Here is a 57,671-nt window from a genome sequence, read left to right as displayed (position 1 = left end):
CGCGAACCGGAGCGTGGGCGTGGGCCCCACGGGCGCGGTGGGCAGCGGGCCGCGCAGGAGCGGCAGCGCCTCCGGGCCCACCAGGGGAATGCCATCCACGGACACGGTGAGGGCGTCCGCCCGCTCCGCCTCGTCCGCGTCCTCCGCCAGCGCGGTGGGCGTCAGCAGCATCGCCGCCGTGCGCCCCGCGCCGGGCGAGGCGGGGTCGGGCTCATGGCGCGCGGTGAGCCCCCCGGTGAGGTCCGCCCGCTCCAGCGGCTGGAGCCACACCAGCGGGCCGTCCCGATCCAACGGGTCCACGCGGAAGCCCCGGTAGCCGTTGGGCAGGACGTGCACCTCCGCGGGCGTCACCTCCTCCAGCTCCACCGGCGTCAAACGCGCGGTGCGGATGAGCGCCACGTCCGGACGGGCCCAGCCCAGCAGGTCCAGCGTGCGCGGGGACGCGGCGTGCCGGCCCGCGTCCGCGCGGCCCAACCGGCGCAAGGCCTGATCCAGGGTCTCTCCCGGGGCCACGCCAAGCAACGGCCCTCGTTCGGGGATGCCGTCACGCGGGCGCTCGACGCCGGGCGAGCGGCGCGTGAGCGGATCCGCCAGGCCGATGGGATCCCACACCACGGCGGTGCGCCCGCGCCAGGGCAGCAGGTCGTTGAGGTCCTGCGTCTCCAGGAGCGAGCGGAAGGCCTCATCCACCTCCGCGTCCCAGAGGCTGGTGACGGAGAGCATCTCCTCCAATGACGCGAGCGTGCCCTTGCGACGCCGCCACGCCACCGAGCGCGCCACCACGCCGCGCTGCACACGGGGGTCGCCGGTGATGAGCCGCGCGCCCAGCAGCTCCGCCAGCAGCGGCAGCGCCTGCGGCCCGGCACGTTCGACGAAGTGGTCGTCCCAGAGCTGGTCCACGGCGCGGGAGAACGCGTCCAGCTCCGTGCCCAGCACGGCGAGCAGCTTGAGGAGGGGATGGTCCGCGACAACAGCATCCCGCGCCGAGTAGAGGCCGGGCAGGAGCTGGAGCAGGCGCTGCGAGGGACGGCTCATAGGTCCTGCGCCTCCTCGTAGAACAGCGCGACGCCATCGCTTCCACCGGAAGGCGGCGCCCACCCGAGCAGCTCGCCCGGCGCGGTGGTGATGCGCTCGGAGAGCGACGGCGGCGTGCCTTCGCGATGCAGCCCCTGCACCACCACCGAGCGCACCCCGTCGATGTCCGCGAGCGCGCCGTACACGTCCGACAACTGGAGGTCCGCGCCCAGCTCCACGCGCTCCGGATCCAACAGCCCCGGTTCGCGCTCTGGATCCCGGTCCACGCCCAGGCGCAGCCGCGTCTCCTGGAGCACCGCCACCGGGTCCGCGCCCTTCACGACGCGAAGGAGCAGGCGCAACCGCACCTCCACGCGCTGCCGGCTCTTCAAGCGCAGCTCCACCCCGGGGGCCACGCGCGCCATCAGGTGCGCCCCCAGCGCCTCGATGTCCGAACGCCCCAGGGCCGCGCCCTCGGGTCCCGACACCACCACCGTCAGCAGGCGGCGGCGCACGCCATCGCGGAACACGTTCGCGCGGTGCACGCCGTCGAAGACCTGCGCCAGCGCCCGCACGTCCGACAGGGACACCGCGCGGTCCATCGCGCCTACCATCGCGGGTCCCCGCACGCGCGCCAGCGTGGGCGCCTCCGGGTCCGTCCCGCCGGACAACGGCAACGGGTTGAAGGTCTTCTCCACGCAAGGGTGCGGGCTGCCCATCGCCATCAGCCGCAGCGCCGCCCGGTTGCCGCCCAGCCCCCGGCCCACGCGGTAGCGCACGCGAACCTCCGCGCCCAGGGGCAGCGCCGCGCCGTGGTCCTGACCGCCCACCCGCAGGCGCGCGGCGCCCCCCGGCAGCGGCTCCACGCAGAACACGGGCTCCTCCGGCGCGGCCTCCAGGAGCGAGTCCACCGGACGCCACGGACGGCCCCCGACCTTCAGGGTCACCTCCGGCCTGCGGCCTCCCGCGTGGCTCGCGTCGCGCAGCCACGTCACCGGGCCGTGGAGCAGGGGCACGGTGCGGCGGTCCAGCGCGGGCTCTGCGACCTCCTCCACCGTGGAGCCCTCGCTGACCAGCGTGTTGTTGCCGAGCAGCACCACCCGGTCCAGCGCATACGCGCGGGACAGTGGCGGCTGGAACGTCACCTGCGTCATCGGCGTGCGCTGACCGGCCGGCGTCTCCATGCGCACGCGCAGCACCCGCAGCGCTTCGCGGAAGAGTCGCTCCGTGCCCTTCGCGCCCGCGGGCCCCAGGCGCTCCACGTCCTCGGCCAGCACCAGCCAGTCTCCCGGCCGCACCGGCGGCTCCTGGGAGGTGAGCCCCGACGCGTCCGTCAACGGCAGCAGGAACAGCGTGTCCGCGCCAGCGCCCGCGAGGCCCAGCGGCCGGGCCACGCCCGCCTCCGCGCCGAACGCGATGTCCGCCCGGTTCAGCGCCTCGCTGCCCTTCAGCAGGACGAGCTGATCCCGCGCCTCCTGGATGAGACCGTTTACGAAGGCATCCAGGAACGTGACCATCCGGTCCAGGCGTCGCGCGTGCGCGGCCGGGTCTTCGTCCTCGCACGGCGCCAGGGCCTCCTCCAGCGCGGCGAGCGCGTCCGCCTGTCGCTTCTGGAGGTTGCGCAACTGCCGGGCGACGATCTCCTGCGACTCGGACAGCGCGCCCACCGGACGACCGGCTGGGGGCGCGGCCTGGGCCACCACCTTCTGGGCTTCGCACAGTTGTGCGCAGAGCGCGTCGAGGGTGCCCTTGCAGCCGGAGTCCCCCTCCAGCTCCAGCGTCTTCATCAGCGACGCCAGCTTGCGCGCATCCTGCTTCGCCCGAGCCACCCGCCGCTCCTCCAGCGGGCCGTGGCGCTGCACCTCGATGCGCTCCTGGAGGCCCGCGAGCACCGAGCCCGGCCCGAAGATGCCGCCCGTGGGCGCGGGAGCCCCGGGCTCGCCCGCTTCGCCCGAGGGCCCGCCGGTGCCCCCCGTCCCGCCAGTGCCTCCGGTGCCACCCGTGCCCCCGGTCCCTCCCGTCTCGCCGGTGCCCGCACCGCCCGTGCCCGCCCCGCCGCCGGTCCCTGACTCCGAACCCGCGCGAGGAGGCATGAACGCGCGCAGCTCGTTGAGCTCCGGGAGCAGGCGCAGCGGCGCGAGCGTCTCGAAGGTGGCGGCCAGTTCCTCCCCTTCGGCGGCCGACGACACCGCGAAGCCGGCGGGCAGCGTGCCGCTCACGTTCGCCTTGCAGCGGAAGTGCTGGAGCCCCACCGCCGCCGTGCCCGGACTCGGCCGGTAGCCGATGTGGCCCAGCAGCTTGGAGACGGAGTCCTCCAGCCGCGCGGTGGCGAGGAAGGCCTCTTCCGCCCAGGCCTGCTGGTACGTCCACAGCACGTGCAGCGCGAGCGCCACGCTGTCCAGCAACCCGCGCCCCAGGTCCACCGAGGACGGCGCGGCGTACGCGAGCGGGTTCCAGGTGGGCGCTTCGTCCGCGCGTGCGAAGGCGATGCGCGCCGTCTCGCCCAGCCGCGTGCGGAGCTGCTCGTGCGTCAGTGCTTGGTGCTCCGCGGGAACGCGGCTCATCGCAGCCCTCCGCGGACATGCACGGTGAGGACCCCTTCGGAGCCCGGCCAGTACCCGCCGCGCGCGGTGGCCACCTCTTCCGGACCGATGGGGATGACGCCTTCAGCCAGCCGCTCCGGCGCGTTGGACTCCAGCCGGCGGAAGCGCTTCACCCGCACCGCCGTCACCCCGGCCACCCGCAGCACCGCCTGGTACAGGTCCGCGAGCTGCACGTCGCCGTTCAGCCCGGAGCGGTCCGGATCCAGCAGCCCGCCGTCCCCCGCGATGGCCCCCACCACCGCGTCACGCACCTGATCCGCCTGCGCATGCGGCGCGACGTCCACCTCCAGGTCCAGGTCGAGCGGCACCCAGCGGGGCGGCAGGGCCTCCACGTCCACGCCCAGCAGGCGGATCTCCTCCAGCCTTCGCCGCACGCCCGCCCACCGGCGCAGCAGCTCATCGCGGTCCAGCGTGTCCTCGTCGCGCAGCAGCACGGTGACGCGGATGACGGTGCGCAGGTCCCGGTCCACGACGCGCGCGGAGGCGCCAGCGACCTCCGGCATCCGCTGGAGCAGCCGCACGTAGTCCTGGACGGTGACGGCGGACAACGGCTCGGAGACACCCGCGGGCGCTCGGTAGCGAATGGAGTCGAGCGGCTCCGGGTCTCGCCCACCGACAGCGGGCAGCGGGTTGTCCACGCGCACCAGCAGGCGCACGTCATCCATTGACTGCTCGAGCAGCGCCCCCGCGGACGCCGAACGCTGCGCATCCAGCGGCACCTGGAGCAGGCGCGTCAGCACGCCCTCCCCCACGTTGGCCACCGTCCCCAGGCCCACGCGCAGCGACAGGCCCAGCGCCATCTGACGAGGCGGCAGCGCGGCGCCGTTGACGCCATCGCCATACCGGAGGCTCGCGCCCCCCGTGGGCGTCGCCCGCAGCACGACGACCTCATCCCCCGGCCCCTGCACGGACAGGTCGTCCACCAGCGTCCACGGGTCGTCCTCCACGCTCACCTGGAGCTGGGGCGTCCCGCGCCGCGCCTCGTCTCCCGGCAGGGGATACCCGGGCGCCTGGACGCTGATGGGATGGAAAGGCAGCACCACCTCGCGCTCACGGCTGCCATCCACGGTGGGAGACAGCAACGCGCGCCACTGCGCCAGGCTGCGCGCGAAGGGCTCTGCGGAGTCGGCCTCGAAGCCCTCCGGCAACGGAGTCACCGGCAGGCCGTGGTGCGCGGGCACGACGTTGCCCAGCACCGTCGCGCGGGGCCCGGGCGTCGGATCTCCCGGCGCCAGGAAGTCCTCCAGCGCCAGCCGGCGCGGATCCCACCCGATGAAGGTCGTGTCGGTGGCGAGCACCACGGACGTCACGCGCACCACGTGCCCGCCCTGGCCGCGTCCCCGGTACAGCACCAGCCACCGGCCGGACTCCAGCTCCGGGAACACCCCCGCCAGCGTGGCCCCGGTGTCCCCCACCCGCACCGACTGCGCGAGCGGGATGGCGTCCAGGCGCGGGAAGTACGACAGCGGCGCTTCGGTGACGAACACCAGCGACTGCTCCTGCGTGGAGCTGTTCGCCACCAGCGTGTCCGCCGGCAGCTCCAGCACGCCACCGCCGGTGAGGAACTCCAGGGGCGTGGTGCCGGCGGGGAGCGAGGGCAGGCTGAGTTCATCCAGCCGCGCCTGCACCAGCGCCGCGAGCGTGTCCGCGTCCAACCGGAAGCGCAGCATCGCCGTGGCGGACAGGCCAGGGTCGGGCACGCAGTCCAGGCCGCGAGCATGGTCCTCCACGGAGCGGCGCAGGCGCGCGTCCTCCAGGAAGCCCTCCACCACCGCGCGCTCCTGCTGGTACGCGAGCGAGTCCAGCTGCGCGGCCACCGCCTCCAACAACATCGTCGTGAAGTCCGCCGGCCCCCGGTCCTCCCACGGCGCCATCACCGTGCGGGCCCGCTCCAGCATCACCGCCAGCAGCGACCGCGCATCCCGGGCCAGGTAGTCCACCAGCGCGCCCGGCGCGGGGCGCTCCGGGGCCGCGAGCCACGGGCGGGGCTGCGGGTCGCGGACGTCACAGCCCGGCACCACGTCCGGGGCCCACGCGCCGACGAAGGGCGCCGGATCCCTCGGGCCATCCCCCGGCACGACCACGGCCGCGCGGGTGACGCTCGCGTCCGGCACCAGCCGCAGGTCCACGGTCTCCGGCGGGGGCAGCGTCCCGGTGAGCAACACCGGAGGCACCGTCGGCGTCCCCGGTGTCACGTAGGGCAGCGGCCCCACCACCAGGAACGGAGGCCCCGCCCCTTCCGCGAACAGCGCGGGCGACGCGGACAGCTCCGCGTCCGTCTCCAGCACGAACGGGGGGCCGACGATGGCCGTGAAGAGCGAGTCATAGGCGCGCACCTCGCCCGGCCCCAGCCGCAGCCCGTGCGCGTGCCGGTGCCAGGTGAGCTGCGCCAGCAGCAACTGCTCCGCCTGGAGCCAGCCCGCGTGCACGGACGTCCACGCCTCGGTGCGCCGCACCAGCGCCGTGCGCAGCCCGCCCTCCAATTGCAGCGCGGTGCCGGTGATGACGAACAGCGAGCAGTCCTCGACGGAGAGCTCTCCCGGCGTGCCTTCGTCCAGCACCGGCTCCAGCCCGCCCAGCGGCGCGGCCAGGTGCAGCCCCACCACGTCCGCAGCCGACGGGAACGCAGGCAGCGTCAGCGGGCCCTCCACGGCCCCCACGAGCGACTCCAGCGCGGTGGTGAGCCAGTCCGACCACGCCGGAGCCGGCTGCGCACCGGCGGGCACGGGCGCCGCCGACACGCGACTCACCTCCACGTCGCGCACCACGACCGGCTGGAGCGAAGGCCCGCCCAGCACCCGCAGGCCCGTGGCCAGCGTGCCGCCCAGCACCTCCTCCACCTGCCCGATGCCCACCTCCATGCCGCGTCCGCCCACCACCAACAGCCCCAGCGCGAACGCCCCCTGCACCGCGCGCACGGTGAAGCCCCGCACCTGGAGCGGTCCCGGCGTGCCGACCACCAGCCCCACGCACCACCGCGTCTCCAGCGCCTTCACCCCGGTGACGGACACGTCCACCGACGACACGCCCTCCCCCTCCTCACGGGACACCAGCACCCGGGCCCCGACGGCACCGGCGCCGGACACCTGCGACACGGAGAGCCCGGAGAGGTCGGCGCGGAAGAGGCCCGCCAGCTCCAGGCCCGTCCCCACCTGCTTGCCGTGGACCTCCCGCACCCGCACGTCCGCCCACTGCGAGCGCTGGCAGACCGCCCTCACCCCGAAGGCGTCCCCGGAGGAGGCCTCCACGTCGGAGACGGACAGGCCGGTGACGCGGGCCTCCTTCGCCAGGAGCCGGAGCCCCGTCGCATCCGCGCCCTTCGCCGTCACCATCAGCGAGTCGATGCTCACCGTGCCGTCGGGCGAGTCCACCGTCAGCGCCGTGCACTCCGCCGGAGCGGTCGCCGCCACCGACACGTCCGACACCTCCACACGCCCGCCCTTGAGCACGACGCCCTTCGCGGACCCGTCGGCCACCACCGCCACGTCCGACAGGCCCGTCGCCGTGCCGATGAGCACCAGCGACCCGCCGTCGAGCTTCAGCGTCACCCCCGCCCCGCCCCGCAGCCGCAGCGCGTGCACGGGCGAGCCGATGACGAAGTCGGTGGTGAGCACGCCCTCGCCCACGGGCAGCACCCACTCCACCTCGCCCGGCGGTGAGGTCTGGAGCGCCGTGTTCGCCGCCTCCAGCGAGTCCTCCAGGGGCAGCGTCAGGACGAGCGCGCTCACGGAGGCGCCTCCAGCGGCCGGCGGAACAGCTCCGCGTGCTCCTCGCCCGTCGCCAGCAGCGTGTAGAGGATGTCCACGTAGAGCGTGGCGTCCTCGGCGGTCACCTTCACCGCGTCCAGCCGCACCTGCTCGCGCATGAACTCCTGCACGTTGAGGCGGATGATGTACTCGGCTGCGGCGGCGGCCTCCGGGCTCGCCGCGCCGAACACCATCTTCTGCACGCCGCACCCGAAGCGGGGACGGTTCACCCGCTCGCCGGGCAGCGTGAACAGCAGCTGCTCCAGTTGCTGGCGGATGACCTGCGCGGGCCCCACGGTGCGGGGCGTGCCCAGGTCTCCCAACTGGAAGGGGAAGTGCAGGCCGCGCCCCATCACGCCACCCCGTTGAGCGCGTTGCGCGCCAGGTCCACGTCCACTTCGTAGCGGGCCAGGGCCGCCGCCCACACCCAGCGGTGGCGCGCGCCCCGCACGTACCAGGTGCCGTCCATCAGCTTGCCCGCCCCCACGAGCCCCACCGGGCGCCGCGACCGGAGGATGCGCGCGTAGCGCAGGCCCTGCACCGTGCCGCTCGCCTCCGCCAGCCAGTCCGCCTCGCGGTAGTCCGCCCACGCCAGGTTCTCCACCTCCGGCACGTCGTGCGGCACGTCCACGTACTGCAGGCCCACCGCCGTCAGGTCCGAGCGCTTGGGCAGCACCGCGGCCATCCGGGCCTTGAGGATGTCCGCGCGGCTGGTGCTCCCCATGCGCGGGAAGCGCGGCGCGGACACCGTGGCGGAGCGGATGCGCCGGGTGCGCTCGTCGATGTGCGCGCCCCGCAGCTCCGTGGGCCGGTGGCTCTCCCAGCGCGCCTTGAGCTCGATGACGGACGGCGTGGAGCGCGGCAGCAGCGACAGGTCCGGCTGCTTCGCGCCCTCCGGCCGGGGCAGGTGGAAGTGGCCCACGCACTCCGCCGCGGCGTTGGCGCCCGCGCCCACCGGGCCGGGCTTGCGCTCCACGAAGGCCTCGTAGCCGTTGCGCCGCGCGAGCCACCGGAGGAGCGCCGCGTCCGTGCCGCGCTGGAGCACCACCGCGCGCGTCGCGTCGCGCACCGGCGCCGTCTCCTGCACGTCCAGCGCGAAGCCGTATTCACCGTAGAGCTGCCGCGCGATGCCCGCGTCGGACATGCCGCTGAACGACCGCGTGCGCTCCTCCAGGTGCATCAGGCACGACGCGTCCAGGCCGTACAGCTCCAGCGACGAGTCCGGCACCCGCGACGGTCCGAAGCAGGGCTCCACCGCGGTGATGTAGCCGTCGAACACCACCTCCTCCACGTCCGGCGCCTCGCTGTCCGGCAGACCCAGCCCGAAGCTGATGGTGATGCGCTTGAGCAGCTGGAAGCGCCCGTCCGCCAGCGCGTCCCAGTCCCCGGCGTCCGTGGGCGACATGTCCAGCGACAGGTGGAAGGACGACGCGTCGTCGGTGCGCTCGTCCACCTCCAGGCGCGTCACCCGGCCCCGGGCATCCGTCATCGGCTGCCCGTCGATCCACAGCTGGAGGAACGCCGCGCGCTGCTCCGCCATCAGGGCTTCTCCGGGATGAAGAGCACCGTGCCCGGCTCCAGGAGCGCCTCGGGCTCGAAGGTGGGGTTGGCATCCACGATGCGCCACGCCTGGAACGGGTCGCTGAAGTAGCGCTGCGCGAGCAGGTCCAGGCGGTCCCCCGCCGCCACCTTGTGCAGGAGGGACGTGGGCTGACGGGGGGCCACGCGCGGCACGTACAGCGACACCGTGGCGCCGCCCGCGCCCAGGGGCACCGCGTACGTGGGCAGGTCCTTGTTCCGGGAAGAGGGGTCGCTCATGGCCGTCAGACGGTGCCGTTCGACTTGAGCCCGGGCTCCAGCGCCTGGGCGATGAGGGTCTGCGCGTCCGCGCCCTTCACCGCCGCCAGGTCCTCCATCTCACGCCGCTGGTCCCTCAGGTTCTTGAAGGCCTGCGCCACCTTGCTGTTGGCCGCGTTCTCCCCCACCTCCAGGATGCGCATGCGCAGGTCCACCTCCGCGCGCAGCGGGTACAGCCCCGTGTCGAAGCGCTGCTCCACGATGGTCATCCCGGTGATGACCACCGGGAACTTGCGCGGCCCCAACAGCAGCAGCAGCTCCGTGGGGTTGAGCGACACCAGCTTCGTCGCGGGCTTCTTCTCCTCCTCGCCCGTCTGGTCCTTGCCCAGCGCCATCCCCTCCAGGATGGCCAGCTCCGGCAGCACCCCGGACGTGCCCGCCCACTCGCGGTCGCGCAGCAGCGCCTCCGTCACGTCGAAGATGAGCTTCAGCGCGATCGTCTCGCTCTTGGCATGCAGCCCGCCGCCGCGCTGCCCGTCGGTGAGGACCTTCGTCTGCTCGGGCGTCTTGCCGGGCTTGGTCTCCCACTGCCCCGCGCGCGTGCGCGTCACCGTCTCCGGGTTGTACTGGAAGCGCAGCGCGCGCACGCTCGGCTCGGACTTCGGATCTTCGGCCGTCTGCGGCAGCGTCACCAGCATGCCCCGGGCGAGCTGCTGGTCGAACGCGAGGAGGGACGGCTCCAGGTTGCGCGTCATCCGTTGCTCCGGATGCCCCCGGACGCCTCACGCTGCGCGAGGCTCCGGGCAATGGCTTCGTTGTTCTTGTCCAGCAGCGACACCATCGTCTGGGTGAACAGCTTCACCAGCTCCCGGGGGTCGTCCGGGACGCTGCGCAGCATCCACGCGAGTTCGCGCTCCAGCTCGCGGCGGGTGAGTCCGACCTGTCCATGCACGGGGGGTGGGGCCATGGCGTGTGGGTCCTCTCGTCAGCTCCAGCCATCCACCAGCGGACGGCCGTCCAGCTCTCGGCGCAGCAGCTCCAGGTAGCGCCACCGCCGCGCGCGCGGCAGGGCCAGGATGTCCGTCTCCGACCAGTGGTAGTGGAAGGCCAGGACGTGCACCTCCGTCTCCAGCCGCGCCGCCCCGCCGCGCAGCTCGCGCGCCAGCAGCGCGAACGGCTCCAGCTCCAGCTCCAGCCACGCCTCGCACCGGGGACAGCGCGCCACGAGCCCCAGGTCCGGCGCCGTGGTGCCGTCCGCCAGCGCCAGCGCCACCGCGTGCCGCGAGCGCGCCGGCAACGCCCTCCACCCCTCCGGCGACAGCGGCTGCCCCGCCACCTCCACCAGCCGCGACCACAGGAGCGCGGACCGCTCCTCGCGCGAGCCCTCCGCCCGGGCCAGCACCGCGTCGTCCTCGCCCGTCGGCTCGCGCACCTCCGCGGGCCCCTCCGGCAGCGCCACGCGCAGGACCTCCGGCGCCGCGTCCGGCCGCTCCGGCGCCAGCGCGGACAGGCGCACGTCCACGTCCGCCATCGCGCCACAGCCCGGCGAAGGGCAGCGCGCCACCAGCGTCAGGCGGTCCCCGTACAGCCGGGCCCGCAGGTGCAGGGCCAGGTGGTGCCGGTCTCCCCGCGTGAGCGCCGCCGCGAGCGGGGCGTCCACGGACGGGAAGTCCCCCAGCCGCCCCAGGCACGCGGCGAGCAGCGCGCTCACGGCGCGCGGGTCCGGGTGATTACCCGCGTCGGCCAGCGCCCACTCCTCGCGACCGGTGAGCGGACGCAGCTCCGCCAGCCGGTGGCAGCGGCCGTCCTCGTCGAAGAGGCCGTGCGGCAGCAGCACGGTGCTGGCGGGCCCGGACAGCACGTCAGGCCACCTGCTCGATGGTGAAGCCCTCGTGCTGCAGCTCCACGATCTCCACGAGGATCTCGTTCGCCTCCGCGGCCAGCTCCGACATCGCGGTGAACTTCGAGCACCACGCGTTGTGGAGGATGAACTTCTTCACGACCTTGTTGTGGTCCAGGTCGTAGACGAGGATTTCGACGGTGCGCCGGTAGTCGGGCTCCACCGCGCGCAGTCCGGAGGAGGCCTCGTGGCGGATGAGCTGCGTGGCCCAGTCCTGGAAGGCCGTGTCGTTGGTGAGCCCGGCCTCCAGCGTGACGGGCTCGAAGTGCGTGCGGCCGGGGGACAGCTCGTCCACGGAGCTGACGCTGTTGCCGGAGCGGAACTTCACGACCTCCACGGTGCCGGTGAGGCCGGAGATCTTCCGGCACGCGTACACCTCGACGTTGTTGAGCAGCACGCGGAAGTTGAAGTTCCGGTAGGGGTCACGCTTCGTGGATTCGACGAATCGGGGCATGGCGGGCTCCTCGAAGGAAGAAGACGTCAGGCGGGCGATGTGGACGGCGCCGGCTTCGTGGGCGGCGGACGGGGCACCGGCTCCCAGCCCTCGTGGGTGAGCTCCAGCGTCATCAGCGCCACCTCCCCCGCCATGGCGTCCAGCTTGGGCAGGGCGTGGTACTTGCTCACCCACGCGTTGTGGACATGGAAGCTGCGGATGCGCGCGTCCGCCGGCCCCGGCACCGGGACCTCGGCGGGATGGGCGAACCCGTCCCACAGGTCGATGAAGACGTCGCGCTTCACCGCCTCACCGGGGGCCTTGCCGGTGCGCGCGAACTCCAGCACCGCGCGCGCCCAGCGCTCCAGCGTGTCGTCCACCGCCAGGCCCTGCTCCAGGACGATGGGCTCCCAGTTCACCTTGTGGGGCTGGGCGTAGCGGTGCAGGTTGTTGCCGCCCTCCCACACCTCGTAGGCGCCCACGTGGACGGACAGGCCGGACACGGAGCGCACGCCCGCCACGTAGTCACCGGCGGCGGACGTGTCCATGCGGATGCGGAAGCGGAAGGTCCGCAGCGGGTTGCGCGCGTTGGCGGGAACGGGGGTCGTCATCAGGCGACCAGCTGGCTTTGCTGGCTGATTTCGAGGACCACGAACTCCGCGGGCTTCAGCGGCGCGAAGGACACCTGCGCGGTGACGATGCCCGCGTCCACGTTCTCCTGCGGGTTGGTGCTCCGGTCGCACACCACGCTGAAGGCCTCCTCCGGCGTGGCGCCCTGGAAGGCCCCCTGGCGGTACAGGCCCAGCATGAAGGCCTGGATGGCGTTGCGGATGCGGCTCCAGAGGTCCTCGTCGTTGGGCTCGAACACCGCCCAGCGCAGGCCGCGCCGCAGCGACTCCTTGAGGAAGAGCGCGGTGCGGCGCACCGGGATGTAGCGCCACTCCGGATCCGGCGACAGCGTGCGCGAACCCCACGACACGATGCCCACCCCGGGGAACTGGCGCAGGCAGTTGAGGTGCACCGGGTTGAGGATGTCCTGCTCCCTGTCGATGACCGGGTACTGGAGCCCCAGCGCCTCGGAGATGGACGCCTCGATGCCCGCGGGCGCCTTCCACACGCCGCGCGTGTTGTCCGTGCGCGCGAAGAGGCCCGCGACGTGGCCCGACGGCGGGACGAGCCGCGTGGGGTTGCGGCCCACGCCCACCGGATCCACCACGCGGATCCACGGGTAGAACATGGCGGAGTTCTTGGAACGCGACGGCAGGCCTTCGATGAACTGCTTGGCGTCGTCCGGGGCGACGGCGAAGTCCTTGTCCACGCCGCCGGGGCCGTCCGCAAGGAACAGGCAGTCCCCCCGGTTGTCGCAGTACGCAATGCCGGCGGAGATGTACGCGACCTCGTTCTTGCCCGGCAGCGCCACCAGGTTGATGTCCTCCCCGTCCAGCGCGTGCAGGCCGGTGCGCGCCTTGACGTCACCCGCGAAGTCGGAGGTGTCCAGCGCCGTGCTGCCGTCGCTGCCGCCCAGCAGGCGCACGTGGGTGATGCTCACCGGGCGCACCAGCGGGTTGGCGGGCGAGTTCGCCGCGTAGCCCCGGGCGCGCGGCGGGAAGCCCAGCTGCCGCAGCATGGGCGGCACCGTGGGCTGGAGCGTTTCGGAGATGGACAGCTGGAGGCCGTCGTGGTTCCCCGACGTCAGCCCCGCGGAGCCAGCGGTGGGCGTGCCGGTGATGCCGGTGCCGCTCGACGCGAGCGTGGTGGTGCCTCCCGCGGTGGGCAGGCCGGTGACGAGGATGTTTCCCCCGGAGGCGATGACCACCGACGTGACCTTCCCGGCGAGCGCGGCGGCGAGCGACGCGCGCAGCTCCTCGGGCGTCACCGCCGAGGTGTCGGCCGCGGTGATGGGGATGGGGACGACCGTGTTCCCGTCCGGCGCGCCGAGCGTGAGCTCCAGGTCCTCCGCATCCAGGTCGTAGCTGGTCGCCGGGGCCACCGGCTTCGCGATGGAGAGCGTGGGGCCGGCGGCCACCTTGAGCGCGATCTCCGGCGCGTCCGTGCCTTCGATGACGAAGGTGCCGGTGAGCGCCGCGGCGCTCACCGCGTTGCCCAGGAAGGTCTTGAGCTCCGCGGCGGTCAGCAGCACCTTGCCGTTGCTGAACGTCGCGGCCGGCACGGCGGCGACCACCAGCGCCTGCGTGACGGGGATGTCCATCACCGTGGGCTCCACGTCCGGCTGGGCCGCATCCGACGTCACGACCTGGAGCTTCGCGCCGTCGTACAGGGTGTACTTGCCGCTGGCCGGCACGACGGCCTTGAGCCGGGGCACCTGCCCTGCGACGAGCACCGTCCCCGACGGCGAGGCGGCCAGCTTCACCTGGTACTCGTCGCGGATCCGGATGTACCGGGAGATGTCGTTGATGCGCTCGCCGACGTAGTCCTCCACGGACGGGTCCATGCGCAGGTCGTCGAAGGTCTCCAGCGTCCGGGTGGCCCCTGCCTCCGTCCAGACGACGTCCACGCGGAACGCCTCGCCGGGGAAGTTGGTGGAGTCCGCCACGTGGACGCGGAGGAACTCCGACCAGACGCCCGCGCCCCGGGCCAGGAAGGTGAGCGCGTTGAGGCCGCCGCCCGCGCGCGAGGCCAGGGCCACGGAGGCACCGATGGCCGCGTCCGACGGCAGCACGCGCACGACGTAGGCGCGCCGCCCGCCAGAGTCGAAGAACGCCTCCACCGCCTGGGCGAGCAGGCCCGCCTCTCCGGGCTGGTGTCCGCCGAAGGCGCGCTCGTATTCGGCGAAGCCGGTGAGGAACCAGGCCATCCCCGGGATGCCGCGCGCGGCCTCCCCGACGAACGCCGCCGTGGAGGTGCCCACCCCTTCGATGGGGCGTGCGCCGGCACTCTTCTCTTCGACATAGACGCCCGGATGCAATCGCTCTGGCACGTTCGTCCTCCTGGTTTCAGATGGCCCCGCGCTTGGCGGTGTCGACTTCGGTGACAGACGTCCCCGGGTGGCCGCCCGCGGCGCGCGACGCGCCCCGAGGCAGCAGCTCCACCTGGGGTTTCTCGACGAGCCGGGCGCTGGCGCGCGCGTTCGGCTCCTCCAGCAGCGCGGACACCCGGTAGTCCACGCTGCAGCGGTACAGGTGGTTCAAGAGGTCGTCCCTGCGGCGCAGCTGCGTCTGGAAGAAGAAGCACTCGTCCTGGAACACCAGGGTGCGCCCCCGCGACCAGCCACCCTCCACGGGCCGGCTGAGCGTCACCTCGTCGCCGTCCACCGACAGGGCCAGGGCCTGGAAGCGCCGCTTGCCAATGCGGTAGCCGTCCTCGCAATCCCCCAGCACCACCACGTCCCCGGGCCGCAGCCGCGAGGGCGCGGTGACGGAGCGGCGCAGCGCCGGATCCAACGGGCCCACGGGCTCCGCCGACAGGTGCAGGTGGTCCACCGTGAACGCCAGCGGCGTGCCGGTGTCCGCGCCCAGCGTCAGCAGCATGTCGCTGGTCGCCACGGTGACGCCCGGCGCCGCGACGGGGGCCGCGGGCGTGGCGTCCGCGTCCTGCAACGGCTGCGGCGCGCCATCCACCGACAGCCACACCACGCCCTCCCCCGCCTCCAGCCGCGCGTGCAGCACCACGCCCGTCTCCAGCCGCTCGGCCGGAAGGCGCCAGCGCGTCTCCGCCACCTGGGTGCCGCCCTCGCGGGCCAGCGTCGCGGTGGCCACCACCTCGCCCCAGAGCCGCGTGCCCGCCTGAAGGTACTTGAGCACCAGGCGCAGCACCGGCTGCGCCTGCGCGAGCAGCACGCACACCGGCAGCGTCTGGGCGTCCGCCGCGCCCGGGTCCACCCGGAGGCCCAGCGAGAGCCCGAGCCCGTCCGGGGCCGGATTGTCCGGATGGAAGAGGTCGGGCACCACGGGCGTCGGGTGGACGCGCACGGTGGCGGTGCCAGTGCCGGACAGGCGAAGGCCGCCGGAGGCCGGCTCCCATGACGCGCCCGGCGTCAGGTCCACGCGTCCCCCGCGAGCGCGCTCCTGCCCCTGGTCGCTGGCCTCCAGGTGCGCGAGCGACGCGGGGGTGGTGGGCTCGCCGCGCGTCAGCAGGCGCAGCTTCGTGGCGCCCTCCGGCACGTCCGCGCCCAGCAGCGACGGGCGGAGGACCATCTGTCCGCGCGTGGGGATGGACAGCGCCACCGTGTCCATCATGGACGCCAGGTCCACCTGCGAAGCCGCCCACAGGTCCACCTGCACGTCCACGGTCATGGCGCGAGGCGCCCGGAGCCGGCTCAGGTACGTGCGCCCTTCCTGGGCCCGCTCCGGAGGCTCCAGGCCCAGCGGGGCCGCGATGCTCCCGGTGACGGACAGCACCTCCACGCTGGAGCGGAAGTCGAGCGACGCGATGCCCGGGTCGGCGCTGATCGCGATCCGTCCGCCCTCCGCGTCCCAGCGGCAGGTGACGGCGGCGAGCGCCGCGAGCAGCAGCGGATCCGTGAGCGGCGCGCCGGAGGGCTCCTGGAACTGCCCCCCCGCGAGCGCGTCCGCGAGCTTCGCGTTGAGCGCGGCCACGAGCGCCGGGCCGGTGGCGGCGCTCGCGAACGAACCACCCGGGAGCGCGGTGAGGGTGACGACGGCACGCCCATCCAGGCGCAGCTTGAGGGCCCCTCCCGCGGGCACGCTGTCCGCGGGGCCTCGGGGCCTGCCGATGACATGCCCCGGCACGCGGACGGTGGAGGTGGCGGTGCGGCCGTTCTCGCGCTCGGGTTCGGGGTGGAGGCCCAGCGGGCCCACGACGGAGAAGAACGGCACGCGCGAGGGCCGGTAGCCTTCGTCCACGTAGCCATGCGCGGCGAAGACGCGCACATCCCCACTGCGCAATGCCATCCGGCCCTGCCAGAGCAGGCCCGAGAGGATCTCTCGAATCACGCGGCCTCACCCGCGCCGGGGCAATCCCGTCTGGATTCAAGCTGCTGCGTCACGGCACCCCCCGGACCCGCAGAACCAGAATGTCATCACCGACGTCCAGGACGTCGCGCGGGCACAATGGAGCAGGAGACGAGCCGCCGTCAACACCCCGGGTCCGTCAGCCTTTGCCTTGCAGTGTGTCAAACCTGACGATGGACAGCCCCGCGAGACAGGTAGACAGCGCGTCAAAGACAGACATATGGGGGCCGATCCAGGAGCCAGCGGACGGGCATGCGCCGCCCTGCCCCATCCACGCCACTCACCCACCGCGCGCGTGCACGCCATCCTCCTGCCTGGAGGGAAGCGCGCGATGCTATTCACGGACTTCGTGGCCCTGGCCGCGCGCCTGTTCGAGGGAGCGGGGGTGGCGGTGATGGTGGTGGGGGCGGTGGCGTCCGTGGGGCTCGTCGCCGTGCGCTACCAGGCAGGGCGCCGCAGGGATGGCTACCGCCTGATGCGCCATTACCTGGGCAGCGCCATCCTGCTGGGATTGGAGCTGCTCGTCGCGGCGGACATCATCCGCACCGTCGCCGAGGCGCCCACGCTGCGTCAGGTCCTCATCCTGGGCCTCATCGTCCTCATCCGGACCTTCCTCAGCTTCACGCTGGAGGTAGAGATCGAAGGACGCTGGCCCTGGCAGCAGGGACGCGACGACGAACGCCGGCCCGGCGCGGACGAGGCCTCGGAAGGCGGGCGCAATCCCCCGCATCCTTGAGGCGTCCTTCGCGCGTCAATGCCCGGCGGGAGCGGTGCGGGTCCGGGCCACCCATTCGCGCCAGGCCGCGACGTCCTCGCCCAGGTCGCGGCCCGCGAGCAGGGTCAGCACCTTGCGCGCGGGCTCCCGGTCGACGGCTTGCCGCATGCCCGCCATCTCCACCAACACCTCGCCCGCCTGGTTGAGGATCTGCGTCCGCCGCGTGGCGCCCTCCGCCTCCACGACGCGCACCAGCGCCCAGGCGGCCTTGTTGCGATCCGAGGACAGCGGGAACCACAGCGCCTCCAGCACGGGCTCCAGCGGGAGGAGCCCCTTCGGCTGCCCCTCCTGCGCGGTGCCCAGCAGCCGCAGGGCTTCGTTGCGCACGCCCTCGAAGGGATCGTGGACGGCGGGAATCAGGTAGCGCACCAGCGCCTCACGCGAGCGCACGTAGGACAGGAGGATGGCGGCGGTCATCCGCTTCGAATCGTCCCGGTCCTCGCGCAGCACGCGCACCAGCGCGTCGGTGTGCCGGGGCACGCCTTCGAGGAAGGTCGCTTCGAGCGGCGCGAGCTGGGGGTGGTCGAAGCCGCCGTAGCACGTCAGGGCCCGGCAGCCACCGACGGAGGTCTCGCTCACCGCGCCCTCCCGGCGGAGCGTCCAGTAGGTCTGCTGGTAGGCCCCCCACGCGGCGATGAGACCACCGGGGTCCTCGACCGAGCCCGTGGGCGCCGGAGCGAAGCGCATCCGCCATTCGTTCCCCGGTTCGACCAGATCCACGGTGACGCGGAAGGTGCGCGTCGGGGGATAGGTGACCATCGAATACCGGCAGAACGGCAGCGGATGCGCGGCGAGCAGGCGCGGCTTGCTCTCCACCAGGTGCGGCGTGAATTCGCCCGCCTCCAGGTTGAAGCGCGAGCCGGGCGCAGGCATGCCGATGAGCCGGAGCAGCTCCTCCCGGGGCAGCTTGCGGATGCCGAACACCTCCACGCCTTCGAAGAGGTACAGCGGGTCGGGCGCCACGGAGGCCTGGGGAGCAGGCGGCGCGGGCGTGGCCGCGGCTTCGACCGCGAGGGGCGCGGGTCGGACTCCGGACGGCCCGGTGGAGCGGGCAGGCGCCGCACAGGCGGAACACACGAGCAGACCGGCGGGCAGGAGCATCCGGAGATTGGGCATGGGGCCGGACTGTATTCCAGCCGTCGGGAGGCGGAGACACGGCTTCACGGGGACCAGCCAATCGGTGGCTGCGCTCCTGGCTGGCAGGAGGATGCCAAGACCCAGCAGGGATGCACACCCTCCAGTTCAGGCCACTCCAGCGTTGGGAAGCGGCGTCACGGGGCCCTGCTTCCCCGCTTGTCGGAAGGGGCCGTGGCCCTAGGAGGCGCGCGTGGAAAGTCCCAGCGCAAGCTTCGACGGTGCGGCCACCGAGGGCATGACCGAGGCGCATTCCCGGCTCCTCCTTGAGACCCTGGTGGCATGCACGCCCGTGGGCCTCGCCGTGGTGGACCTGGAGCAGCGCTTCGTCCAGGTCAACGAAGCCCTCGCGGACATGAATGGGATTCCGCGCGCCGCCCACCTGGGCCGCAAGGTGCAGGACCTCCTGCCGGAGATGTGGACCCTGCTGCGCCCCCAGTACCAGCACATCATGGACGGGGGGGAGGCGAAGACGTTCGAGCTCAGCGGCACCACGCCCAGGGCGGCCGGGGTGGAGCGCCACTTCCTCACCAGCTACTACCCCATGCGGACCCCGTCGGGGGTGCTGCTGGGCATCGGCATCATCGTCGTGGAGGTGACGGAGCAGCGCAGGGCCCACGAAGCGCTCCAGGCCAGCGAGCAGCGCTACCGCTCGCTGGTGGAGGCCATGGCCCAGCCGGTGTGGACGACCAACGGCCGGGGCGAGGTGGTGGAGCCCGCGCCGCGCTGGCTGGCCTTCACCGGCCAGACACACGAGGAGCACCTGGGGCTGGGCTGGCTCTCCGCCATCCACCCCGAGGACCGCAAGCGCGTGGTGCGGGGCTGGGTGGAGTCCCTGCGCACGCGCACGTCCTACCGGGGCGAGTTCCGCCTGAAGTTCCACGCGGGGGGCTACCGGAACGTGGTGGGCCGCGCCGTGCCCGTCTTCGGTGACAAGGGTGACATCCGTGAGTGGGTGTCCACCGCGGAGGACGTCACGGAGCGCAAGAAGGCGGAGGCGCAGGTGGAGACCGAGCGGGCACGGCTGCACTCCGTGCTGATGAGCGCTCCGGCCTCCATCGCCATCCTGTCGGGGAGGGAGCAGACCTTCACGCTGGTGAACCCCCTCTACCAGCGCCTGGCGAAGGGCATGGACCTGACGGGAAAACAGCTGCGGCCCCATGTGAGCCCGGACGATGTGTATTCAGGGCTGGTGAGCCGGGCCTTCACCACCGGGGAGGCGCAGACGCAGAAGGAGGTATCGCTCGCCACCGACGTCCAGGCGACGGGAACGGGCACCTTCCGGCGCTTCGACATCGTCTACCAGCCCCTGCGCGACGTGCACGGTCAGGTGGACTCCGTGCTGTCGTTCGCCATCGACGTGACGGAGCGGGTGGAGGCGAGGGAGAAGCTGGAGCAGTGGGCCGCGTCGCTCAAGAATCAGCAGCAGTGGCTGGAGGCGGTGCTGGACCGGACGCCCGTGGCCCTGCTGCTGATGGAGCCCCACTCCGGCCGGACCCTCTTCGCCAATCAGGCAGCCCGGCAGATGGCCGGCGGCGAGTTTCCCGAAGGCCTCCGGGCTGAACGCTACGCGGGCACCTACCTCTTCACGGACGAGCAGGGCCGGCCGCTGAGCAACGAAGAGATCCCGGGGGTGCGAGCCGCGCGCGGGGAGCCGGTGCATGGGGCTCCCGTCGTGTGGCACACGCCCACGGGGCGCTATTCCCTGCTCATTGAAGCAGCGCCCCTGCCCGCCCAGCACGGCCACCCGGCGACGGTGCTGCTGGCCCACCAGGACGTGAGCGAGCTGCGAGCGACCCAGGCCCAGCTCCAGCACGCGGTGTCCCTGCGGGATGAGTTCCTGACGGTGGCGTCCCACGAATTGAAGACGCCACTGACGCCCTTGCAGCTCAAGCTCCAGTCCCTGCTGAGGGACGCCCAGACGGCCTCGTCGCTGGAGGGGCTGCAGGAGCGCGTGGTGCGCACCGCGGAGAGCGTGACCGGGCAGATCCGCAAGATGACCACGCTCATCAACGACCTGCTGGAAGTCACGCAGCTCACGGGCCCGTCCGCGCCGCTGCAACTGGAGCCAGTGGACCTGGCCTCCGTGGTCCGGGACGTGGTGGAGCGGTTCAAGCCCCAGGCGGCGAAGGCGGGCTGTGAGATGGTCATCCAGGCCCCGGACGGCGTGGTGGGCCGGTGGGACCGGCACCGCCTGGAGCAGGTGACGAGCAGCCTGTTGTCCAACGCGCTGAAGTACGGCGCGGGCAAGCCGGTCACGCTCACGGTGGAGCGCGTCCGGGGAATGGCAAGGCTGAGCGTGAAGGACGAAGGCATCGGCATCGCGCCGGCAAGCCTCCAGGCCATCTTCGAAAAGTTCACCCGCGCTGTTTCAACCCGTCACTACGGAGGCCTGGGATTGGGCCTCTTCATCACGCGACAGATTGTCGAAGCGCACCACGGCACCCTGCGCGCGGAGAGCCAACCCGGGCAGGGCGCGACGTTCATCGTGGAGCTGCCCGTTTCGGCTCCGTGAAGGGTTCTCCCTGAAGACGGTGGATGGCGCCCTAATCATACTGGCCGGAGCGCCATCCACGAGACGGCAGTTTTTACCCAGAATGAGTTCTAGCCATCCTGACCTCAAGACATGGATCCTGCCTGTCCAGTGGTCATCAACTTCAACTTCACATCTCTACAGAGGCATTTGAATCCCCCACCACCAAAGTCCTGGACTGAATACGAAACCCTCTCAAGTCCATCACCTCGAACATCCGCGACCTCCAACTCCGGAAGTCGCATTGGATATTCGTTGATCTCGGGCACCCGGAGCTGCCGCACCCCAAGAAGAGTGATGGTCAGTTCGAACCCTCCGGCATACTCCGCGACCATCACAACAGATGTCTCCCCTTCATCGGGAAAAACAACCAGAAAGCGCTTGACACACCCCATCCTATAGAGGTGGAAATTGTCAACCAAGGCCAGCGCCTCAACCTCACCCACAAGAGGAGCCCCACCGTTCTTCACAACAATACTCATCATTTCCTCAGCTACGGCCGAAACAGCCCCGGCTTCGGCCCTGATCTGGAGTTTGTCTTTGGATCACGAACATGGTGATGCGGATTCGGATGAACTCCACTTTCCCCATGAGCAGTCGGATGGTCCTGCCCAACCAGTCGACCATACGCATCATAGTGACTGGTACGCACATATTCCTCGCCCTTTGCGCGACTACTGGGCTTCAAGTCATCAATCGCCCGCGCGCTTCCAGGCGTAATCTGAACCAACGCCTGCTGCCCCGCCCAGTATTCATCAGGAATGACAGGAGCCGCTGCCCCCGCAGCGGATCCTGCTTCATCAGCGGTAGCAGCAGCGGCAGCGGCTTCCTCAGTGCCAGGGACGCTTTCCGGATCGGATTTCACCTCACCAGTCGAAACAGAACCAACGTGCTTGCCAGTCACTGCGTTGTAGGCAATATCAACAAGTGCGATCACTGCAGCAGCCGAAACTGCCCAGTTGACTGGATTCAGAGCCTCGCACACACCAGCAGGATCAGCAAGAGCGCACCTCCCATCTGGATCTACAAGCGACACAGGATTATTGCTCGCATAAGCATAAACCGAGGGATTCGGCATCGACCCGACCCTGGACAGCATCCAACCTGCGTCTGAATAAAGCGGTTCTGGGGCCAAATAACGCCCCAGAGCCGCATCGTAGTAGCGGTTCCAGTTCTCAAACAGGTCGGTTTCGGGGTCGAAGTATTGGCCCGGCAATCGAAGCGGAAGCCACACAGGCTTGGCATTGGGCTCGTAGCGCCTGTACTCGAAGCTACTCAGATGGGCTTCTGTGTGCGTCTGCCCGATGGTGTCAGCCCCCATCCGCACATAGAAGGTTCCATCCGAAGGAGTCGTCACCCACCCCGGGGTGACAGGCCGCCCCATGGCGCCGCCATACAGGACCCCATCCCAAAGTTTGGCACCCGGCAGCTTCACCCTCTGCGCATCCGTGAGGTACACGCGTGCCTGGCCATGGGCTTCCACCCATTCAAAGCGGACTCGGACCTGGGTCACGAGCTCCGGGCTCGACGGCGCGCGCAGGGTGGCGATAGGGTAACTGAAATTGTCACGCGACGCGGCGAAGTGAGCCACCCGGTTCACGTGGCCGAAGGGCTCGTAGTCTCCCGTTCCACTGATCCGACCACGCGAATCCAGCAACAAGACCGGCTTGCCCAGTCCATCCGTCACCGGAAAGTAGGTTCCACAGGGGACGTCGGACTCCACACCGAAGCGCGAGCAATCCTGGGTGTTGTCCGCGACTCGCAGGAATGACGAGTGAGCAAAGCGCGACTTGACGAGCGCGACCGGCCGACCATCCAACCACACATATTCGTCCAGGACGTAGTCGGTCGTGTACGGATTGGCAGCAGTGTACCCCACATCCACGAGCAACTGCGTCCCCGAATAGAAGTACTCATCCTCCCGCCCATCCCAGGTGCGCTTCAGACGGCGCCGGCCTCCAGCATCATAGAGGTACTCGGAGTTGCTACCCGGCCCTCCCTCCTGATTGGTGCCCACCTGGCGGTAGACGGCTCCCAGGTCCAGGGGCGAGAGCGGTGCGGCATGGAGCCACAGACTGTAATACGACTGGGTCGAGGTCGGGCTGAGATACCAGTCCGCATTGGTCATGCGCCCCGCCAGATCATGCCAGTATTTCGTCGTGATTCCGTAGGGCAGACATCCCAGTTGGCCCGGCTGACAGACGGGGGCCGAGAAGTTACGCTTGGAGAGCTGGTCGACCCGAGGGAAGGAGTTGGCGTACTCCGACTGCACTGTGAAGCCATTCTGGGTTTCGCTCGTCCGGTTCCCGCGCACGTCGTAGGCGTAGGAGATCGTCCGGTCGGTCACCATCCATCCGCCATTCTCATGCCGGTTCGTCACCCGGCCCAGCTGAAGGCGCGCGTCATAGCCAGGCTCTCCAGATGGCCCTCTGTACTCCTGCATCGTGGGGTGATCCGTACTGGAAGTCTGGAGGATGCAGGTCTGCTCTCCCTCAAGCTGATCCGCCTTGTACCGGTAGGCACGCTTGAACACGTCTCCGGTGGTCACACGGCTCACACTCATTCCAGAGAGCCGCCCGAAAGGAACTCCTGCGCTGTCAACGGCCTGGGTAAAGGACGAAGAGGAGCAATCCACCATCCCGACATTGGTTCCACCTTGGTGGTAGCGAACCTGCGCGGACGGCGGTACTCCTGCCTCTCCTCGCGAATGGACCTTGTATGCTTTCAACCCTCCGTAGGGTTCCCACTCCACCGAAGTAATCAGGGGGTCATTGCTCGACGTGCCATCGGGATACAGATGCGCCACGTGGATATCGCTGACACGGTGGGACATCCCCGTGAAGGACGGATAGTACCGGTATTCGATTCCCCGGCCGTAGGGGTAGACCTCGCCTACGAGCCGACCCACGGAATCATAGCTGAAGAAATGGTTCGGGCTGTCCTTTCCAGAGAAATAGGGTGAGGTATTACATGCGCGGGATGGAGGCTCTGTCTCTGCTCCCCGAACCCGGTACTTCGCCGTCACGCGTCCAAAGGCATCGTACTCGAACCAGGTCGCGCCGAAGGAATCCACCGTGTAGTGCGGCTTTCCAGGGTACATTGCGGGACAGCCATTGGGGAGTGGAGGGAGCGGGTCCTCGAACCAAGTCCGGAAGAAGCGTTCGGTCTGATCCCCCCGGCGGGCGTCGGCCATGAGGATGCGTCCAAGGGCATCGTACTGGTAGGCCATCCAGCTCGCGCTCTGCCCCATCTCCGACGTCTGCTTGGCGATGGGATTTCCTACCGCGTCATAGGCAAACCAGGTGACGCCAGGTCCTGACGGCAGGGTTACTCCCCACGGAGCCGTGACTACCAGCAGGTTGCCAAAGTCATCGTGGAGGTACTCCACGGCCGGTTGGTTGGCACAGCTGGCCATCGTGGTCCCGGGGGCACACCCCTGCTTGATTCCCTTGACGTTGCCCGCTTCGTCATAGGCGATGTGGGTCGCCGAAGCCGCGATTCCTCCCGTCGGACCCGCCGCTTCCAACATCGACACCAGCCGGTTGAGCCTGTCGTACTCGAATGAGCGGCACTCGGGCGGTAGACTGTTGAGCGCCCCCGTCGTCGTATTGAAGCCGCCGCAGAATGCAGCCGGACGACCAAGACTGGCGAGGTATGGCAACCCCTCGCGAATCCGGTTGTCCTCGGTATCGAAGAGGTTCGTCGAGGAATAGGTGGAGTTCGAGCTCGCCCCCTCGCCCCACTGCTCTCCAATTCCCTGATACGTGGGACGGCCCAGCGGATCAGCATCATAGGTCCTACGGGCACGGACGATGCCTCCCGCCGCCAGTGTCTCCTCCTTGATGAGGCGGCCCAAGCGGTAGAAGTAGTTCACCCGCTCGCTGTAATTCGCGCCGCTGGCAGAGGCGGCGGTTGCCTTCCACTGCAGCTTGTCTTTCAGTGTCCCGCCAACGCAGGCGCCGTTCGTTCCCGTTCGATAGCAGTGCACTTCGTAGCGACCGTCCGGATGGCGTACGTAGTCACCATGTGTGGTGCCGTTGTCATAACCGTAGTCCGTGATGAGGTCCGGCAAGGTACCGGCCTTCACCGTCTTGCGAACCAGCTTCCCTGAGCTGTAGGACAGGACGGTCTGGACCCCAGCCGGGTCGGTCGTCTTGAGCAGCCGTCCCTGCTCATCATAGGCGTCGTAGGTGGTGTCAAGGAACTGATTGTGCTGGCATCTGGGCGACCAGCCATGGCTCACGAATGACGCGTAGACGCGCTTACGGATCAGGTGTTGTTGCTGGCCATTCGTCGCGTTCGCCGCCCCGTAGAAGTAGTGCCTAACAGGAGACGGGCCACTGCAGGACGTCGCGCCCGGTCCCGTGACCCAACACGGTCCTTCGACCTCAACGACGCGTGCCTGGGGATCCGCCTGGGCTGCTGTCTCACCCGCGCACGAGCGATGGGTACGATAGAAGACCGCCTGATGCTTCGGAACCAGAGCGCCGAAGCTGGTCGTGAACTCCCTCGTGTAGCCACTGCGCACCTTGGCCATCAGCCGGTTCGTCGTGGGTTCGTATTGATACGTCCAGGTTGCCTGAGCCCCCGCCCCCACCCGGCTGGCCACGGCGGACGTCGCGGATTCCGTCTTCAGCAACTGCTCATAGGCAGGGCTCGTCCCCGCACGACCGTATTCATAGGAATAGGCTTTCGTGAGCAGCGCACCGGCGCCATTTGCATCCAGGGCCCCGAAATCAGCCTGCTTGAGTTCCCCCGGAGGCATGAAGAAGTTGAAATCCTGCCATGGGACATGCTCCGCATCGCTGTCGCCCCTCTTCGCAAGCTTGTTGGTGTAGACGGAGTAGGCATTTCTTGAATCACGCTGGGTCTTCGCCATCGCGACAAAGCGTTCCGGTACGACGTTGAGCGTGGATTGGACCGGTAGCTCAATGCTTTTCCAGGAGCGGGACTGCTGCGCCTCCAGACTGATACCTACGCCCTTGCAGTCACCGTCGTTGTTGACCCCCTCCGTCCCGCACTTCACCACCGCGCCCGTCGTCTCGACGCCATGCGATCTTGACTCCGAGGCGACGAATGAACGCGTCAGCATCGTCGAGACTTGCCTGTAACCATCTCCCGCACTGGCAGGTTCACTAAAATTCTGCCACTGCTGCCCAGCACACGTCCCGGTCAGCACGCCAGGCCCACAGTAGAATCCCGTGCCATAGAGAGACGCCGTGACGGCCTGCCAGGTCCAATCGTTCTCATCCTTGAGGACGTAGAAGTTCGCCCGGTGCAACGTCTTGTTGGTGACCAGGACACCATCCCGGAAGATCTTCCAGCGCACGGTCCCCAGCGCCTCATTGTCGACCCAGCTGTAGGTCATCTGTGGCGGCACCGGAGCTTCCGCGCCGGTAGGGACGTTCTGGGCGTTTCCAACATAGAAACGAGCGCCGCTCAACATGCCGGCCGGAGTGGAGACAATCTGGCCGTTTTCGTCGTACTTCCCGTAGTCATACGTCACGACATTGCGAGTCCCTTGCCCCGTCCCTGACGTTCCTTCCTCCAGGTCGACCCTGTCCAGGACGCACTCGTGGGTGGATGACAGGCTCGTGTCCTGCGTGGGGCGGCTGGCATAGGTGAAGGCAAGCCGAGAGCCATTCGACAGGCTGGCGTATTGGACCATCTGCGAGTGCTTGACGTAGGTCGTCGACGGCACCGAGCAGCCGGCGGGTATCTCCGTATGATATTGCAGCGAGGCAATGAGGCGTCGGCCCGCCGCCCCCACCTGCGCCACCGGATTCCCGTAGCTCGTGGGCTCTATCTCGGTCAGGAAATAGGCGAAGCCCCAGAGCCGATAGGGTAGGGCGGGCCGCGACCTGCCTCCGACGCTGGCCTTGTGGGTGTAGCGGAAGCGCCCTTCCGGACTGAAGAGCGTGAAGCCGTCACCGTCCCAGCGAAGCTTGACGTTTTGATCCCTGCTGGAGGTCGCGAAAGCACCCACCGAAAGGGAATCTCCATCGCACGGACTGAAGTGCATCTTCGTGCCCGACGGCGCAACCACATCACAGAAAGGGGTGATTTCGGTGTACGTCCCGGATGGGTCCTTGGCCCAATCCGTTCCAATCAGGACATAACTGTAGAGGTTGTGCGTCCATCGATAGGCGGTGGACGTCCCATTTGAATTCATGACGCGTCCGAACGGCGTGAGCATCCTCTGTCCCGGGATCCCCAGGACATTCGCCTGTGTCGACGCACTGAAGGTACGCGTGAACGCGAAATCACCAATCGCCGACGTCAGGCTGTAGTCCGTCTCGGAATAGGTCGGACGGAGCGATCCCACGGGCACGGGGGCGCTCGAGGAGACGCCCGCGCTCCCGGGCCCGCCGAGCGGTGGCGCGGGGCTGAGCGGCGCTTGATCCACGCGCTGCTGCAATTCCTCGGTCGTCAGGGTCCCCGACGCCCATGCCACGCCCAGCCCCACCAGCAGGAGACCGCTGACCGCCAATCCCCGGACGGCCCCCCGGTTCCATCGCTTCTTCATGCCCACCCTGCCCGTCGTGTCTTGTCCTTCAGCGTCTTCCACGTTGCCTCCCCCTCGAAACTCACTCATGGCGCTCTGCCCGCGGCTGACACAGCCCCTCATCCACGCCAGGCACCAACTTCACGCACGGCCACCCCGCCGGGCATTCAGGGGTCTGGGTGCAGTACCGCGTGCAGAAGTAGCCCTGCCCCAGCCCGGCGCCTGGGGCATGCACGCACCGGCCGCTCTCACAGGAGCTGTCCCCGCCCTCGACGCAGGACTCGCCCACCGCGAGCTTGGGGGCGTCCCTGGCGACTGGCTTGGGACGCCACTCCGTCACGACCTTGACGTCTGTGTTGGCTTCAGCCGGGGGAACGACCGGCGGCTCCCCCTGCGGCACGCACGCCAGGGCCAGCGTGCACAGACACGCGCTCCACGCCCTTCGCCAGACACGACGGGACACACCTCTTCCAATGCTCATCATGCGCACGTCTCCCCCTGGCCGCACACGCACGGGGGCGTGTGTGCCTTGGTCAGTCAAAGTGGATGGAAAGGAGCCCCCTCGGATGAGGTGGCAGCCCCTTCTCGGTCGTTGAAGCGAACGCCCTGAGGACAAACCCCTGGTGAGAGGTTTCAGACCCCGGTAGCGGACTCGATGTAAGGGGAGCACAGCAACTGCGAGGCGCTACGAACTACCAGAATTCCAATGCTTTGCAACCCCCTCGGGATTTCAGGGGGTTGCAAGCCCTGCCCTGTCCTGCCCTACCGACGACCGCCCGGCGGGATGCCCTTCTCGCCGTACAGGTACTCCTGCAACGGCTTCACCGCGAGGTCCGAACGCTTCAGCGACTCCAGCGCGCCCACCGCCATGCGCGCCGCCTGCACCGTCGTGTAGTACGGCACCGAGTGCATCAACGACTCACGCCGGATGGAGAAGCTGTCGCTGATCTCCTGCTTGCCGAAGGTGGTGTTGATGACCAGCACGATCTCCCCGTCGACGATCTTGTCGACGATGTTCGGCCGGCCCTCCTTCACCTTCTGCACCAGCTGGGACTCGATGCCCTTCGTCCGCAGGTAGCCGTGCGTGCCGGACGTGGACGTCAGCGTGAACCCCATGGCGCGCAGGCGCTTGGCCAGGTCCACCACCGCCGGCTTGTCCTCGTCCTTCACGGAGATGAACACCCGCCCCGCCTTGGGCAGCTTCACCCCGGCCGCGAGCTGGCTCTTGGCGAACGCCGACGCGTAGTCGTCCGCGATGCCCATGACCTCGCCCGTGGACTTCATCTCCGGGCCCAAAATCACATCCACCCCGGCGAAGCGCGCGAACGGGAAGACGCTCTCCTTCACCGCGACGTGCTTGAACTCCGTCTCCTCCGTGCGGCCCAGCTCCTTCAGCGTCTTGCCCACCATGCAGAGCGCGGCGATCTTCGCGAGCGGCACGCCCGTCGCCTTGGAGATGAACGGCACCGTGCGGCTGGCGCGCGGGTTCACTTCCAGGATGTAGATGGTCTTTCCCTGGATGGCGAACTGCACGTTCATCAGCCCCACCACCCCCAGCTCCTTCGCCATGGAGATGGCCTGGTCCTTCATCCGCTCCACCAGGTCCGGCGACAGCGAGTGCGGCGGCAGCGTCGCCGCCGCGTCACCCGAGTGCACCCCCGCCTCCTGGATGTGCTCCAACACGCCGCCAATCAGCACCTGCCCCGTGCGGTCCGCCACGAGATCCAGGTCCACCTCGATGGCGTCCTTCAGGAAGCGATCAATCAACACCGGGTGCTCCGGTGACGCGCTCACCGCCTCGCGCATGTAGCGCTCCAGGCTGGCCGCGTCGTACACCGTCTCCATCGCCCGTCCGCCCAGCACGTACGACGGCCGCACCATCACCGGATAGCCGATGCGCTCGGCCACCTTGAACGCCTCCGCGTGGCTGCGCGCCACCCCGTTCTCCGGCTGCGTCAGGCCCAGCTTCTCAATCAGCTTGGAGAACTTCTCGCGGTCCTCCGCCCGGTCGATGGCGTCCGGAGACGTGCCCAGGATTGGCAGCCCCGCCTGCTCCAGCGGCACGCTCAAACGCAGCGGCGTCTGTCCGCCGAACTGCACGATGGCGCCCACCGGCTTCTCGCGCTGGGACACCTCCAGCACGTCCTCGATCGTCAGCGGCTCGAAGTAGAGGCGGTCCGACGTGTCGTAGTCCGTGGACACCGTCTCCGGGTTGCAGTTGACCATCACCGTCTCGTACCCGGCCTCGCGCAGCGCGAAGGCCGCGTGCACGCACGCGTAGTCGAACTCGATGCCCTGCCCGATGCGGATGGGGCCGCTGCCAAGAATCAGCACCTTCTGCCGGTCCGTGGGCGGCGCCTCGTCCTCCTCCTCGTAGGTGGAGTACAGATAGGGCGTGTACGCCTCGAACTCCGCGGCGCAGGTGTCCACCCGCTTGAACACCGGCCGGATGCCGCGCGCGTGCCGGTGCGCCCGCACCTCCGCCTCCGGGTAGCCCAGCAGGTTGCCCAGGTACTTGTCGGAGAAGCCGTGCGACTTCGCCTGCCGGAGCACGTCGTCCGGGAGCTGATCCAACCGGCCGTGGTCCGCCAGCATCTGCGCCTCGTGCACCAGCGCCTCGATGTGGCGCAGGAACCACGGGTCGATGGCGGACAGCTGGTGCACCTGCTCCACCGTCAGGCCCTCGCGGAACGCCTGCGACACGAACCACGGCCGCTCCGGCCGGGGCACGCGCAGGCCCTCGCGCAGCACCTTCTCCCGCTCCTCCTTCTCCGAGGGCAGGTCCGGCGACTCCAGGCCCACGCGCCCCAGCTCCATGGAGCGCAGCGCCTTCATGTACGCCTCGGGGAAGGTGCGGCCAATGGCCATCACCTCGCCCACGGAGCGCATGCTCGTCGTCAGCGTGCGGTCCGCCTTGGGGAACTTCTCGAAGTTGAAGCGCGGCACCTTCACCACCACGTAGTCCAGCGTCGGCTCGAAGGAGGCCGGCGTGTCCCGGGTGATGTCGTTGCGCAATTCGTCCAGCGTGTAGCCCAGCGCCAGCTTCGCGGCGATCTTCGCGATGGGGTAGCCCGTCGCCTTGGACGCCAGCGCGCTGGAGCGCGAGACGCGCGGGTTCATCTCGATGACGACCATGCGGCCGTCCTGCGGATGGATGCCGAACTGGATGTTGGAGCCGCCCGTCTCCACGCCGATCTCGCGGATGATGGCCAGCGACGCCTGCCGCATGCGCTGGTACTCGCGGTCCGTCAGCGTCTGCGCCGGCGCCACCGTGATGGAGTCGCCGGTGTGCACGCCCATCGGATCCAGGTTCTCGATGGAGCAGATGATGATGACGTTGTCCGCCGAGTCGCGGACCACCTCCAGCTCGTACTCCTTCCACCCGAGCACGCTCTCCTCCACGAGGATGGTGGAGGTGGGGCTCGCCTTGAGGCCCGAGCGGCAGATGGCCTCGAACTCCTCGCGGTTGTACGCGATGCCGCCGCCCGTGCCGCCCAGCGTGAACGAGGGCCGGATGATGGCCGGGAAGCCGATGTCCTCCACCAGCGCCATCGCGTCCGTCAGCGTCGTCGCGTAGCCGCTCCGGGGCAGCGCCACGCCAATCTTCTGCATGGCCGCCTTGAAGAGCTGACGGTCCTCCGCCTTGTTGATGGCGTCCAGCGACGCGCCGATGAGGCGCACCCCGTACTTCTCCAGGATGCCCCGCTCCGCCAGCGCCTTGGCCAGGTTGAGCGCCGTCTGCCCGCCCATGGTCGGCAGCAGGGAGTCCGGACGCTCGGCGGCGAGGATCTTCTCCGCCGCCTCCACGGTGATGGGTTCAATGTAGGTGCGGTGCGCGAACTCTGGGTCCGTCATCACCGTGGCGGGGTTGCTGTTGAGCAGCACCACCTCCACGCCCTCGTCCCGAAGCGCCTTGATCGCCTGGGTGCCTGAGTAGTCGAACTCGACGGCCTGCCCGATGACAATCGGGCCCGAGCCAATCACGAGAACCTTCCGGATATCGGTACGCTTGGGCATCGGGCGCCCCCCATACCAACCTCCGTCCCGACATGCACGCGGTGCGTTGTCCCGTGCGAGGATCCCTCCCACCGCCCGCCCGCTCGCAGGTCCTGCGCCCCCAGGTCCTCTGCTACGCTGCCGCGCACTTTTTCCGGAGGTCCCATGCGTCGCTGGTCGTCCCTGGCCCTGCTCGTCCTCGTCTCCGCGCCTGCCTTCGCCCAGGACACCGCTCCCGCCACGCCCGCCCCCGAAGCCCCGGCCCCGGCGCCCACGCCCGAGCCTGCCGCCGCGGAGCCGGTGGCGGCGCCCCCCGCCCCCACGGAGGCGACCCCGGCGCCCACGCCCGCGCCTCCCAGGCCCCGCAGGGCAGCCGCGCCGCCGGCCCCCGCCGCGCCCCCTCCCCCTGCCGCGCGCCCGCCAACCCCGGCCCCGGCCCGCGAGGCCGCGCTCCCCGCCGATGACGAGCTGACGCCCGAAGGGCACGCGCGTTCGATGATCCGTGACGAGGCGCGCTTCCTCTTCCAGAGCCTGCTGACGGGGGACGTGCGGACCGCGTCCGCGGAGCTGACGTATCCCTTCCAGTTGGAGGACAAGCGCTTCAACACGCCCGAGGAGCTGGTGCAGACGTGGGTGAAGCAGCTGCGCGCCCGGCGCACCGACCTGGTCACGCTCTACGACATCGAAGTGCTGCCCCTCACGGAGATGGAGAAGAAGTACGGCAAGCCCCCCGCGCGCCTGGGGCTGGATCCGCGCGCGCTCAAGGACACGTGGGCCGCCGTGGGCAACCTCTCCGGCCACGCGGCCATCTTCCTCTTCCGCAACGGCTCCGACCTGCGCTGGCAGGCCTTCGCCTACACCGACTGACGCGAAGAAGGGGCGCCAGGCCTGATGAGTCCGGCGCCCCCCTGCCCCCGATGAGGCCCTAAGGGCGCCCCAGCGTGAGGTTCACGGTCCTGGGAGAGCCCAGCACGCCGACGTAGGTCTCCTCGCTCGCGTAGCCCTCCTTCGAGGCCACGAGCGTGTAGCTCCCGATCTCCACCCCTTCCAGGACGAAGCCGCCCTGGGCGTTCGTGGTGGTGGTGAACGCCGTGTCCTTGAGGGAGACGGTGATGCCCTCATGCGAGCTCGCGCCTTCCAGCGTGATGGTGCCGGAGACGCGGGTCGTGGCCGCGCCAGGATCCATCTCGATGGCCATGACAACGGTCTTCCTCGCCTCCAGGTCCACCGTTCTCCGCAGCGACCGATAACCCGTCTTCGAGATCACGAACGTGTAGGCACCGGAGTCCAACTCCTCGAAGGCGAACGTCCCCTGGGCGCTCGTCGTGAGGCGGGCATCGGTTTCTTGAAGGTGGATCTCCACGCCCGCGGGGGACGCGCCGTCCTCCATCTGGACCGTCCCGGTGATGCGTCCCTTGCGGTTTTCGGGGGCAGGCTCCGGCTCCTTCTCCGCGTCCGGGTCGCACGCCGGGAGGACCGCCAATGCCATGGCCACCACGAGCGCGCTCAGCGCCCCTCTTCGATTCGTGTCCATGTGAGTGTTCTTCCCTGTTGAGTGCGCACCGGGCCTGCGCACGGATGCCGCCGCCTGCGAGTGCAACCGACTCACGAGTGCGGCGCGCGAGCCCCATGACGTGAGGCCCCACGGGAAATTCACACTCCCACGCGACTTTTCAGCTCAGCGCGGCGACGAATTCGCGCAGGCGCTTCAGGCCCTTCTGGAGCACCTCGCGCGAGGTGACGAAGCTCATCCGGATGTAGCCGGGCGCGCCGAACGGATCCCCCGGCACCGCGGCCACGAGGAAGTCGTTGAGCAGCGCCTCGGAGAGCTGGAGGGAGGTGGTGAGCGTCGTGCCCTTGTACGTGCGGCCCAGCAGGCCCCGCACGTCCGCCATCGCGTAGAAGGCGCCTTCGGGCAGCCGGCAGCGGATGCCGTCGATGGCGTTGAGCCCTCCCACGAACAGGTCGCGGCGCTCGCGGTACTCGTTCACCATGGCGGCGATGGTGTCCGACGGGCCGTTGAGCGCCGCCAGCGCCGCCTTCTGGGTGATGGAGGACGCGTTGGACGTGGACTGGTCCTGCACCATCTGCATGGCGGAGATGAGCGCCTTGGGCCCCGCCGCGTAGCCCAGCCGCCAGCCCGTCATCGCGTAGGACTTGGACAGGCCGTTGGACACGACGAGCCGGGGCACCAGGTCCGGCGCCACGTTGCCGATGTTGAGGAACTCCCCCGTGTAGAGGAGCTTCTCGTACATGTCGTCGGTGATGAGGAGGCAGTCATGGCCCCGCACCGCGTCCGCGATGCCCTCCAGCGTGGCGCGCGAATACACCGCGCCGGTGGGGTTGGCCGGGCTGTTGAGCACGACGGCGCGCGTGCGCGGCGTGAGCGCGCGGCGGATGGCCTCCGGGTCCGGCGCGTAGCCGTCCTCCTCGCGCGTGGGGACGAAGACGGGCGTGCCGCCCGCCAGGTGCACCATGTCCGGGTAGCTCACCCAGTACGGCGAGAAGATGAGGACCTCATCGCCTTCATCCAGCAGGGCCTGGAAGCAGTTGTAGAGCGACTGCTTGCCCCCGGCCGTCACCACCACCTGGTCCGGGGCGTACTTCAGCCCGTTGTCCTTCTCCAACTTGCGGCAGATGGCCTCGCGCAGCTCCGGCATGCCCGCGGTGGCGGTGTACTTGGTGAAGCCCGTGCGGATGGCGTCGATGGCCGCCTGCTTCACGAACTCCGGCGTGTCGTAGTCCGGCTCACCCGCGGCGAGCACGACGACGTCCTCGCCCTTCGCGGCGAGCGCCTTCGCGCGCGCGTTGAGGGCCAGGGTGGCGGAGGGCTTGATGGCATGCAGCCGGCTGGCGAGTTTCATGTCGCCAGTGCCTAGCGCGGAAGTCCCAGGAGCGACAAGGCCCATGGGGCGGGCTGCGTTGCCCGGTGGCCGTTGGGTTCCCGGCCGAGGCCCCGGGCGGCGCGCCGCTCAGGCCTTGGGGCCGAACTTCTTCTTGAGCCCGGCGTACACGTTCGGGGGGACGAGCCCTTCCACGTTCCCCCCGAAGGAGGCGACCTCCCGGACGAGCTGCGAGGAGATGTAGAAGTAGTCCTCGCCCGTCATCATGAAGACGGTGTCGATGTCCGGGGCCAGCTTGCGGTTCATGTTGGCGAGCTGGAATTCGTATTCGAAGTCCGACACCGCCCGCAGCCCGCGGATGACGACGCCCACCTGGCGCTGGTGCACGTAGTCCACGAGCAGCCCGTGGAAGGCGTCCACCTCCACGCGGCTGTCCTTCACCGCGTCGCGGATGAGCTCGATGCGCTCCTCCTGGCTGAACAGGGGGGTCTTCTTCGGGTTCACCGCGATGGCGACGATGAGCCGGTCGAACATCTTCAGGCTGCGCTGGATGAGGCTCAGGTGCCCGTTGGTGAGCGGATCAAACGAACCAGGATAGATGGCAACCGGCATGGGTACCGGGAAGTCTCGGCGGGCCCAGGGGGCCGGTCAAGCGCCCGTCACGGGGCCCGGTAGAAGCTCACCAGGGTGTCCCCGAACCGGCGCTGGTCGTCCCGGGTGAAGCCGGCGTGGGCCTCCGGGGCCTCCTCCCGCTTGTCGTGCTCCACCACCACCGTGCCGCCGGGGGACACCACGGAGGACGCCGCCAGGGCCTCCAGGAGCGTGGGGACGACGCGCGCCGCGTAGGGGGGATCCGCGAAGACGAGCTCGAAGCGCTCGCCCTTCTTTCCCAGCGTCTCCAGGGCCCGGGCCACCGGCTGCGCCAGGATGGACACCTGGGCGGCGAAGCCCAGCGCGTCGGTGTTCAGCTTGCACAGGCCCTGGGCCTCGCGGTCCTGGTCCACCAGCACCACCCGCCCGGCCCCGCGCGACAGGGCCTCCAGCCCCAGCGCCCCGGTGCCCGCGTACAGGTCCAGCACCGCCTGCCCGTCCAGGAACTGGCCCAGCATGTTGAAGAGGGTTTCACGCACACGGTCCGCCGTGGGGCGGATGTGTGCGGACGACGGCTTGGGACCCTGCAGGGCCCGGCCCTTCGCGCTGCCTGCCACGATGCGCATGGGCGCCTTCTAGCCCAGGTCGCCGCCCGCCTTCGCGAGGAACGTCATCGCGTGCGTCGCCGAGCGCCGGGCCCCCAGCGCCGCCAGCACCTCCGTGGCCTCCGCGAAGGCCAGCGCCTCCAGCGTCTCCCGCGCGGTGGGCGTCAGGGGCGGCAGGCCCTCCTCCACCATGGACAGCAGCTCCCCGGCCGGCATGCCCGCCGCCTGGGCCCGGGCCCCCACCTGCGCCCGCGCCTCCGGCGGCCACGCGCGCAGCGCCAGCGGACCGAACGGGCCCCCGCAGTCCACCTTGCGCACGCCCGCGGCCACGTAGCTGGACAGCCCGCGCGGCGCGCCCGCCGACAGGTCCCCCACCGTCACCGCCACGCCCCGGGCGTGGGCCAGCTCCACCACCTGCCTCAGGAGCCCCACGTCCAGGTCGCCGTCGCCCAGCTGCGCCTCCGACACGCGCAAGAAGCGCAGCGGCACCTTCCACTGCGAGAGCCCCTCCAGCAGCGTGCCGCACGCGTCCAGCAGCCCGGCGCCCGCCGGGGCCTGGGGCGCGGACAGCTCCAGCGACAGCTCGCGCTCCATGAGCGGGCCCACCAGCGCGTTCACCGCCTCCACCGCTTCGTAGGTCGTGAGGCGCGACAGCTCCAGCGACACCAGCGCGAAGCCCGCGTCCACCACGCGGAAGAGCCCCTCCTGCATCGCGTCCAGGACGTCCGCGTCCGTGGACGTCACCCGCACGGGGCCGGCCTGGAGGAACAGGGGCCGGGTGTGCTCGGCCTCCACGGCGGCCGCGCGCACCGCCGCCACGAAGCGCTCCGGCGCCCCCCGGTCCGCCAGCGGGTGCGGACAGGCGAGCCCCAGCACCGCGTCCTCCACCCGCGCCGCGCGCAGCAGGCCCGGCAGCATCCCCTTGGACGGCACCGGGAGGCAGGGCAGCGCGGCCGGCGTGGACTCCAGCGCCCGCAGCAGCTCACGGGGATCCAACACGGGCACCCGGGAGCCCGGGCCCATCCGCGCCACCACGTTGCCCGGCCGCAGCGACAACACCTTGTCCAGCACGCTCATAGGAGCCGCCGAGGATCCCCGCCCTGCCCTGCTTTCGCAAGGGTGCTCAGTGCACCTCGCCCAGATGGGCGTAGGCCTCGCTCTCGATCTGGATGGTGGTGTGGTCGATGCCGAAGCGGTCGAACAGGTCGTGCTTCACCGCGGACAGGATGTCGTCGTTGTTGCAGACCATCGGGTCCGCCACCACCAGGTGCGCCGACAGCGCGTACATCCCGCTGGAGATGGTCCACACGTGCAGGTCGTGCACCCCCTGCACCCCCTGCACCTTGCCCATGAGCTCGCGCACCTGCTCCAGGTCCACGTGCGCGGGCACCGCCTCCAGCAGCACGTCCACCGCGTCCTTCACCAGCCGGAGCGCGCCCACGACGATGATGATGGAGATGAGCACGGAGATGATGGGGTCGACGCCGTACCAGCCCGTCCACCACATGATGCCCGCGCCCACCAGCACGCCCACCGACGACAGCGTGTCGCCCAGGACGTGCAGGAACGCGCCTCTCACGTTCATGGAGTGCGTCTGGTGCAGGAAGCCCAGCGCCGCCAGGTTCGCCACCAGGCCCACGCCCGCGACGATGGCCATGGGCCCCAGCGCCACCGGGGCCGGCGTGCGCAGCCGCTCCCAGGCCTCCATCAGGATGAAGATGGTGATGACCAGCAGCAGCACCCCGTTGAGCAGCGCGCTCAATATCTCCATCCGGTAGTAGCCGTAGGTCTTCTTCAGGTCCGCGGGCCGCCCGGCGAACCACAGCGCCAGCAGGCTCAGCACCATCGCCGACACGTCCGTCAGCATGTGCCCGGCGTCGGAGAGCAGCGCGAGCGAGTTCGTCAGGAAGCCGCCCACCGCCTCCGCCACCATGATGGTCGCCGTCAGCGCCAGCGCGGCCAGCAGCCGGCGGCGGTCCTTGCGCCGCTCCTCCGCCAGCCCCCCCTTCCGGAGCCCGTGCGAATGGCCGTGACCATGCCCATGCCCGTGGTGGGAATGGTCGTGGTCGTGCGAGTGGTCGTGCCCAGGCCTGCCGTGTGTATGTGGGGGTGCGCTCACAGGAGCCCAGGGTACGCGATCAGCGCCGTCATCGGACAGGTGCCGCTGGATTGATTTCAGACAACCCCGTAGATCCACTGTCCGAATCGGCAACAGGGTGAGGCCCGCGGGGATGGACTTCGAGAAGCATCAGAATCTGCACACCATTGTCATGTTGAGGGATGTCATCCGCAAGTGGTGGCAGGTGGAGCTGTCGTTCGCGGATCGTAACGGCGTGGTGCACGACTGGCAGCGCGGGGATTTCATCCCGCCGCCGAACGACTTCTGCCGCCACTCGCTCGGTTCGAGGGAGGGGATGCGGCGGTGCGCCCAGTCCGTGCGGGTGCTGCACGAGAAGTTCAAGGCGGCGAAGAAGCAGCGCCACTCGCTGTCGCACGACTGCCACCTGCGCCTGTCCATCGTGGGCGCGCCGCTCTACATCCGCAACGAGTACGAGGGCTTCCTCTTCGTGGAGGGCTTCGCCCGGCAGCCGCTGACGCCCGGGGACGGGCAGGTGCTGCTGGACAAGATGCGCGACATCGCCCCGGCCGCGCTCGGGGAGCTTTCGGGCGCCTGGGAGCGCGTTCCCGTGCTGGATGGCTCGGAGCTGAGCAAGCTGTCGGACCTGCTGGAGTTCGCGGTGACGGAGATCGCGAACCAGGAGGTGGAGCTCACGCGCAAGGAGGAGACCATCCAGTCCATGGCCTCCGAGCTGTCCAACCGCTACCGCTTCGAGAAGATCATCGGCCGCTCCGGCGCGATGAACGAGGTGTTCCGCCTGATGGAGAAGGTGGCCAACTCCGACTCCACCGTCCTCATCAACGGCGAGTCCGGCACGGGCAAGGAGCTGGTGGCGCGCGCCATCCACCACAACGGCCCGCGCAAGGACAAGCCGTTCGTCGTGCAGAACTGCTCCGCCTTCAACGACAACCTGCTGGAGAGCGCCCTCTTCGGACACACGCGCGGCGCCTTCACCGGCGCGCTCAAGGACAAGAAGGGCCTCTTCGAGGTCGCCGACACGGGCACCTTCTTCCTGGACGAGGTGGGCGACATGTCCCCCGCCCTCCAGGTGAAGCTCTTGCGCGTGCTCCAGGAGGGCACCTTCCTGCCCGTGGGCGGCACGCATTCCCGTGAGGTGGACGTGCGCGTCATCGCCGCCACGCACAAGGACCTGGGCGAGCTGGTCAAGCGGGGCGAGTTCCGCGAGGACCTCTACTACCGCATCAACGTCATCCGCCTGCAGCTGCCGCCCCTGCGCGAGCGCAAGGACGACCTGCCCGTCCTCATCGACCACTTCCTGCGCAAGCACCACCGCGAGGGCCAGCGCGCGCGGGGGCTGGCCCCGGAGGCCCTGGGCATCCTGGGCGCGTACGCGTGGCCGGGGAACATCCGCGAGCTGGAGAATGAAATCGAGCGGCTGCTGGTGCTGGGCGGCGAGCTGGAGGTCATCCCCGCGGAGCTGCTCTCCAGCCGCATCCGCGACACCGTCGTCCCCGGCGGCGGGCCCTTCATCGCCCCGCGCGCGCACGGGAAGCTGCACGAGGCGGTGGAGTCCCTGGAGAAGGAGATGATCCACCAGGGGCTGGTGCGCACGCGCAACAACAAGAGCCGGCTGTCGCGCGAGCTGGGCATCAGCCGCTCCAACCTCATCCTGAAGATCACCCGCTACGGGCTGGACAAGGGCCTGCCCGAGGCACTCACCGACGCGCCCGAAGAGGAGGTGGAGGCGTGAGCACCGGCCACAAGCAGGCGACCTCCTTCCGCCAGGACTCCCTGCGGGTGCCCGACGGCGCGGACCTCTACTTCCAGGTCCGGGGCGACGGCGCCCCGGGCATGGTGCTGTGCGACGGCCTGGGCTGCGACGGCTTCGCGTGGAAGTACCTGCTGCCCTACCTGGCCCGGCGCCACCGGGTGCTCCGCTGGCACTACCGGGGCCACGGCAGGAGCAGCGTGCCGGAGGACCGCACCCGCATCGGCATGTCGTACACCTGCGACGACATGGCGCGGGTGATGGACGCCGCGGGCCTGGAGAAGGCCGTCCTCTTCGGCCACTCCATGGGCGTGCAGGTGGCGCTGGAGTTCCACCGCCGCTATGCCCGGCGCGTGCAGGGGCTGGTGCTGGTGTGCGGCAGCTACGGCATGCCGCTGGACACCTTCCACGACTCCACCCTGCTCAAGCGCCTCTTCCCCACCCTGCGCCGCGCGGTGGAGCGCTTCCCGCTGCACACCGCGCGCATCGTGCACGGGGCGCTCACCACGGAGCTGGTGGTGCAGCTGGCCATCCGCCTGGAGATGAACCCGGACCTCATCGCGCGCAACGACCTGGCCCCCTACTTCACCCACCTGGCCCGGATGGACCCCGTCGTCTTCGTGCGCACCCTGGACTCGCTGGCGAACCACACCGCGTGGGATCACCTGGAGCACGTGGACGTGCCCACCCTGGTCGTCGCCGGGGAGAAGGACCGCTTCACCCCCGGCTGGCTGTCCCGGAAGATGGCCGAGCGCATCCCCGGCTCCGAACTGCTGGCCATCTCCGAGGGCACCCACACCGCCCCCTTGGAGGTCCCAGGGCTGGTAGAGCTGCGCGTGGAGCGCTTCCTGCGCGAACGGCTGGGCGTGGAAACCGGGGAATCCGGGCCAGAGGTGGGATAGGGAACCGGCCGGGGTGGGCCCGTTTGTCTGGCCGCTGGACATCCACCTTCATTGCAGGCGGCACGCCCCCGGCATATAAGCCCCCGCCTTCCGGGTTCCGGTGGGATTGAGAAAGCCCGTTCTGGGCGTGTCTCTTCGCACCTCTTTTCTGTCAGTCGGTCCGCATGATCTCTCGCGAAAACATCCGCAACGTCGCCATTGTCGCCCACGTCGACCACGGGAAGACCACCCTCGTCGACCACCTGCTCCGGCAAGCAGGTACTTTCCGCTCCAACGAGCACGTCACCGATCGCGTGATGGACTCGAACGACCTCGAGCGGGAGAAGGGCATCACCATCCTCGCGAAGAACACTGCCGTCTCCTACAAGGGGATGCAGATCAACATCATCGACACCCCGGGCCACGCCGACTTCGGTGGTGAGGTGGAGCGCGGTCTGCGCCTGGTCGATGGCGTCATCCTGCTGGTGGACGCAGCCGAAGGTCCCCTGCCCCAGACGCGCTTCGTGCTCACCAAGGCGCTGGCCATGGGCCTGAAGACGGTGCTGGTCATCAACAAGATCGACCGTCAGGACGCCCGCGCCAAGGAAGTGCTGGACCTCGTCTACTCGCTCTACATCGACCTGGGCGCGGACGATAAGCAGCTGGAGATGCCGGTCCTCTACACGGTCGCCCGCCAGGGTCAGGCCTCCACGTCGCTGGACGTGCCGGGCAAGACGCTGGAGCCCCTGTACGACGCGATCATCAAGCACATCCCGCCCCCGCCCGCGCCGCCGGTGGACCAGACCACGCTCCAGCTGCTGGTGGCGAACCTGGACTACGACGACTACGTCGGCCGTCTGGCGGTGGGTCGCGTGCAGGCGGGCCGCATCACGGCCAACATGCCTGTCGGCGTCGTCCGCGAGGGCGGCAAGGTGCAGCCGGGCAAGATCGTGAAGCTGTACGGCTTCTCCGGCCTGAAGCGCGTGGAAATCGCCGACGCGGGCCCGGGCGAGATCGTGTCCATCGCGGGCATCGAGGAGATCTCCATCGGCGACACCATCGCCGACGCGGAGAAGCCGGTGGCCCTGCCGCGCATCACCGTGGACGAGCCCACGATGATGATGATCTTCAAGGTCAACGACGGGCCGCTCGCGGGCAAGGAAGGCAAGTTCGTCACCTCCCGCAACCTGCGTGAGCGCCTGTACCGCGAGGCCTACCGCAACGTGGCCGTGCGCGTGGAGGACACCGCGACGCCGGACGCGTTCCGCGTGGTGGGCCGTGGCGAACTCGCCCTGGCGGTCATCATCGAGAACATGCGCCGCGAAGGCTACGAGCTGACGGCCTCCAACCCGGAGCCCATCACCAAGACCGTGGACGGCGTGCTGCACGAGCCCATGGAGCTGGTCTTCTGCGACGTGCCGGAGACGAGCGTGGGCGTGGTGACGGAGCGCCTGGGGCCCCGCAAGGGCCGCATGACGGACATGCAGCAGCTGGGCTCGGGCCGCACCCGGCTCCAGTTCCGCATCCCCGCGCGCGGCCTCATCGGCTTCCGCTCGGAGTTCCTCACCATCACGCGCGGTGAGGGCATCATGAGCAGCCAGTTCGACGGCTTCGAGCCGTGGTTCGGCTACATCCCGAAGCGCGCCAACGGCGCCATCGTGTCCGACCGCCTGGGCGACACCGTGCCCTACGCCCTGTTCAGCATCCAGGAGCGTGGCCAGCTGTTCGTGAGCGAAGGCGTCACCGTGTACGAGGGGATGATCATCGGCGAGCACTCCCACCCGTCCGAGCTGAACGTCAACTGCTGCCGCGAGAAGAAGCTCACCAACATCCGCGCCGCCGGCCGCGACGAGAACGTCATCCTCGTCCCGCCGCGCGAGATGGGGCTGGAGAAGGCCCTGGAGTGGATCGCCGACGACGAGCTCGTCGAGGTGACGCCCAAGTCCGTGCGCATGCGCAAGAAGGCGCTGGCCAACGGCGACCGCTACCGCGCCGAGCGTGAGCGCAAGCGCGAAGAGCGCAACGACGCCTAAGCACCGCGTTCGTCGCGCCTGAAGTCCTCGGAGGCCGTCACCCACCCGGGTGGCGGCCTCTGCTTCGTTCAGGGCGCGTCCTGCTTGAACGACGCCCAGGACACCACCACGTCGCTGCCCCGCGCGTCGCGGCCGTGGAGGACGTCCAGCACCTGCTTGACGTCCGGCGTCGCTTCGTCAGGGCCCACCACCACCTCCGCCCGGAAGCCGCCGCGCCCCAGCAGCTCCTGCACGCCCAGGGCGCGGTCCCAGGGCATCCGGGTCGTCCGCCGCTGGTCGTCCCAGCCCACGAGGATGCGCTCCACCTCCGCCCAGGTGACGGCCTCCGCGCCCTCCGGGACGTGCACGGAGACCTCGCTGCGCCAGCCTCCGGTCTCCCGCTCCGGCTGCCAACGGGACACCTTCAGCGCCACGCGGGGCGGCGCTTCCGGGCGCTCCAGCGGGCGGACGCTCACGAAGGCGGTGATGGCGCGCGGCGCGCCGGACTCCATCCTCGCGTGCACCCGCACCGTGAAGCGCCGGGGGATGGCGCCGTCCGCGGGCTCCGCCGCGTAGGTGTGTTCGAGGATGGGGCCCTCCGTCTCCTCCGTGGTGCCATCCCCCAGGTCCCAGGTGTACGCCCGGACGGGCCCGGCCTCCTCCAGGCCCTGGACCTCGAAGGTGAAGGTCGCCGGGCCGTCCTGTCGCGCCCCCAGGCGCAGCGGCGACTCCGCCCCCGCCGCGCAGTCCCGGACCTCCAGCAGCACGGTGCGCTCGGCCAGCACGCCGACGCGGCGGCCTCCCAGGTCGCGGCAGAGCTGGAAGCGCACCGGGTAGCGCCCCGGCACGGCGGGCGCGCGCCAGTCCAACCCCGAACCCGGCTGGAGCCCCGCGCGGCCCTCCGGCGTGGGCCACACCCAGCGCTCCACCAGGTCGGGCTCACGCGCGCCGCCCACCCTCGCGACGACGCCGACGGTGCCACCCGCGCACGCCCAGGGGCGGTCGGTGTCCAGGTGCTCGATGAAGGCCGTGGAGGCCAGGGGCTCCCAGACCTCGCCCAGGGCGCTGGCGAGCCGGGCATCCTCCGGCGTCCCCCCGTCGTCGTCCGGGGGCGCCCTGGCCGCGGGGGCAGAGGCTTGCGGCCCGGGCACGGCGTGCGCCGGTGGGACGCGGGCGGCGGGCAGGCCCGGAGAGGCCGGTCCGGCTCCGGCCACCGGGGTCGCCTCCAGCGCCGCGAGCAGCAGGCTCGCGGCGAAAGCGCCGCCAGCCGCGAGCACCATGCGGGTCCGCGGGCGCAGGCCCGACGACTTCGAGGACGGAGGGACCCCCATGGCGCGCTAGAAGCCGAAGCGGATCAACCGGGCGCGGTAGGGCGTGGCGTTGGGCCGGTACCACCGGTTGTCCCAGCCCTTGAACTCCACGTCGTCCAGCAGCCGCTCCGTCTGTCCCCGGAAGGTGACGGCGTTGATCAGCGGCGCGCCCGTGGAGCCCACGTTGCGCGACGCGAGCCGGTTGTCCGGATCCAACAGCTCCGAGGTCCCCTGCGAACAGCCGTCCACGTAGCAGCCGCCCCGGTCGCAGGTGGACACGGAGTTGTACGAGCCGTGCTTGTCCTGGGCGGCGTAGATGCGCGGCGCGCCCCGGGACTCCGCCACGTATTCGAGCTGCGCCCAGCCGTACCAGGCGGAGGACTCGCACACGGTCTCCAGGTGCGCGGAGAGGAAGGCCCAGTCCAGCAGCCAGCGGCCGTCGGAGTAGTGCACCTCCAGCACCTGGAACTCGGTGTCGCCGTCGTGCGCGTCCAGGAAGCCGCCCAGGACGCCGTGGTCCTCGTAGAAGGCGGCCAGGTAGAAGATGCGCAGCGTGCGCAGCGCGAAGGACTGCGACTTCACCGCGAAGTACGGCCGGCGCCCCGCGCCCCGCTCCCCCTGGGCAATCCAGAGCGCCGGCATGAAGGCGGACGCCACCTGGTACTCGCAGTCGTCGTTCAGCCCGTCGCCATCCGCGTCCGTCCCGGTGCCCCAGCAGCTGTCTCCGTAGGGGATGGAGGCGAGGCCTTGCGCGAAGGCCGGCACGGACAGCAACGACACCGACAGCACCAGCGCGAGCGCGCCAGCACGGGAAGGGACGACACCAGCCATGGAGCACATCCGGGGCGGTCAGCGAGGGGACCGGTCCACGGTGCGCACCTTCGGGCAGGGACTGAAGCCGGCCTGGAGTCCGGGCCGGTGTCCGCCGTCAATCGCAGGGGGCCGCGGGCCCCTAGAACGTGTACTTCACCCGGGGGAACACCGCGAAGGTCATGATGTTGGGCCCGATGATGTAGCGCCCGAGCAGGTCCGCCCCCACGGTGAAGTGGTCCAGGGACGTCGCGTACTCCACGCCCACGCCCAGGCCCGCGTTGAGGGCGTTGATGGAGCGGCCCGGGTCACCCTTGTCCGGATCCACCGGCGTGGGATCCAACCGCGTGTAGCCCGCCGCCACCTTGGGCGTCAGGTAGAAGCGGTTGGCCAGCCTCACGTGGTAGGCGGCGGTGAGGTCGCCAAAGGCCACGGTGAAGTTGTCCGACAGCGCGCACACGTTGGACTGCGGCAGGTAGCCCGCGAAGCAGTTCTGCGCGGAGGCGCCCAGCGCGAAGTGCGCCCCCAGCGAAAGCCGCTCCGTCAGGTCATAGCCGATGCCCAATTGCAGGTACGACTGCGCGTTGGAGTAGTTGTTCTCACCGCCCACCGTGAAGAACACCCCGACGTCGGTCTCGGTGAAGAACCCCCGGCGCGGCTCGAACGGCACGCCCTCCGGCACGGTGGCACCCAGGGCCGGCGTCGCCAGCGCGAGCGCGGCGAACAGCAGCGACTTCCTCACGACTCCTCCCGTCACGGTTGTCCCCTCGCCCCACACGCACTCCTGGAGCGGCGCACGGACACTAGTGATGCCGCGCACGAAACGGCAGCGGGGAAAAATGAAAATGGCGTGGACCGTTTCGTCCACGCCATTTGGTCTTCCAGTCCACGAACCGCCCGACGTCGGAGGCGGGGTGCCGCTACCCCTCAGCGTCCGCGCCGGACGGCGAGAACAGCCACGGGTACGTCACGGACACCACGCCGCCGCCCTTTGGCTCCGGGAACTTCCAGCGACGGATGCGGGAGATCATGCAGTTCTCCGCCGCGTTGCTGCCCAGCGTCGTCTCCGACACGTTGGCGTCCGCCACCGCGCCCGCCGGGTCGATGGTGAAGGCCACCGCGACCTTGCCCGCCAGCGACGGGTTCTTGTTCAGCTCCGACTCGTAGCAGTACTTGATCTCGTTCTGGTGCCGCCGGATGACCTTGGCGATGACGTCCTTGTCCAGGCCGCCCACCACCGTCGTCTTGCCGGGAATCACCTTGGTCACGGACTTGCCACGGCCACCCAGGTCGATGCCGCCCGAGCCGCCCACGCCGCGTCCCGTGCCCTGCGTCCCCAGCCCGCCGATGCCCAGCGCCGTGCCGCCACCGCCGTTGCCGGTGCCGCGCGAACCCAGGCCGCCCACGCCCTGCGCGTCACCCATGGCCGCGCCGCCCTTGAGGCCGCCCAGCGAGTTGTTGATGCCGGTGCCGATGCCGCCCGGACCGAACACGTCCGACGCGCCACCCTTCATGCCCTTGAGCGCGCCCAGCAGGCCGACCTTGCCCACCACCTGGCGGTCCTTCTCCTTCTTGCTCTTGTCGACGACGTTGGTGCCCGGCTTCGAAGGCGCGGCCTCCGCCTGCTTCGCCTCCTCCTTGCCGAACTTGCCCTCTTCGTCCTTCGCCTTGGCGCCCTCCTCCACGCCGGAGAGCTGGAGCTTCTTCGCCTCCACCTTCTTCTCCGGGGCGATGAGGAACTTCGCCACGCTCTGCTGGGACGCGAAGACGTCGTCCGCGGAGCGCGTCTCCGAGTGCGGCGTGAGCACCATCGCGGCGACGAACGCGGCCGACGCCAGGATGCAGATGGCGGCGATCTTGAAGAAGCTGAAGTCGCGGTCCGACAGCGAGGTGGCCAGGATGGCCGGCGACGGCTTCACGTAGCGCATCACGAACGCCACGGTGCCCAGCGACACCTCCGCGCGGTCGTGCAGGCCCAGGTTGAACACCTGCTCCTGCTCCGCCGAGGCGGCGTTGAGCTGACCCGCGGCGCGCAGCGCGTCCTTCGTGCGGACATCACCCTTGTTGGTGACGAACACGCCGGAGCCCACCGGCGCCTTGAGCTCCAGCTTGTCGCCCTTGCTCACCGCCAGCACGTGCCGCGCGCCCACCTGCGGCACGAAGACGTGGAAGGCGTTCTTCTTGCCTTCGCCAATGGTGACCGGGGCGCCGTCCTTGAAGTGCTGGACCTCCAGCATCTGGTCGCCCCAGAGCATCGCCACCTGGAGGACCTTCGCCTCCGGCGTGGGCTGCGCGTCCAGGGGCAGCGGGTCCTGCAGATGCGCCGCCAGCTGCGGCTTCTTCGCCGTCACCACCGACGCGGGCGTGGGCTTGCGCACCATGCCCGGAGGCGCGGAGGGGCCGAACACCGGCGTGGGCGCCACGTTGTGCGTGGCCACCGAAGCGCCCATGGCCCCCACCGGCGCGGAGCGCGGCGTGCTGACCGTGCCCACGACGTTGGCGGGCGCCGCCTGCACCGGGGGCCGGGGAGGCGCGACGTCGCGCCGGACCGGAGGGGCCACCGAGGCCTGCTGCGCCGGCTGCATCACCGGACGCGACGGGGGCAGTTGCTGGAACACCCCGGGCTTCGCCACCGCCGCGCCCGCCGGAGCCACCGGCCGGGGCGTGTCACCGAAGAGCACCTCCACCCGCGAGGTCCCCACCGTCAACACGTCACCCGGCTTGAGCGCCGTGGGAATGACGAGCTTCTGCCCGGAGACCTGGGTGCCGCCTTCGCTGCCCAGGTCGATGGCCGTCACCGAACCATCGTGGTCCACCTTGAGCATCACATGGAGATTGGAGACCCGCGGATCCTGAATCTTCACCGCCGCCTGGGCGCCCGACCCCACGATGACACTCTCTGCCTCCGAAACCGTCTCCTGGATGGAGCCGTCTGGAGTCGTAATCCGAAGCGTCAAACCGTTTTTTCTCGCCGCCGCCATGAAGTTCTTCCTTCTTCCCTTCCCGTCCCGAAAACGTTCAACGCCGCCTGAAACGACCTAAAGATTGTCTGTCGACTTCTGCAACTCCGGGTCGAAGTTCTCCCGGACCTTGATGAGGCTTTGGAAGTCCGTCTTCTTGCGATTGAGGACGTAGGAGCCCTCCGGCTTGGTGAGCTCGCCCTCCACCGCCACGTCCGTGAAATCGATCACCGTCTTCTTGCGGTACACGGTGCGGTCCTCCTCCTGGATGACCTTCACCGAGTCCTGCGCCAGGGCGGGGGCCGCCGCCCCCAGCACTCCCACCATCACCACCGATGCCAGCAGTCGCTTCATGTGCAGTCTCCGGTAGCCCCGCTCTTGGGTTTCCATTGCAGGGCTCGCACCAACTCCAAGTCCCTGGATTCTAAGGGAGTCGCCCGGCCGCTTGCACCTGGGGGCCTGGAGGGGGGAAGAAAGTTCTCGTTCTTCCAGCCCGGGCGACTGTTCTTTCTTCAGGGCGTCGGGGCAGGCGAGGGAGCCGCCTGCGACGCGGGGGCGGCTTGACCGTCCACGGGCTGACCCGGGGCTGCGGGAGCGGCTTCGGACGCCTCGGGGGCCGGCTCGGTGCCGCCCTCCGCCGCCGCGGCCGGGTCGGGCGCGGCGGTGTCCTGGGGCAGCTGGTTCATCATGGAGGATGAAGACGAACCCGCGCCCCCGATGGCGGCCGCGCCGTCCTTCTTCGGCTCGCCCTCCCCTTCCGCCGTGGCGGCGGGAGCCGGCGTCGGCGGGGTCTTGAGCATGGTCTGCAGGCCCTGCACCTTGGCGGTGATGAGCTGCTTGTCCTGCGGGGACGTGGCGCCCAGCTCCTTGCAGCGGTCCAGGAAGGCGATGGCCTTCTCGAAGCCGGAGCGGTCCGCCGCGTACGCCCAGCCCGCGCCGCACACGGCCTCCGGCTGCTCCGAGCGGCGCGCGAGCACCTTCTCGAACGCCTCGCCCGCGGCCACGCCCTTCTTCGGATCCAGGCCCTTCTGGCCGTCCAGCGCGTACGCCAGGTACAGCTGGCCCTCCACGCCCTCCGGCTCCAGCGACAGGGCCTTCACGAAGGAGCGCTCCGCGCCCGCGTAGTCGCGGTAGGAGAGCGCCAGCGCGCCCAGGTTGAGGTGCCCGGCGGCGAAGTTCTCATCCAGCGCCACGGCCTTCTGGAACTGGGCGAGCGCGCGCGGACGGTCCTCCATCTTCAGGTAGATCATCCCGAGCGTGTTGGGGATGGCGGGGTCCTTGTCCGCCACCTTGCGCGCGTTGATGATCAGCAGCTCCGCCAGGCGGTACTGGCCCCGGTCATACGCCACCAGCGCCAGCGTCTTGTACGCCTCCGGGTTGTCCTTGCTGCGCGCGAGCACGCGCCGGCCGGTGGCCTCCGCCTCGTCCAGCTTGCCCGCCAGCCGGTACGTCGCGGCCAGCCCGTTGAGCACGGGCTCGTCGTGTTCGTGGCCCGGCGTCTGGAGCGCCTTCGTGTACAGCGTGATGGCCTCCTCCAGCTGGCCTTCGTGCCGGTGCATCAGGCCCAGGTTCATCACCGACGGCGTGTGGGCCGGATCCAGGAAGAGGACCTTCTCGTAGGCGGCGCGGGCGTCGGCCGGGCGGCCCTGCTTCTCCGCGATGACGCCCAGGTTGAACTGCGCGTTGAGCGTCTTGGGCTCCTTCGCCACGACCTGCTCGAAGCCCTTGCGCGCGCGGTCCAGGTCCCCGGACTCGTAGGCCTTCAGCGCCTCCGCGAAGAGGTTGTCGACGCTGCCCTTCTCCGCGACCTCCGGCGCGGGGGTCGCGGGCACCACCGGAGCGGGCCGCTCCACCGCGTTCATCGCGACGGGCGTGGGCCGGGGGCCCGTGGCGCACGCCGTGGTGAAGGCGAAGGCGAAGGCCCCCGCCAGGAACATCCGCTTGGTGCGAAACCCGTTCATCCGCTGCGTCCCCATCCCCTCGAACTGGCTGCTGATGTCGATGCTGTTCGTCGTCTTCACGGCTGGACCCCCTCGAGCAGCGCGGTGGGTTCGGACTTCGAGCCCTCCACGGCCTCCGGCGCGGCGGACGGCTTCTGCCCTTCCGGCTGCGCGCCCACCGGCGCGGGAGGCGCCACGGGCTTGGGCTCCGCGGAGGCGCTGATGGGGCCGTTGAGGTCCTTCAGCACGCCCGAGGCGATGCGCGAATCACTGCTGCCCCGGTACGTCACCGGCTTCACCTGGGCGTAGGCCCCCGGACGCAGGCGGTTCACCTGGTCCTGCGCGGCCAGCGTCCACTCGCTGTAGATGCCCAGCTCGTAGGCCTTCTGGAGGCCCTTCTCCAGGGCCTCGCTCGCCTTGTCCTCCAGGGGCAGGGCCAGCGTCTCCAGCTCACCGCGGTACATGCTGAGCTGGTCGTCATCCAGGCCGGACGGATCCGGTGAGTCCATGATGTTGCGCGCGAAGTCCGCGTACGCAAGGCCAATGCGGGTCAGCGCCGCGATGCCCCACTCGCCGGAGCCCGTGGCGAGCACCGCCGCGTACTCCTTCTCCACGCGCTGCATCTCGCGCTGCTTCGCCGTCAGGTCGCGGCGGATGGTGGAGACGCGCGTGAACTTGATGTCCGAGAAGCGCTTCCACGTGGGCTCCAGCGCCAGGAAGCGCGCGTGGCCGTAGGCGTTGAGCACCACCGGATCCTTGCGCACCCCTTCCGCCAGCTTGTTCCAGCCGCGCACCAGCTCGTCCTGCGCCTTCTCCTGGCCGCGGACGTCCTTCATCTTCTGGTACGCCAGCAGCTCGTGGTAGCGGGCGAGGTACGGCTGGCCCGCGGCGGTGCGCGAGTCCCGGCCGTAGGTGTCCACGAAGGCGCTGAAGGCGCGGGCCGCGTCGCCCCACTTCTTCTCCTTCTCCCAGACGAGCCCGATGGAGAAGGCCACCTGGGGCACGTCCTTGCGGTCCTTGAAGCGCGTCAGGTAGCTGTTCCACGCCGTGACGGCCTTCTGGGACTCGCCCAGGCCGTCGTACCAGACGCCCGCGTTGAAGAGGGCATCCGCCACCCACGCGCCCGCCTCGTCCACCTGCGCCTTGCGCTCGGCGGCCTTCTGCTCGCGCTTGGACTCCGCGTCCTCGGCCGCGCCCGGGGCGTCGTCCTTCTTCGCCACCGCGCTGCCCCTGGCCTTCTTCGCGTCCTTCTTCGTGTCGCGGGCCTTCATGGCCGCGTCGTAGGCGGACACGAAGGACTCCGACATGGCGGCGGCCTTCTTGAACTCGGCCACCTTCTCGTAGAGGCCGGACAGCGTGTAGCGGGTCTTCAGCTCGAAGGGGCTGTTCGGGTACTCCTTGAGGACGCGCTCGCCGGCGGTGATGCCCTTGTCGACCTCGCCCGCCTCCTGCGCGATGACCATGGCGTAGGTGAGCGCGCGGTCCGCGTTCTCCGACTTGGGGAACTCCGTCACGAAGGTGAGGAACTGCTCGGCGGCCTTCGCCGGGTTCTTCTCCTTCTTGTAGACGACCTCGTCCACGTACTTGTACTGGCTGCCCTCCACCACGCGGGCCACGCGGGAAGCGAAGTCCGAGCCGGGCTTGGACAGCTTCTTGTTGCCCAGGAACTTGCGCGACAGCGTGTTGAGCTCCAGCCACTCCTCGCGGCTCTCCAGCACGTACATGGTCAGGTCCGCGGCGTCGCGCGAGCGGCGCTCCTCCGGGGACTTCTCGATGATCTCCCCGAAGCGGCGGGCCGCGTCCACGAAGTGCGCGCGATCGTAGAGGATGACGGCGGCCTGGTAGCGCAGGTCGATCTCATCCTGGTTGCCCGGGTACAGGCCGTTGTACGTGTCGCACGCGGCGACCAGGCGCTCCTCGAACTTCGTGAGCGGCTGCTCCGCCTGCTCCTTCGCGTCGCGCTTCACCAGCTTCTGCCTGGCGACGTCGCCCTTGTCCTTCTTCTCGTCGACCTTCTGGCCGTCCCGCAGGTCGCTCTTGGAGAGCTGGCCGCGCTCAATCTTGACGAGCTTGTCGTACGCGAGCACCGCGTTGTACGACGCGCTCTTGCGGTAGGCCTCGTTGGAGACCTCGCGCGCGGAGTCGCGGTCCGGGATCTTGAAGGCCACGACGGCGTCGTACTCGCCGGCGGCGGCCTGCCACTCCTCCAGGGCCCAGAGGATCTCCGCGTAGAAGAAGCGGATGTTGAAGGCCGAGTCCGCGACGAACTCCGGGTTGTCGCTGGAGGCGAACGCGTCCACGTACTGCTTGTAGATGTCACGCGCGAGCCGGTAGGTCTCCACCTGGCGCGTCTTCTGCGCCTCCTGGTGGTACTCGGTCACCATCACGCGCATCGCCTCTTCGGTGACGCTGAAGGCATTGCGCAGCACGCCCGCGTTGCCGGCGTTGGTGGTCCACCACTCGCCGCCCGGGCGGTAGAGGTCCACCATCCGCTTCATCTCCTTGCGGACCTGCTGGCGCTGACGCAGGCCCTCGTACGCGCGCACCACCGCCTGCTGGTACTCGGGCGCGTTCACGCCCATGGGCGCGTCGTCGATGAGGGTGCGGTACACCAGGATGGCGCTGTCGAAGTGGCCCGCGTCCACCAGGCCCGCGGCCGTCTTCGCGAGCAGCCGTCCCTGGCGCTTCGGCGGCGCCTTCTCGCGGAAGTACGCGAGCGCCTCCTTGGGCTGATCCAACTGCACGTAGAAGACGGTCAGGTCATTGAGCGCCTCCGTGCGCAGGTCGCCCAGCTCCTCGCCGCGCTGGCCCGCGTAGTCCACGACCTCGTGGAGCTTCTTGAGGCCCGCGTCCAGGTCGCCCGCGTTGAAGTCACACCAGGACAGCTTGTAGGTGGCGTAGGCGTAGATCTTCGGGACGCCGGAGTCGCGCGCCTTCTCGTAGTTCACCTTCGCGGGCGCGAGCTTGTTGTTCTCGAAGTAGTGGTTGCCCAGCTGGATGTACGCGTCCGGGACGAACTGCGACCTGGGGAAGTCGCGGATCAGCTCCTCGTAGCGCGCCACCGCGTCCTCGCGGCGGTTGAGCTCATAGAGGTTGTAGCCCAGCGAGAAGAGCACCTCGTCGCGGGCCGGGTACTCCGGGTACTCGCGCAGGATGTCCTCGTAGATGCGCATCGTGTCGGCGCGGTAGCGCTCCGAGTCACGGTGGTCCTGCTGCGGCGGGGTGGCCTTCTCGCCGCGCGCCACCGCCGCGTCGTAGGCCTTCTCCGCCGCGAGGAACTTCTCCATCTCCAGTTGGTAGAGGTACTTGGACTTCTCCCAGTAGAGCTCCGACAGGCGGTACTGCATCTCCGCCTTCTGGGTGGAGGTCTCCTGGAGCTTGGGGATGAGGCGCTTGAAGCCTTCAATGGCCTCGTCGCGCTTCTTGTCCGCCATCGCGTCCTTCTTGGAGTCCGCGATGCGCGGCACGTCCGCGAACTTGGCCGAGGCGGGCTTCACCCGCGCCGGGCCCTTGCGCATGTCCTGGGCAGAGACGCCGGGAGGCAGCTCCGGCTTCTTGGCGTCAGCCCCCTTCTTCGCGTCCTCCTTCCTGGCCGTGGCGTCGCCCTTCTTGCTCGCGGCCTTCGCCGCCGCGGAGGGCTTCTTCGTCGCCACCTTGCGCGCCGGTGCCGTCGGCTCCGCCGCCTCCGCCTCCCCCACCCCACCGGCCGCGAGCGCGACGCCCACCGCCAGTGCACCGAACCGAAGAAACACCTTCATGCGAGCTCCTGGAGAACCGCGCCTCGTCAGGGTGGGCAAAATTCTGCCCAACCGGGAGGGACGACGGAAAGTAGACGCGGGGTCCCAGGTTGGGAAGTGGCCCGGAACATGCCTTGTGCCCCGGCGTACGCGATCACCCCGAGCGAACTTCCAGGACTCAACAACGTGCGAAAGGCCCGCTCACCGCGACACAGGGTCGCGGTGAGGGGCCTCGGGACATCGTGCTTGCTGAGCAGCCAGGTGCGAGCGGGTACGACGTCGCGCCGGCCTTTCGCCTACTTCTCCTGGCGTGCGGGGCAGCCCCGCTTCAGCGTGTATTGGTAGTAGCCGATCTCGTCGATCCAGAACTCGCCCTGGAAGCGCCAGTAGTTCCAGGACTCGCCCGGCATCTTCGGGCGGTAGAGCGTCTGGCGCGTCAGCAGCGTCTTCTGGTCCACGCCCGCGGAGAAGAGGTCCTTCTCATCCAGCGCCGTCTGCACGCGGATGATCTCCGCCTGGTCGGAGAAGGTGCGGAGGTTGTCCGCGGCCTCCTTGATGCGGTTCTTCGCCAGCGTCCCGCCCACCTGGAGCAGCGTGCCGCGAATCTCCTCCAGCGACGCCACCGTCTGCGCGGCCAGCGGCGTCCCGCGCCAGGGGCCGTCCACGATGGCGCGCTTCTCCGCGTCCACGCGGGTGAGCGTCCGCATCACTTCCCGGATGCGCTCGTTGTTGCGGATCCACAGGTACACCGGGCGCGGCAGGCGGCGGTTCTCCGCGGCCACCAGGTTGAAGGCCTGCACGAGCGGCAGCTCCTCGCCGGTGAAGGGCTCCAGCTGCTTCGCCATGGGGCCGTAGCGCTCGTCGAAGGCCGCGAGCGTCGTCTTCACCTCGTCGTAGAGGCACGAGTAGTAATAGACGGTGGACTTGAGGATCCACGACTCGGGCTGGAAGGCGCCCTCGAACTGGGGGGCGTGCAGCGCCTGGAGGCTGCCCAGCGCGCCGCCGAAGTCCTCGTTCTGGAAGCGGGCGAAGCCGTTCTCGAACAGCGCCTGGTCCCAGTAGCGCGCGTAGCGGGGCACGCCCTCGTAGGCCTTCACCGCGTCGGCGTACTCGCCCCGGCGGTAGTGCACGCGGCCCAGGGCCAGGAGCGCAAGCTCCCGCGTCTGGGGCAGCTCCACCTGGGGCTCCTTCGTGGACAGCACCGCCTGGAACGCGGCGATGGCCTCCTTGTCCAGCGTCTCCCCCTCCCCCGGGCGACCGGGGAAGCGCGGATCCGCGAGCACCGTGCCCAGCAGGTAGCGGGCCTTCGCGTAGACGCGGCTGTCGGCGGGCACGGCCTCCAGCAGCGCGCGGGCCTCCTCGAAGCGCATGCGGCGCTGGGTGGCGGTGCCCACCAGGTAGTTGATCCGCGCCAGCACCTCCTTGGGCAGCGTGACCCACTGGTCGCGCACCTCGTCGGAGTAGGCCTGGTTGAGGATGCTGGGGATGAGGTTCTGCTCGTCCAGCCGCTGCTGCATGTCCACGAGCCCCTCGATGGCCTTGAGGTACGAGGGGTGCTTGGGGCCGGCGTTGACGATGGCGGCGTAGGAGATGAAGGCCGCGACGGGCAGCTCCTTCTTCGCGAAGGTCTGCGCCAGGTAGTACTCGGCCTTGCCCTTCAGGTCCGCGTCCTCCCCTTCGGCCAGCTGCGCGAAGAGGGGGGCGGCGGTGTCGAACTGGCCGGCGTTGAAGGCGGACAGCGCGCGGTTGTAGGCGCCCACGTCCTGCTGGGCGAAGGCCGCGGCCGGCACGACGAGGGGCCCGATAACGACGAGGAGTCGGAGCAGTCGGGACATGGTTAGAAGAGCATCGAGAAGCCAGCGTAGAAGCTGACGTTGTTGAGGACGTCCGACGAGGGCTCGGCCACCAGGTCGCGGCCGAGGATGATGTCCTCGCGGTAGTTCTTCTTCGTGTCCGGATCGACGCCGTCGAACTTGGCGACCTTGCAGCTGCTGCTCAGCGCCAGGCCGTCGAAGGGCTGGTTCGCGGCCCGGGCGGCCTCCAGCGCCTCGAAGTCACCCAGGTTGCAGCCGTCCACCTTGTCCACGCGCGCGGTGTAGATGAGGTCGCGGACCTCCAGGCGGAGGGCGTAGGACTCGCCGAACTGCACGCGGAAGCCGCCGCCCACCTCGCCCAGGAACTTGTTGCCCGTGTCGCCGAAGCGCGCGGGCACGTCGTACGTCTGCCCGTCCACCTCGTTGGCCACCTTGGGGCGGATGAGGTGCCGCGTCTTGCCCACGCCCGCGCCGCCGGACAGCACCACGCTGAACTGCGCCAGCGAGTTGTTGAAGAAGGCGAACTTGCCATAGAGCGGCGTCACCTCCACGCCCGCGTGCGCGCCCCACTGGAGCAGCAGCGAGGACGCGGCCTGCGCCTGCTCGCGCACCTTGTCGATGAGCTCCAGGTTGAAGTCGCTCTCGTCGGAGTACCAGTTGTACTGGCCGCCCACCTGGAGGGCGAAGTTCTCCTGCAGGTGGTAGACGTAGTGCAGCGCGGTGCCCACGTGGTTGGTGAACTTGCCGTTCACCTGGACGACGCCGGGGTACAGCACCAGCTCGTGCTTGCCCTCGTCCGCGAAGCGCTTCTTCTGGACGATGTGGACGTTCACGTTCGGGTTGTAGAGCGGCGCGCCGTTCACCAGCCGCTGCTGCCGCGCGTCCGTCGTGCGCGGGGCCTCGCCGGTCTCCGGCGACTCCAGCACCGGGGCATCCGCCGGCACGGTGCCGGACGTGGGGCCCGGGGCGGGAGCGGGCGTGTCGCTCGCGTCGTCCGCGTCAGCGGGTTCGGTGCCGGGAGCCGCCGCGGGCGGCGCCGTCGGGCGCTCGGGGGCGGCCTGGGGCACCGCGGGCGCTTCCCGCTGGGTGCGCGAGCGCTCGGGAGGTTCGGCGGGTGAAGGGGTGGGAGCAGTCGTCTCCGGGCCCTGGGAGACGGGCGTCCCGGGGGCGGCCTGCGGCTGCGCCGGGGCGGCACCTTGCGCGAACGCGAGGGCTGGCACCGCGGCGACGAGGAGCGCGATGGAACGGAAGGGTCGCATAGGGAAGGGTCAGAACGAGAAGGTGTAGCCGAGGTCGAACTGCACCAGGTGCGTGAGGCCCGGGCTGCCGGCGGGCTCGCCGGTGGGATTGCCGGCCTCCCAGTCGTCGCGCAGCAGGTTCACGCGGTAGCTGTCCTTGAAGATCCAGTCGCGCAGCTCCAGCCGGATGCCGTGCCGCGCGTTGACGAAGAAGCGGAAGCCCAGCGCCGCGGACACCACCGGCGCCACGCGCGACTCCTTCACCCAGTAGTTCTCCGTGGCGCTGCCCCGGTCGTCCACGGCCGTGCGGTTGTCACAGACGCCCGCGGCCCGGTCCACCACCTGGGTGCACTGGATGACCGACTCGCGCTTGAGGTTGCCCAGCCCGCCGCCCACCCAGAGGTAGGTCTGGAAGTGCACCGGGACGTCCGCCACCAGGCTGATCTTCCCGTAGATGGGGGCCCACCGCGCGCCGATGACACCGTGCAGGTTCATCCGCCACAGGTCCTCCAGCTCGTCCGTGACGCGCTTGTCCTCGCGATCCAGGAAGGACTCGGAGATGGAGCGCGCCAGGCCCGTGTGGCGGCTGGCGGCGTAGCCCGCGCGCGCCTCCAGCGCGAACGTGTCGAACAGGTTGTAGGCGAGGCCGACGTTGAAGAAGTAGTGCGCCGTCAGGTGCGTCTGCACCGGCAGGCCCACGGACAGGGACAGCTCCGGATGCCCCGCGGGCTTGTAGAGACGGTTGCGGACGACCGCGGAGTCCAGGACGCCGTCTTCCTGTGCGGCGGCGCCGAGCGCCGTCAGCGTGATGCACAGCGCTGCGAAGACGCGAAGCGTGCGTGCGTTCATATCTCCTGCCCGGCCCGGGGGTGGGCCGTTGGGTAGACCGGCGGCGCGTTCCGTCTGGCTGCGACGGCGAGGCCCCGGCGTGGGACAGCCATGTGAGCACGGCGCCCCTTCACCGCAAGCGGAACCCAACGACCGTCGGTAAAGTTTTCGCCCTTTGCCCCCAGGGAGACCAGCACTCAACGTTTCAACGCACACCGCGCGGACCCGGTGCCGGAAACGACGAACGCCCCGCCCGGAACCCGAAGGTGCCGGAGGCGGGGCGTCGAAGGAGGGCGCGCGGTGAAGCGCGCCCGTACGTCAGCCGCAGGAGACTAGCGCGCGGCCTTGTGCGCGGCGCGCATCGCGACCTTGATGCTGGGGCGCACGATGACGATGCCGTCGTTGTGGCCGGCGACCGTGCCCTTGACGAGCACGAGGCCCTTCTCCACGTCCACGTCCACCACCGTCAGGTTCTGGGTGGTGTTGCGCTCGACGCCGTAGTGACCCGGCATCTTCTTGTTCGGGTACGTACGGCCGGGCGTCTTACGCTGACCGATGGCGCCCGGGTGACGCTGATACTCGTGCGTACCGTGCGTCTTCGTCTGCGAACCCTTGAAGCTCCAACGGCGCATGACGCCGGAGAAGCCGCGGCCCTTGGTGACGCCCGTGACGTCCACCAGCTCGCCCTTGGCGAACATGTCCGCCTTGACGGCGTCGCCCACGTTGAACGCGGCGGCCTCTTCGGCCGTGACGCGGAACTCACGCAGGTGCCGGCGCGGGGTCGCGCTGGCCTTCTTGAAGAAGCCGAGCTGCGGCTTGTTCAGGAGCTTCTCGCGGATCTCGCCGAAGCCCACGGTCACCGCGGAGTACTGATCCTTCTCCGGGGT

General features: G+C 69.9%; 40 protein-coding genes (2 of these 40 running past the window's edge). 6 read left to right on the top strand and 34 right to left on the bottom strand.

The window, feature by feature from the left end; all coding sequences use genetic code 11:
- The 13 genes in view from OV207_RS19945 to OV207_RS19885 are tightly spaced (at most 26 nt apart) and all read right to left on the bottom strand, a layout consistent with a single transcriptional unit that may run on beyond the window.
- Positions 1 to 1,035 carry the 5' portion of a phage tail protein gene (locus tag OV207_RS19945; RefSeq protein ID WP_267556716.1) on the bottom strand. 2,607 nt of this gene lie to the left of the window's left edge, so 1,035 of the gene's 3,642 nt are visible here — the first part of the coding sequence; its start codon is at positions 1,033 to 1,035; its stop codon lies beyond the left edge, outside the window.
- Positions 1,032 to 3,578 (bottom strand): hypothetical protein, encoded by a 2,547-nt coding sequence (locus OV207_RS19940; RefSeq protein ID WP_267556715.1) that lies wholly within the window; start codon positions 3,576 to 3,578, stop codon positions 1,032 to 1,034. Before OV207_RS19940 ends, OV207_RS19945 begins: the two co-directional genes overlap by 4 nt.
- The gene (locus tag OV207_RS19935) at positions 3,575 to 7,345 is read right to left on the bottom strand and encodes a hypothetical protein (RefSeq protein ID WP_267556714.1); all 3,771 of its coding nucleotides are present in this window, start codon (positions 7,343 to 7,345) and stop codon (positions 3,575 to 3,577) included. Before OV207_RS19935 ends, OV207_RS19940 begins: the two co-directional genes overlap by 4 nt.
- On the bottom strand, positions 7,342 to 7,716 hold the full coding sequence (locus tag OV207_RS19930; protein WP_193348258.1) for a GPW/gp25 family protein: 375 nt from the start codon (positions 7,714 to 7,716) through the stop codon (positions 7,342 to 7,344). The genes OV207_RS19935 and OV207_RS19930 overlap by 4 nt, the downstream gene beginning before the upstream one ends.
- The gene (locus tag OV207_RS19925) at positions 7,716 to 8,903 is read right to left on the bottom strand and encodes a phage late control D family protein (protein WP_193348257.1); all 1,188 of its coding nucleotides are present in this window, start codon (positions 8,901 to 8,903) and stop codon (positions 7,716 to 7,718) included. The genes OV207_RS19930 and OV207_RS19925 overlap by 1 nt, the downstream gene beginning before the upstream one ends.
- The gene (locus tag OV207_RS19920; RefSeq protein WP_193348256.1) at positions 8,903 to 9,181 is read right to left on the bottom strand and encodes a tail protein X; all 279 of its coding nucleotides are present in this window, start codon (positions 9,179 to 9,181) and stop codon (positions 8,903 to 8,905) included. Before OV207_RS19920 ends, OV207_RS19925 begins: the two co-directional genes overlap by 1 nt.
- Before the next feature lie 5 nt (positions 9,182 to 9,186).
- Positions 9,187 to 9,915: a hypothetical protein gene (locus tag OV207_RS19915; protein WP_267556713.1), complete on the bottom strand. Its 729-nt coding sequence runs from the start codon at positions 9,913 to 9,915 to the stop codon at positions 9,187 to 9,189.
- Positions 9,912 to 10,127, bottom strand: a complete 216-nt coding sequence (locus tag OV207_RS19910; RefSeq protein WP_193348254.1) for a hypothetical protein — start codon at positions 10,125 to 10,127, stop codon at positions 9,912 to 9,914. Before OV207_RS19910 ends, OV207_RS19915 begins: the two co-directional genes overlap by 4 nt.
- Before the next feature lie 18 nt (positions 10,128 to 10,145).
- Positions 10,146 to 11,021, bottom strand: a complete 876-nt coding sequence (locus OV207_RS19905; RefSeq protein WP_267556712.1) for a hypothetical protein — start codon at positions 11,019 to 11,021, stop codon at positions 10,146 to 10,148.
- Position 11,022: 1 nt separating this feature from the next.
- Complete coding sequence (locus OV207_RS19900) at positions 11,023 to 11,514, bottom strand: phage tail protein (protein ID WP_267556711.1); 492 nt, start codon at positions 11,512 to 11,514, stop codon at positions 11,023 to 11,025.
- A gap of 26 nt (positions 11,515 to 11,540) precedes the next feature.
- Positions 11,541 to 12,104: a phage tail protein gene (locus OV207_RS19895; protein ID WP_267556710.1), complete on the bottom strand. Its 564-nt coding sequence runs from the start codon at positions 12,102 to 12,104 to the stop codon at positions 11,541 to 11,543.
- Entirely contained in the window at positions 12,104 to 14,431 is a 2,328-nt protein-coding gene (locus tag OV207_RS19890) for a phage tail sheath C-terminal domain-containing protein (protein WP_267556709.1), read from the bottom strand. Before OV207_RS19890 ends, OV207_RS19895 begins: the two co-directional genes overlap by 1 nt.
- A 16-nt stretch (positions 14,432 to 14,447) precedes the next feature.
- Complete coding sequence (locus tag OV207_RS19885) at positions 14,448 to 16,406, bottom strand: hypothetical protein (RefSeq protein WP_267556707.1); 1,959 nt, start codon at positions 16,404 to 16,406, stop codon at positions 14,448 to 14,450.
- A 349-nt stretch (positions 16,407 to 16,755) separates the two neighbouring features.
- Between OV207_RS19885 and OV207_RS19880 the strand changes: the two genes are divergently transcribed.
- Complete coding sequence (locus OV207_RS19880; RefSeq protein WP_267556706.1) at positions 16,756 to 17,160, top strand: DUF1622 domain-containing protein; 405 nt, start codon at positions 16,756 to 16,758, stop codon at positions 17,158 to 17,160.
- 15 nt (positions 17,161 to 17,175) lie between these two features.
- Here the strand turns inward: OV207_RS19880 and OV207_RS19875 are convergent, their stop codons facing one another.
- Entirely contained in the window at positions 17,176 to 18,315 is a 1,140-nt protein-coding gene (locus OV207_RS19875; protein ID WP_267556705.1) for a HEAT repeat domain-containing protein, read from the bottom strand.
- Positions 18,316 to 18,526: 211 nt separating this feature from the next.
- On the opposite strand from OV207_RS19875, the gene OV207_RS19870 reads away from it, so the two are divergent.
- The gene (locus tag OV207_RS19870; protein WP_267556704.1) at positions 18,527 to 20,848 is read left to right on the top strand and encodes a PAS domain-containing sensor histidine kinase; all 2,322 of its coding nucleotides are present in this window, start codon (positions 18,527 to 18,529) and stop codon (positions 20,846 to 20,848) included.
- Between the two features lie 104 nt (positions 20,849 to 20,952).
- Here the strand turns inward: OV207_RS19870 and OV207_RS19865 are convergent, their stop codons facing one another.
- From OV207_RS19865 to carB, 3 genes are all read right to left on the bottom strand, one after another.
- The gene (locus tag OV207_RS19865) at positions 20,953 to 21,351 is read right to left on the bottom strand and encodes a hypothetical protein (protein ID WP_267556703.1); all 399 of its coding nucleotides are present in this window, start codon (positions 21,349 to 21,351) and stop codon (positions 20,953 to 20,955) included.
- 8 nt (positions 21,352 to 21,359) lie between these two features.
- Complete coding sequence (locus OV207_RS19860) at positions 21,360 to 27,392, bottom strand: RHS repeat-associated core domain-containing protein (RefSeq protein WP_267556702.1); 6,033 nt, start codon at positions 27,390 to 27,392, stop codon at positions 21,360 to 21,362.
- Between the two features lie 741 nt (positions 27,393 to 28,133).
- On the bottom strand, positions 28,134 to 31,388 hold the full coding sequence (carB, locus tag OV207_RS19855) for a carbamoyl-phosphate synthase large subunit (protein ID WP_267556701.1): 3,255 nt from the start codon (positions 31,386 to 31,388) through the stop codon (positions 28,134 to 28,136).
- 144 nt (positions 31,389 to 31,532) lie between these two features.
- On the opposite strand from carB, the gene OV207_RS19850 reads away from it, so the two are divergent.
- Positions 31,533 to 32,234: a hypothetical protein gene (locus tag OV207_RS19850; RefSeq protein WP_267556700.1), complete on the top strand. Its 702-nt coding sequence runs from the start codon at positions 31,533 to 31,535 to the stop codon at positions 32,232 to 32,234.
- A 58-nt stretch (positions 32,235 to 32,292) separates the two neighbouring features.
- On the opposite strand, the gene OV207_RS19845 is transcribed toward OV207_RS19850, so the two are convergent.
- The 6 genes from OV207_RS19845 to OV207_RS19820 all read right to left on the bottom strand — a co-directional run bounded on the left by OV207_RS19845 (position 32,293) and on the right by OV207_RS19820 (position 37,525).
- Positions 32,293 to 32,901 carry a carboxypeptidase-like regulatory domain-containing protein gene (locus tag OV207_RS19845; RefSeq protein ID WP_267556699.1) on the bottom strand — a complete coding sequence of 203 codons (609 nt, stop codon included), beginning with the start codon at positions 32,899 to 32,901 and terminating at the stop codon, positions 32,293 to 32,295.
- A gap of 139 nt (positions 32,902 to 33,040) precedes the next feature.
- On the bottom strand, positions 33,041 to 34,231 hold the full coding sequence (locus OV207_RS19840) for a pyridoxal phosphate-dependent aminotransferase (protein ID WP_267556698.1): 1,191 nt from the start codon (positions 34,229 to 34,231) through the stop codon (positions 33,041 to 33,043).
- Between the two features lie 108 nt (positions 34,232 to 34,339).
- Complete coding sequence (coaD, locus tag OV207_RS19835; RefSeq protein WP_193429928.1) at positions 34,340 to 34,822, bottom strand: pantetheine-phosphate adenylyltransferase; 483 nt, start codon at positions 34,820 to 34,822, stop codon at positions 34,340 to 34,342.
- A gap of 47 nt (positions 34,823 to 34,869) precedes the next feature.
- Positions 34,870 to 35,427, bottom strand: a complete 558-nt coding sequence (rsmD, locus tag OV207_RS19830) for a 16S rRNA (guanine(966)-N(2))-methyltransferase RsmD (RefSeq protein ID WP_267556697.1) — start codon at positions 35,425 to 35,427, stop codon at positions 34,870 to 34,872.
- A gap of 9 nt (positions 35,428 to 35,436) precedes the next feature.
- Positions 35,437 to 36,483 (bottom strand): hypothetical protein, encoded by a 1,047-nt coding sequence (locus tag OV207_RS19825; RefSeq protein WP_267556696.1) that lies wholly within the window; start codon positions 36,481 to 36,483, stop codon positions 35,437 to 35,439.
- A 46-nt stretch (positions 36,484 to 36,529) separates the two neighbouring features.
- A complete protein-coding gene (locus OV207_RS19820) occupies positions 36,530 to 37,525 on the bottom strand; it encodes a cation diffusion facilitator family transporter (protein WP_267556695.1) in 996 nt (331 codons plus the stop codon).
- 112 nt (positions 37,526 to 37,637) lie between these two features.
- On the opposite strand from OV207_RS19820, the gene OV207_RS19815 reads away from it, so the two are divergent.
- The 3 genes from OV207_RS19815 (at position 37,638) to typA (ending at position 42,168) form a co-directional block, all read left to right on the top strand.
- Entirely contained in the window at positions 37,638 to 39,236 is a 1,599-nt protein-coding gene (locus OV207_RS19815; protein ID WP_267556694.1) for a sigma 54-interacting transcriptional regulator, read from the top strand.
- On the top strand, positions 39,233 to 40,156 hold the full coding sequence (locus OV207_RS19810) for an alpha/beta fold hydrolase (RefSeq protein WP_267556693.1): 924 nt from the start codon (positions 39,233 to 39,235) through the stop codon (positions 40,154 to 40,156). Before OV207_RS19815 ends, OV207_RS19810 begins: the two co-directional genes overlap by 4 nt.
- Before the next feature lie 164 nt (positions 40,157 to 40,320).
- Positions 40,321 to 42,168 carry a translational GTPase TypA gene (typA, locus tag OV207_RS19805; RefSeq protein ID WP_193429934.1) on the top strand — a complete coding sequence of 616 codons (1,848 nt, stop codon included), beginning with the start codon at positions 40,321 to 40,323 and terminating at the stop codon, positions 42,166 to 42,168.
- A 68-nt stretch (positions 42,169 to 42,236) separates the two neighbouring features.
- Here the strand turns inward: typA and OV207_RS19800 are convergent, their stop codons facing one another.
- The 11 genes from OV207_RS19800 to rplC all read right to left on the bottom strand — a co-directional run.
- Positions 42,237 to 43,427 (bottom strand): PKD domain-containing protein, encoded by a 1,191-nt coding sequence (locus OV207_RS19800; RefSeq protein WP_267556692.1) that lies wholly within the window; start codon positions 43,425 to 43,427, stop codon positions 42,237 to 42,239.
- A 57-nt stretch (positions 43,428 to 43,484) separates the two neighbouring features.
- The gene (locus tag OV207_RS19795; RefSeq protein ID WP_227027986.1) at positions 43,485 to 44,288 is read right to left on the bottom strand and encodes a hypothetical protein; all 804 of its coding nucleotides are present in this window, start codon (positions 44,286 to 44,288) and stop codon (positions 43,485 to 43,487) included.
- Between the two features lie 121 nt (positions 44,289 to 44,409).
- Positions 44,410 to 45,009: an adventurous gliding motility protein CglE gene (gene cglE, locus OV207_RS19790; protein ID WP_193429937.1), complete on the bottom strand. Its 600-nt coding sequence runs from the start codon at positions 45,007 to 45,009 to the stop codon at positions 44,410 to 44,412.
- Positions 45,010 to 45,187: 178 nt separating this feature from the next.
- Entirely contained in the window at positions 45,188 to 47,248 is a 2,061-nt protein-coding gene (locus OV207_RS19785; protein WP_267556691.1) for a TonB family protein, read from the bottom strand.
- Positions 47,249 to 47,305: 57 nt separating this feature from the next.
- Complete coding sequence (locus tag OV207_RS19780) at positions 47,306 to 47,581, bottom strand: hypothetical protein (RefSeq protein ID WP_193429939.1); 276 nt, start codon at positions 47,579 to 47,581, stop codon at positions 47,306 to 47,308.
- A gap of 158 nt (positions 47,582 to 47,739) precedes the next feature.
- Positions 47,740 to 49,248, bottom strand: coding sequence for a tetratricopeptide repeat protein (locus OV207_RS19775; protein WP_420715246.1), 1,509 nt, complete (start codon positions 49,246 to 49,248; stop codon positions 47,740 to 47,742).
- Complete coding sequence (locus OV207_RS19770; protein ID WP_267556690.1) at positions 49,245 to 52,925, bottom strand: tetratricopeptide repeat protein; 3,681 nt, start codon at positions 52,923 to 52,925, stop codon at positions 49,245 to 49,247. Before OV207_RS19770 ends, OV207_RS19775 begins: the two co-directional genes overlap by 4 nt.
- A 275-nt stretch (positions 52,926 to 53,200) precedes the next feature.
- Positions 53,201 to 54,739, bottom strand: a complete 1,539-nt coding sequence (locus OV207_RS19765; protein WP_267556689.1) for a tetratricopeptide repeat protein — start codon at positions 54,737 to 54,739, stop codon at positions 53,201 to 53,203.
- Between the two features lie 2 nt (positions 54,740 to 54,741).
- Entirely contained in the window at positions 54,742 to 55,977 is a 1,236-nt protein-coding gene (locus tag OV207_RS19760; protein WP_193429942.1) for an outer membrane beta-barrel domain-containing protein, read from the bottom strand.
- Positions 55,978 to 55,986: 9 nt separating this feature from the next.
- Positions 55,987 to 56,805: an outer membrane beta-barrel domain-containing protein gene (locus tag OV207_RS19755; protein WP_193429943.1), complete on the bottom strand. Its 819-nt coding sequence runs from the start codon at positions 56,803 to 56,805 to the stop codon at positions 55,987 to 55,989.
- A 311-nt stretch (positions 56,806 to 57,116) separates the two neighbouring features.
- Positions 57,117 to 57,671: the 3' portion of a 50S ribosomal protein L3 gene (rplC, locus tag OV207_RS19750; RefSeq protein WP_193429944.1), read on the bottom strand. It continues 114 nt past the right edge of the window; only the last 555 of its 669 coding nucleotides appear in the window; its start codon lies beyond the right edge, outside the window; the stop codon is at positions 57,117 to 57,119.

The sequence above is a fragment of the Corallococcus sp. BB11-1 genome, from assembly GCF_026626625.1.
Classification (GTDB): domain Bacteria; phylum Myxococcota; class Myxococcia; order Myxococcales; family Myxococcaceae; genus Corallococcus; species Corallococcus soli.
This window is presented reverse-complemented; position numbering and strand designations above follow the sequence as displayed.

Coding starts and splice junctions, on each gene's coding strand:
- OV207_RS19940 (WP_267556715.1), bottom strand. CDS start 3,578: ATGAGCCGCGTTCCCGCGGAGCACCAAGCACTGACGCACGAGCAGCTC.
- OV207_RS19930 (WP_193348258.1), bottom strand. CDS start 7,716: ATGGGGCGCGGCCTGCACTTCCCCTTCCAGTTGGGAGACCTGGGCACG.
- OV207_RS19925 (WP_193348257.1), bottom strand. CDS start 8,903: ATGGCGGAGCAGCGCGCGGCGTTCCTCCAGCTGTGGATCGACGGGCAG.
- OV207_RS19920 (WP_193348256.1), bottom strand. CDS start 9,181: ATGAGCGACCCCTCTTCCCGGAACAAGGACCTGCCCACGTACGCGGTG.
- OV207_RS19915 (WP_267556713.1), bottom strand. CDS start 9,915: ATGACGCGCAACCTGGAGCCGTCCCTCCTCGCGTTCGACCAGCAGCTC.
- OV207_RS19910 (WP_193348254.1), bottom strand. CDS start 10,127: ATGGCCCCACCCCCCGTGCATGGACAGGTCGGACTCACCCGCCGCGAG.
- OV207_RS19900 (WP_267556711.1), bottom strand. CDS start 11,514: ATGCCCCGATTCGTCGAATCCACGAAGCGTGACCCCTACCGGAACTTC.
- OV207_RS19895 (WP_267556710.1), bottom strand. CDS start 12,104: ATGACGACCCCCGTTCCCGCCAACGCGCGCAACCCGCTGCGGACCTTC.
- OV207_RS19880 (WP_267556706.1), top strand. CDS start 16,756: ATGCTATTCACGGACTTCGTGGCCCTGGCCGCGCGCCTGTTCGAGGGA.
- OV207_RS19875 (WP_267556705.1), bottom strand. CDS start 18,315: ATGCCCAATCTCCGGATGCTCCTGCCCGCCGGTCTGCTCGTGTGTTCC.
- OV207_RS19865 (WP_267556703.1), bottom strand. CDS start 21,351: ATGATGAGTATTGTTGTGAAGAACGGTGGGGCTCCTCTTGTGGGTGAG.
- OV207_RS19860 (WP_267556702.1), bottom strand. CDS start 27,392: ATGAAGAAGCGATGGAACCGGGGGGCCGTCCGGGGATTGGCGGTCAGC.
- carB (WP_267556701.1), bottom strand. CDS start 31,388: ATGCCCAAGCGTACCGATATCCGGAAGGTTCTCGTGATTGGCTCGGGC.
- OV207_RS19850 (WP_267556700.1), top strand. CDS start 31,533: ATGCGTCGCTGGTCGTCCCTGGCCCTGCTCGTCCTCGTCTCCGCGCCT.
- OV207_RS19845 (WP_267556699.1), bottom strand. CDS start 32,901: ATGGACACGAATCGAAGAGGGGCGCTGAGCGCGCTCGTGGTGGCCATG.
- OV207_RS19840 (WP_267556698.1), bottom strand. CDS start 34,231: ATGAAACTCGCCAGCCGGCTGCATGCCATCAAGCCCTCCGCCACCCTG.
- coaD (WP_193429928.1), bottom strand. CDS start 34,822: ATGCCGGTTGCCATCTATCCTGGTTCGTTTGATCCGCTCACCAACGGG.
- rsmD (WP_267556697.1), bottom strand. CDS start 35,427: ATGCGCATCGTGGCAGGCAGCGCGAAGGGCCGGGCCCTGCAGGGTCCC.
- OV207_RS19825 (WP_267556696.1), bottom strand. CDS start 36,483: ATGAGCGTGCTGGACAAGGTGTTGTCGCTGCGGCCGGGCAACGTGGTG.
- OV207_RS19815 (WP_267556694.1), top strand. CDS start 37,638: ATGGACTTCGAGAAGCATCAGAATCTGCACACCATTGTCATGTTGAGG.
- typA (WP_193429934.1), top strand. CDS start 40,321: ATGATCTCTCGCGAAAACATCCGCAACGTCGCCATTGTCGCCCACGTC.
- OV207_RS19800 (WP_267556692.1), bottom strand. CDS start 43,427: ATGGTGCTCGCGGCTGGCGGCGCTTTCGCCGCGAGCCTGCTGCTCGCG.
- OV207_RS19795 (WP_227027986.1), bottom strand. CDS start 44,288: ATGGCTGGTGTCGTCCCTTCCCGTGCTGGCGCGCTCGCGCTGGTGCTG.
- OV207_RS19785 (WP_267556691.1), bottom strand. CDS start 47,248: ATGGCGGCGGCGAGAAAAAACGGTTTGACGCTTCGGATTACGACTCCA.
- OV207_RS19780 (WP_193429939.1), bottom strand. CDS start 47,581: ATGAAGCGACTGCTGGCATCGGTGGTGATGGTGGGAGTGCTGGGGGCG.
- OV207_RS19770 (WP_267556690.1), bottom strand. CDS start 52,925: ATGAAGGTGTTTCTTCGGTTCGGTGCACTGGCGGTGGGCGTCGCGCTC.
- OV207_RS19765 (WP_267556689.1), bottom strand. CDS start 54,739: ATGTCCCGACTGCTCCGACTCCTCGTCGTTATCGGGCCCCTCGTCGTG.
- OV207_RS19760 (WP_193429942.1), bottom strand. CDS start 55,977: ATGCGACCCTTCCGTTCCATCGCGCTCCTCGTCGCCGCGGTGCCAGCC.
- OV207_RS19755 (WP_193429943.1), bottom strand. CDS start 56,805: ATGAACGCACGCACGCTTCGCGTCTTCGCAGCGCTGTGCATCACGCTG.